This is a genomic window from Vibrio sp. 1727 (assembly GCF_033344415.1).
In the GTDB taxonomy this organism is placed as follows: domain Bacteria; phylum Pseudomonadota; class Gammaproteobacteria; order Enterobacterales; family Vibrionaceae; genus Vibrio; species Vibrio alginolyticus.
The window spans coordinates 57672-115342 of record NZ_JAWPOT010000020.1 but is presented as its reverse complement, the minus strand read 5'-3'; the positions used below and the strand labels follow the sequence as shown (position 1 = coordinate 115342).

At 41.7% G+C, this 57671-nt stretch carries 50 protein-coding genes, 2 pseudogenes and 1 riboswitch (2 of these 53 cut by a window edge); of the genes and pseudogenes, 27 read left to right on the top strand and 25 right to left on the bottom strand.

The genetic code is table 11. The annotated features are described in order from the left end of the window. Window positions 1-428: the 5' end (the start) of a DMT family transporter gene (locus R8O10_RS18525; RefSeq protein WP_064353868.1), read on the bottom strand. It extends 460 nt beyond the left edge of the window; only the first 428 of its 888 coding nucleotides appear in the window; the start codon lies at window positions 426-428; its stop codon lies off the left edge, out of view. A gap of 110 nt (window positions 429-538) precedes the next feature. On the opposite strand from R8O10_RS18525, the gene R8O10_RS18520 reads away from it, so the two are divergent. From R8O10_RS18520 to R8O10_RS18505, 4 genes are all read left to right on the top strand, one after another. Then, the gene (locus R8O10_RS18520) at window positions 539-1021 is read left to right on the top strand and encodes a MarR family winged helix-turn-helix transcriptional regulator (protein WP_005377802.1); all 483 of its coding nucleotides are present in this window, start codon (window positions 539-541) and stop codon (window positions 1019-1021) included. A 23-nt stretch (window positions 1022-1044) separates the two neighbouring features. Then, window positions 1045-1398: an MmcQ/YjbR family DNA-binding protein gene (locus R8O10_RS18515; protein ID WP_005377801.1), complete on the top strand. Its 354-nt coding sequence runs from the start codon at window positions 1045-1047 to the stop codon at window positions 1396-1398. 119 nt (window positions 1399-1517) lie between these two features. Next, complete coding sequence (locus tag R8O10_RS18510) at window positions 1518-1952, top strand: DUF962 domain-containing protein (protein WP_005377800.1); 435 nt, start codon at window positions 1518-1520, stop codon at window positions 1950-1952. 202 nt (window positions 1953-2154) lie between these two features. Next, window positions 2155-2466: a hypothetical protein gene (locus R8O10_RS18505; RefSeq protein WP_005377799.1), complete on the top strand. Its 312-nt coding sequence runs from the start codon at window positions 2155-2157 to the stop codon at window positions 2464-2466. 146 nt (window positions 2467-2612) lie between these two features. On the opposite strand, the gene R8O10_RS18500 is transcribed toward R8O10_RS18505, so the two are convergent. The 7 genes from R8O10_RS18500 to metA form a co-directional block, all read right to left on the bottom strand. Next, window positions 2613-3704 carry a hypothetical protein gene (locus R8O10_RS18500; RefSeq protein WP_025766727.1) on the bottom strand — a complete coding sequence of 364 codons (1092 nt, stop codon included), beginning with the start codon at window positions 3702-3704 and terminating at the stop codon, window positions 2613-2615. 1 nt (window position 3705) lies between these two features. Next, window positions 3706-4182, bottom strand: coding sequence for a hypothetical protein (locus R8O10_RS18495; RefSeq protein WP_025766726.1), 477 nt, complete (start codon window positions 4180-4182; stop codon window positions 3706-3708). 9 nt (window positions 4183-4191) lie between these two features. Beyond that, complete coding sequence (locus R8O10_RS18490) at window positions 4192-7368, bottom strand: response regulator (protein ID WP_213871613.1); 3177 nt, start codon at window positions 7366-7368, stop codon at window positions 4192-4194. Between the two features lie 155 nt (window positions 7369-7523). Then, window positions 7524-9680, bottom strand: a complete 2157-nt coding sequence (locus tag R8O10_RS18485; protein ID WP_085569509.1) for a GGDEF domain-containing phosphodiesterase — start codon at window positions 9678-9680, stop codon at window positions 7524-7526. Further along, window positions 9680-10609, bottom strand: a complete 930-nt coding sequence (locus tag R8O10_RS18480) for a phosphate/phosphite/phosphonate ABC transporter substrate-binding protein (protein WP_064368225.1) — start codon at window positions 10607-10609, stop codon at window positions 9680-9682. The genes R8O10_RS18485 and R8O10_RS18480 overlap by 1 nt, the downstream gene beginning before the upstream one ends. A 267-nt stretch (window positions 10610-10876) precedes the next feature. Beyond that, window positions 10877-11602: a type IV pilus biogenesis/stability protein PilW gene (gene pilW / locus R8O10_RS18475; RefSeq protein WP_213871614.1), complete on the bottom strand. Its 726-nt coding sequence runs from the start codon at window positions 11600-11602 to the stop codon at window positions 10877-10879. Between the two features lie 179 nt (window positions 11603-11781). Continuing rightward, window positions 11782-12723, bottom strand: a complete 942-nt coding sequence (gene metA, locus R8O10_RS18470) for a homoserine O-acetyltransferase MetA (protein WP_005377792.1) — start codon at window positions 12721-12723, stop codon at window positions 11782-11784. A gap of 340 nt (window positions 12724-13063) precedes the next feature. Between metA and R8O10_RS18465 the strand changes: the two genes are divergently transcribed. The 3 genes from R8O10_RS18465 to R8O10_RS18455 all read left to right on the top strand — a co-directional run bounded on the left by R8O10_RS18465 (window position 13064) and on the right by R8O10_RS18455 (window position 15280). Next, on the top strand, window positions 13064-13450 hold the full coding sequence (locus R8O10_RS18465; protein ID WP_053303128.1) for a hypothetical protein: 387 nt from the start codon (window positions 13064-13066) through the stop codon (window positions 13448-13450). Between the two features lie 123 nt (window positions 13451-13573). Next, window positions 13574-13909, top strand: coding sequence for a DMT family transporter (locus R8O10_RS18460; protein WP_169644527.1), 336 nt, complete (start codon window positions 13574-13576; stop codon window positions 13907-13909). Window positions 13910-14329: 420 nt separating this feature from the next. Next, window positions 14330-15280 (top strand): LpxL/LpxP family Kdo(2)-lipid IV(A) lauroyl/palmitoleoyl acyltransferase, encoded by a 951-nt coding sequence (locus R8O10_RS18455; RefSeq protein ID WP_085569628.1) that lies wholly within the window; start codon window positions 14330-14332, stop codon window positions 15278-15280. A 70-nt stretch (window positions 15281-15350) separates the two neighbouring features. Here the strand turns inward: R8O10_RS18455 and R8O10_RS18450 are convergent, their stop codons facing one another. Beyond that, window positions 15351-16823, bottom strand: coding sequence for a carboxypeptidase M32 (locus R8O10_RS18450; protein ID WP_005377788.1), 1473 nt, complete (start codon window positions 16821-16823; stop codon window positions 15351-15353). A gap of 223 nt (window positions 16824-17046) precedes the next feature. Between R8O10_RS18450 and R8O10_RS18445 the strand changes: the two genes are divergently transcribed. Next, window positions 17047-17682 (top strand): LysE family translocator, encoded by a 636-nt coding sequence (locus R8O10_RS18445; protein ID WP_017820932.1) that lies wholly within the window; start codon window positions 17047-17049, stop codon window positions 17680-17682. Further along, a pseudogene (locus tag R8O10_RS18440) lies at window positions 17682-18247 on the top strand (threonine transporter RhtB). Before R8O10_RS18445 ends, R8O10_RS18440 begins: the two are co-directional and overlap by 1 nt. Window positions 18248-18365: 118 nt before the next feature. Here the strand turns inward: R8O10_RS18440 and R8O10_RS18435 are convergent. Continuing rightward, the gene (locus R8O10_RS18435; RefSeq protein ID WP_005377785.1) at window positions 18366-19742 is read right to left on the bottom strand and encodes an alanine/glycine:cation symporter family protein; all 1377 of its coding nucleotides are present in this window, start codon (window positions 19740-19742) and stop codon (window positions 18366-18368) included. A 123-nt stretch (window positions 19743-19865) separates the two neighbouring features. Beyond that, a riboswitch (glycine riboswitch) is annotated at window positions 19866-19965 on the bottom strand. Between the two features lie 714 nt (window positions 19966-20679). Further along, complete coding sequence (locus tag R8O10_RS18430; protein ID WP_318191632.1) at window positions 20680-21549, bottom strand: ImmA/IrrE family metallo-endopeptidase; 870 nt, start codon at window positions 21547-21549, stop codon at window positions 20680-20682. Between the two features lie 304 nt (window positions 21550-21853). On the opposite strand from R8O10_RS18430, the gene R8O10_RS18425 reads away from it, so the two are divergent. Next, a complete protein-coding gene (locus R8O10_RS18425; protein WP_318191631.1) occupies window positions 21854-23614 on the top strand; it encodes a hypothetical protein in 1761 nt (586 codons plus the stop codon). Then, on the top strand, window positions 23615-23992 hold the full coding sequence (locus R8O10_RS18420) for a hypothetical protein (RefSeq protein WP_318101858.1): 378 nt from the start codon (window positions 23615-23617) through the stop codon (window positions 23990-23992). It abuts the gene before it with no gap. A gap of 170 nt (window positions 23993-24162) precedes the next feature. Here R8O10_RS18420 and R8O10_RS18415 read toward each other — a convergent pair whose 3' ends face one another. Together R8O10_RS18415 and R8O10_RS18410 are read right to left on the bottom strand one after the other, a co-directional pair. Beyond that, complete coding sequence (locus R8O10_RS18415; RefSeq protein ID WP_318191630.1) at window positions 24163-24468, bottom strand: hypothetical protein; 306 nt, start codon at window positions 24466-24468, stop codon at window positions 24163-24165. A gap of 350 nt (window positions 24469-24818) precedes the next feature. Next, a complete protein-coding gene (locus R8O10_RS18410) occupies window positions 24819-25292 on the bottom strand; it encodes a hypothetical protein (protein WP_318191629.1) in 474 nt (157 codons plus the stop codon). 391 nt (window positions 25293-25683) lie between these two features. On the opposite strand from R8O10_RS18410, the gene R8O10_RS18405 reads away from it, so the two are divergent. The 7 genes from R8O10_RS18405 (at window position 25684) to R8O10_RS18375 (ending at window position 33142) form a co-directional block, all read left to right on the top strand. Continuing rightward, on the top strand, window positions 25684-26679 hold the full coding sequence (locus tag R8O10_RS18405) for a hypothetical protein (RefSeq protein ID WP_318191628.1): 996 nt from the start codon (window positions 25684-25686) through the stop codon (window positions 26677-26679). Further along, complete coding sequence (locus R8O10_RS18400) at window positions 26676-27008, top strand: hypothetical protein (RefSeq protein WP_318191627.1); 333 nt, start codon at window positions 26676-26678, stop codon at window positions 27006-27008. The genes R8O10_RS18405 and R8O10_RS18400 overlap by 4 nt, the downstream gene beginning before the upstream one ends. A 671-nt stretch (window positions 27009-27679) precedes the next feature. Next, window positions 27680-27958, top strand: a complete 279-nt coding sequence (locus R8O10_RS18395; RefSeq protein ID WP_318191626.1) for a hypothetical protein — start codon at window positions 27680-27682, stop codon at window positions 27956-27958. Then, complete coding sequence (locus tag R8O10_RS18390) at window positions 27909-28256, top strand: hypothetical protein (protein WP_146074157.1); 348 nt, start codon at window positions 27909-27911, stop codon at window positions 28254-28256. Before R8O10_RS18395 ends, R8O10_RS18390 begins: the two co-directional genes overlap by 50 nt. A gap of 379 nt (window positions 28257-28635) precedes the next feature. After that, the gene (locus tag R8O10_RS18385; protein WP_318191625.1) at window positions 28636-30174 is read left to right on the top strand and encodes a hypothetical protein; all 1539 of its coding nucleotides are present in this window, start codon (window positions 28636-28638) and stop codon (window positions 30172-30174) included. Window positions 30175-30559: 385 nt separating this feature from the next. Next, window positions 30560-31312 carry an RES family NAD+ phosphorylase gene (locus tag R8O10_RS18380; RefSeq protein ID WP_318191624.1) on the top strand — a complete coding sequence of 251 codons (753 nt, stop codon included), beginning with the start codon at window positions 30560-30562 and terminating at the stop codon, window positions 31310-31312. A gap of 135 nt (window positions 31313-31447) precedes the next feature. Further along, on the top strand, window positions 31448-33142 hold the full coding sequence (locus tag R8O10_RS18375) for a DUF262 domain-containing protein (RefSeq protein ID WP_318191623.1): 1695 nt from the start codon (window positions 31448-31450) through the stop codon (window positions 33140-33142). 299 nt (window positions 33143-33441) lie between these two features. On the opposite strand, the gene R8O10_RS18370 is transcribed toward R8O10_RS18375, so the two are convergent. From R8O10_RS18370 to R8O10_RS27950, 5 genes and pseudogenes are all read right to left on the bottom strand, one after another. Next, window positions 33442-35847, bottom strand: coding sequence for a DUF3987 domain-containing protein (locus R8O10_RS18370; protein ID WP_318191622.1), 2406 nt, complete (start codon window positions 35845-35847; stop codon window positions 33442-33444). Window positions 35848-35851: 4 nt separating this feature from the next. Beyond that, window positions 35852-36214: a hypothetical protein gene (locus R8O10_RS18365; RefSeq protein ID WP_318191621.1), complete on the bottom strand. Its 363-nt coding sequence runs from the start codon at window positions 36212-36214 to the stop codon at window positions 35852-35854. A gap of 212 nt (window positions 36215-36426) precedes the next feature. Next, entirely contained in the window at window positions 36427-37284 is an 858-nt protein-coding gene (locus tag R8O10_RS18360) for a hypothetical protein (protein ID WP_318191620.1), read from the bottom strand. Between the two features lie 691 nt (window positions 37285-37975). Then, window positions 37976-38965, bottom strand: a complete 990-nt coding sequence (locus R8O10_RS18355; RefSeq protein WP_318191619.1) for a site-specific integrase — start codon at window positions 38963-38965, stop codon at window positions 37976-37978. Window positions 38966-39103: 138 nt separating this feature from the next. Then, window positions 39104-39274: pseudogene (locus R8O10_RS27950) on the bottom strand (DUF6538 domain-containing protein); the annotation flags it as partial. Window positions 39275-39891: 617 nt separating this feature from the next. On the opposite strand from R8O10_RS27950, the gene R8O10_RS18350 reads away from it, so the two are divergent. Then, the gene (locus R8O10_RS18350) at window positions 39892-40050 is read left to right on the top strand and encodes a hypothetical protein (RefSeq protein WP_005377784.1); all 159 of its coding nucleotides are present in this window, start codon (window positions 39892-39894) and stop codon (window positions 40048-40050) included. A gap of 31 nt (window positions 40051-40081) precedes the next feature. Next, a complete protein-coding gene (locus tag R8O10_RS18345; RefSeq protein WP_054865581.1) occupies window positions 40082-40816 on the top strand; it encodes a chromosome partitioning protein ParA in 735 nt (244 codons plus the stop codon). 90 nt (window positions 40817-40906) lie between these two features. On the opposite strand, the gene R8O10_RS18340 is transcribed toward R8O10_RS18345, so the two are convergent. The 6 genes from R8O10_RS18340 to proV all read right to left on the bottom strand — a co-directional run bounded on the left by R8O10_RS18340 (window position 40907) and on the right by proV (window position 47323). Then, the gene (locus R8O10_RS18340; RefSeq protein WP_005377782.1) at window positions 40907-41290 is read right to left on the bottom strand and encodes a hypothetical protein; all 384 of its coding nucleotides are present in this window, start codon (window positions 41288-41290) and stop codon (window positions 40907-40909) included. Window positions 41291-41389: 99 nt separating this feature from the next. Beyond that, entirely contained in the window at window positions 41390-41755 is a 366-nt protein-coding gene (locus R8O10_RS18335) for a VOC family protein (RefSeq protein ID WP_005377781.1), read from the bottom strand. A gap of 146 nt (window positions 41756-41901) precedes the next feature. Further along, window positions 41902-43851: an LTA synthase family protein gene (locus R8O10_RS18330; protein ID WP_085569506.1), complete on the bottom strand. Its 1950-nt coding sequence runs from the start codon at window positions 43849-43851 to the stop codon at window positions 41902-41904. Between the two features lie 194 nt (window positions 43852-44045). After that, window positions 44046-45053 carry a glycine betaine/L-proline ABC transporter substrate-binding protein ProX gene (proX, locus tag R8O10_RS18325; RefSeq protein ID WP_005385703.1) on the bottom strand — a complete coding sequence of 336 codons (1008 nt, stop codon included), beginning with the start codon at window positions 45051-45053 and terminating at the stop codon, window positions 44046-44048. Next, complete coding sequence (proW, locus tag R8O10_RS18320) at window positions 45046-46131, bottom strand: glycine betaine/L-proline ABC transporter permease ProW (RefSeq protein ID WP_005377778.1); 1086 nt, start codon at window positions 46129-46131, stop codon at window positions 45046-45048. Before proW ends, proX begins: the two co-directional genes overlap by 8 nt. A gap of 4 nt (window positions 46132-46135) precedes the next feature. Beyond that, the gene (proV, locus tag R8O10_RS18315; RefSeq protein WP_005377777.1) at window positions 46136-47323 is read right to left on the bottom strand and encodes a glycine betaine/L-proline ABC transporter ATP-binding protein ProV; all 1188 of its coding nucleotides are present in this window, start codon (window positions 47321-47323) and stop codon (window positions 46136-46138) included. Window positions 47324-47761: 438 nt separating this feature from the next. Between proV and R8O10_RS18310 the strand changes: the two genes are divergently transcribed. The 7 genes from R8O10_RS18310 (at window position 47762) to R8O10_RS18280 (ending at window position 56297) form a co-directional block, all read left to right on the top strand. Then, complete coding sequence (locus R8O10_RS18310; protein ID WP_005377775.1) at window positions 47762-49642, top strand: DUF294 nucleotidyltransferase-like domain-containing protein; 1881 nt, start codon at window positions 47762-47764, stop codon at window positions 49640-49642. Next, entirely contained in the window at window positions 49642-50388 is a 747-nt protein-coding gene (locus R8O10_RS18305; protein ID WP_285400532.1) for a 3'-5' exonuclease, read from the top strand. The genes R8O10_RS18310 and R8O10_RS18305 overlap by 1 nt, the downstream gene beginning before the upstream one ends. Before the next feature lie 192 nt (window positions 50389-50580). After that, window positions 50581-52239, top strand: coding sequence for a BCCT family transporter (locus tag R8O10_RS18300; protein ID WP_053306901.1), 1659 nt, complete (start codon window positions 50581-50583; stop codon window positions 52237-52239). Window positions 52240-52554: 315 nt separating this feature from the next. Then, a complete protein-coding gene (gene ectA / locus R8O10_RS18295; protein WP_005393379.1) occupies window positions 52555-53088 on the top strand; it encodes a diaminobutyrate acetyltransferase in 534 nt (177 codons plus the stop codon). 34 nt (window positions 53089-53122) lie between these two features. Then, complete coding sequence (ectB, locus tag R8O10_RS18290; protein ID WP_318191618.1) at window positions 53123-54388, top strand: diaminobutyrate--2-oxoglutarate transaminase; 1266 nt, start codon at window positions 53123-53125, stop codon at window positions 54386-54388. Window positions 54389-54402: 14 nt separating this feature from the next. Next, entirely contained in the window at window positions 54403-54789 is a 387-nt protein-coding gene (locus R8O10_RS18285; RefSeq protein WP_005377769.1) for an ectoine synthase, read from the top strand. 86 nt (window positions 54790-54875) lie between these two features. Then, on the top strand, window positions 54876-56297 hold the full coding sequence (locus R8O10_RS18280) for an aspartate kinase (protein WP_005377768.1): 1422 nt from the start codon (window positions 54876-54878) through the stop codon (window positions 56295-56297). 189 nt (window positions 56298-56486) lie between these two features. Here the strand turns inward: R8O10_RS18280 and R8O10_RS18275 are convergent, their stop codons facing one another. Then, a protein-coding gene (locus R8O10_RS18275; RefSeq protein WP_318191617.1) for an arylsulfatase crosses the window boundary here: on the bottom strand, window positions 56487-57671 show its 3' portion. The gene runs 381 nt beyond the window's last position; only the last 1185 of its 1566 coding nucleotides appear in the window; the start codon falls outside the window, past its right edge — the gene reads right to left on this strand; it ends in the stop codon at window positions 56487-56489.

Here is a 57671-nt window from a genome sequence, read left to right as displayed (position 1 = left end):
GCAAGTAAGCCCACGGGTTCGAGAGAAATAGAGCTAGGATCAAATAAGAACCAAGCTAAAGCAATCAAAGTTGCGCCGCTTATCGCTTGAATGCCACTAGGCTGACGTTTGTAGACCGCCCAACCAAACAGCATCGCAAAAACGGGGACCGAAACCATACCAACACCAGAGATGGCAGAAGGAAGCGTCAACGCCATGACAAAAATGAGACCAAAGAAGCAAGCGATGTTGATGGTTCCTAAAACAAGCAGCACTTTCCACTCACTTCTTTTTGGAAACGAGGGCTTTATTGCCAGCAACAAAAGACCCGCAGGCAGTGCCCTTAGAGCACCAAGTAAAACGGGAGGCCAGTCCGGTAGAGTAAACTGAGTAACAGCGTAAGTCGTCCCCCAAAAAAAGGCAGGAATCATCGCAAGTAAAATGTTCATGTTAAATATCTTTATGTAGAGATAATTAAATGTAACGATATCGGCAAGGTGGCTTTTTGTAAAGTATCTTTATGTTAAAATAAAAAATATATGATGTTTGGAGAGAAATAATGGATGCAATTGATAGAGTGGTAGAGCAGTGGGCTAGGGAGAAGCCAGACCTCGACACTGAACCGATGGCAATAATGGGTCGACTAATGCGAATTGCAAAACACATGGAATCTAGGGTCGCCGAGCTACATAAGAAGTACGATCTGAAAATGGGTGAATTTGATGTGTTAGCGACACTGCGTCGAGCTGGTTCACCATATTGTCTTACTCCCTCAGCGTTAATAGAGTCGATGATGCTCACTTCGGGTGCGATGACTAATCGCTTAGATAAACTAGAGAAGAAAGGGTTTATCACCAGAACCCATAGTAAAGAAGACCGACGTAGCGTCACCGTTGAACTAACAGGGCAAGGCTTAACCTTAATTGACAAGCTAATTTTGGAGCATGTAGACGTTCAGCAATCGTTATTGCATGGTTTAGAAGGCAATGAAAAAGAGCAGGTTAACCAGGCGTTAAAATTGCTATTGCCACAATTTGAATGAGAACGCAGAAGGAGGCAGGGGATATGAAAAGCAAAGAACTAGAACAATACTTAAGTACCTTCATGTGTGCAGAAAGCGATTTCCCATTTGGGCCTGAAGCGGTTGTATACAAAATCAAAGGCAAGATGTTTGCCATCATTGCAGAGAGAAACGGTCGGGAGTATGTCAGCGTAAAAGTAAAACCAGAAGATGGAGAAGTCTTAACGTCGCAGTTTACGGATATTATCCCGGGTTATCACTTAAATAAGCGTCATTGGATAACGGTTTATTTTAACGGTGATGTCGAGGATGGGTTGATTCAAGACTTGTGTGAACGCTCTTATGCTCTTGTCGTTGCCAAGCTGCCGAAAGCACAACGAGCGTTGCTTGGTGAGTAATCGGCAACGCACTGGCCTCTGTTGTTTTGTCGCTCGTTGCTCGTAGCCTTTACGGAAAAATTCGCACCTTTTTCATCCTCGGGCTATATAAGAATAAGAAGGTGGAAAAGGGGAATGATATGCGAGCATTATCTGAATGGCTAAAAGAATACGGGGAGAGTCACCAAAACCCTATCAACCAAAAGATTCACACAATCGCAGTTCCAGGTATTTACCTTTCTGTGGTTGGACTTATTTGGTCGATTCCCCAGATTTCATTATTAGGCTTCGAACTTAATTGGGTTTGGGTAGCGGTGATCCCCACTTGGGTTTTCTATTTTCGTTTGTCTCTGAGTGTATTCATGATGATGATCGGCTACACATTAGCGTGCATTGGCCTTATTTGGTCGCTAGAGGTATTGATGTTGCCCGTTCTGCATATTTCTATGCTCTTGTTTGGTGTATTGTGGATATTGCAATTTATCGGTCACAAGATTGAAGGTAAAAAACCGTCGTTTTTTGAGGATTTACAGTTTCTACTCATCGGCCCGATTTGGGTGTTCAGAAAACACTAGCGATAAGCAAAATCAGGCATCATCCGAATGATACAAGACATATAACGTTCAGAGATTATGTAGCTCTTACTACAGAATAGCTCTCCTTCTTATTGCCACGACAAGCATTCACTTTAGATACGCACTATGATTAAAGAGGTGCCAACGCACTTTACGCTATCGAGATACTTAAACTTACGGCAAGTTTACTTTAGGGGGATGAATGTACGACCGACAATATAAATATGCCTATTGGAGAGAAGAGCGTAAAAAAGGCAAATGGCACTATATATTAAAGTCCTTCTTTATGATTTGTTGTGCATTACTGCTTGGTAAAGTCATCGGTTTGTTCATTTTTGGAGAGCTGCATTCTTTAAGCGACATTTGGGAACAACTCCCTGCGGATGTTTTTATTATGATGCTCGTGGGCTTCCCAATTAGTGTCCTTGGTTGGTACCACGAAGAGTCAAAGTTTTTCCGGGCACTGCGACGCAAAGAAAAGCGGTTAAAAGGCAATCAAAACAAACCGAAATAGAGTAGCTTTTGTCTCTGTTTGGATTGCCACTTACCTATCTGATCGATTCTATCCCTTCCAGTCGTTTAGCGTTTAGTTACGTGTTGCAAAAAGCCTTCTTAATACAACAGCCCCCAGTGTTGTGGAAATTGGTACTGTAAGAAACATTAAAAAACGAAGTTGAGCATTAGCGTATAAAGGCTCGCACTGTCATCCTTTGGGGCTGATGAAAACGCGCCAGAGCTATTATTGTAGGCGTTGAACCTTTGCCATTCTGCATTCAGGGAAACGTTGTAATCTAGGTCGTATCTCAACCCGAGTAAGAAACTGTCTCCACTTTTTTTATCCCGACTATTAAACTGCTGACCGTAAACAATATAAGGAGTCAGCTTGTTTACATTATAACTTGTTGTCGCGTACCAAGATGAGGAAAGATTGCTGGTCTGTCCTTCTGCCATAATCACAATGTTATCGAGCTCGTATCTTAACCCTAGAGAAAACAGATCGATCGTGTTGTTTTTTTCTGTTTCAACTAGACGGTCAATGATTGTGGTTCCGCCACCGGGAGTGGACTGCTCAATGTTAGAGAGCGTCGTTGTTTGATCATAATCGCCGTGGAGGTAGGAAAAATTCCAACGATAGCTCTCTCCGCTTAGCGTTAAGTTCATCCCTGCAGTATTGTTTGACTCAATTTCCAATTCAGTACGTTCATTGATGGTTACGTCACTATTGTCTTTAAACCCGACAAACGGCATGGCGGTAAGTACGACTTGCTCATTGAGGTCATGAATCCAGCGTGCAGATAGGCCGTTATAAGCCGTGATACCTAGAATGCTGTCATATACCTCATTCGGTGGGCGGGCTTGGGTAAAAGCGTGGCCGACATAGTTGTACTCAGACATCAAAAACAGTGGCAGTCTTAAGCGTCCTCCTCGTATTTCTATGTTTTGATAGGTATAAGCCAAATACGCCCACTCGAGCTGAGGCGAGCTCCAATGGTCTTGCGGGCGCTTTACGACTTGTGCGGATGCCCGAAATGCCTTGTGAAAATAATCGAGCTGCATACCGAATGTGGTATCGCAATCGAAACAAGATTCATCGCCAATAAAGCGGTTAACTAGTAACGTAGTTGGGTTATCGGATTTTGCCCACGACGTAGAGCCAAAACCACTTAAAGAAAGTTGTTCTGTTAGTTCAATCGTGGCTGAGCTCGGAAAGGTCGCGATACTCAGCGATAACATGGTTAAATATTTTTTCATATCAATTCTCCGAGCTAACCACACATAAAACATGAGCATTACTAGGGACGCTCGATGTTGGGGCATAACCAATTCTATTCGGCTTCTCTTGCATCCATGCTATGAGGTCATCAATGCTGGAGCGTGCAATCACTTTTGGCGGTCTAGCTTTACCAGAAAAAGACAAGCTTGCCCAATGCGCGTTCATTTGCGCTAAATTTTTGTTGAGAAGATAACGATAGAACTCAGCTCTTTCTGTTGATGTCGCAGGCCAGTCAGAGAGTTCAATTCGCTGGCCTTGTAAAAGTTGCGTCTTCCCTCTGTACAACTTTCGCGCTTTATTTACAGTGAGCGGAGAGAATTCGTCATTAAATGAGAAAACGGCGTAGCTTTCTGCAGCGAGAGCTTGGCAATTTAATGAAAGAAGGACAATCAGAATAAACAGATAGCGTTTTATGTAACGCAAAGGAAAAGCAACGCGAGAATGATTTCTACTCATAGAATCCACCTACATTGCTTGTTCAATTTGATACAACAGTTTTTCTTTGCGCACAGGCTTTGGTACGTAGGCATCCATTCCTGAATCAAAGCAGCGTTGAATATCATCATCAACGACGCTTGCTGTTAATGCGATAATGGGCGTCTTAGCTAATCCTTTACTCGCTTCATAAGCTCTAATTTGCCTAGAAGCTTCAAACCCATCCATTATGGGCATCATGCAATCCATCAAAATAACATCAAACTTTCCATCTTTTTGGAACATTTCGACTGCAATTTGTCCGTTTTCTGCGACTTCGAATTGATAGCCTGCTTTAGATAGCAATAGAGAAGCCACTTTCTGGTTCACTCTATTATCTTCGACAAGCAAGATGCGTTCGGAGCGAATAGGCGTTACCGTTGCTTCTGGTTGCTCAGAACTTGCAGGTAGTTCATGAGTTTTATCGGGGGTGGTGTTCTCTTGGTGTGGTTCAGCAGGCGTCGTGTTGGAAACACGTAACCCAATTGCCTTATCTAACTTCTCTTTAAGCAACCCTGCTTTAAACGGTTTGGGCACATAGTCATCCATTCCAACGTCAAAGCATTTTTGTATATCGTCATCGACCACACTTGCCGTTAGAGCAATAATCGGAATTCTGAAAGCGCGTTTTTCTTTTACTTCTATTTGACGAATTATTTGGGTGGCTTCAAATCCATCCATTACGGGCATCATGCAGTCCATTAAAATTAGGCTGTATTGATTCTGTTGAAATTTCTCAACCGCTTCTTGTCCGTTTACAGCGACATCAAAGTCGAAGCCAGCTTTTGTGACGTGTAGCCCCGCGATTTTTTGATTGACCGTATTGTCATCAACGACCAAAATTTTCGGCAGAGATTTAACATGTTGCGCTGAAGTGCTCTCTTGTTGTGCGTGCGAGAAATTTGCCGCACAACTTTCAAGTGCTTTAATTAAGCGCTGCCCTAGTAGTGGCTGAGTGACCAAGGCGCTGATACTGTTTCTAAAGTCGAATTGTGGGCTATGAAGGTGCTTGATGAGGCAGACACGAATGTTTCGTTTACAAAGGCTTTCTATCTCATCGATATGCATCGCCGCTGCATTTGGTGATGCTTCTACATGAATAACGATAACGCGCTCGTTATCAATCCACGTTGGCAACGCACTTAAGGTATCTACTGACTGCGTTATATTGATGTTGAAAAAACTTAACTCGTTACGCAGTTTTTGTTCTAGTTGAGTACTGCTGCATACAATCCATATATCGTTGTGATTCAGAGCGTGATAAGCGTTAAACTCTTGCGTCACAACAGGAGCAGTTAGTTCAAAGAAGAAGCGACTGCCTTTACCTTTCTCGGATTCAAGTTGAATTTCTCCACCCATTAGCTCAACTAATTGCGTGCTAATGGCAAGCCCAAGTCCAGTTCCCCCAAATTGTCGGGTAGTAGAGTTATCCTCTTGGGCAAATGGAGCAAATATTTTCTTTTGCTGCTGGGCATCAATACCAATCCCTGAATCTTTAACAGAGAACTCGATGACCGCTTCACCATTTTTTATTTCGCGGGTGATGACCGATAGCTCTACACTGCCTTGTTCGGTAAATTTTACCGCGTTAGACATGAAGTTCATGACAACTTGGCGTATACGATGGTCATCCAACATTACGTGGTAAGGCGTGTTACGGCTAATGTTGACTTGCACATCGATGCCTTTTTCCTTTGCTTTCGGTGAAATGATAGAAGCAATGTCATAGATAGACTCTCGAACACAAGTTGAATGTGGGCTAATGAGCAGCATCCCAGATTCAATTTTTGAGAAGTCTAGAACGTCATTAATTAAACTTAAAAGCAGTTGGGAGGAGGTTTCAATCGTGTCGACGTAATCGCGTTGTGTGGCAGTCAGGGAAGTATCGGATAAGACTTCAGAGATACCAATAACGCCATTTAGCGGCGTGCGGATCTCGTGGGACATGTTGGCCAAAAAGCTACTTTTGGCTTTACTCGCCTTAATTGCATCATCTTTTGCTTGTTCTGCATCTTCTTTAGCTTGTGTGAGCTTTAGTCTGGACAACATCCGCTCATCACTAAGCTTTTTTACCTCTCGAGCAAACTTACTCAGCTCGTCTTTACCCTTTATTAGTTGAGCAAGAGGTGAATTTTCAGTGTTACTTTGTTCATTGCTTTCGTTACTGAGAAATTTGAGGACTAGATTCAAGTTTCCAGTAACTTTTCGCACCAATCTTAGCGTTAAACTTACGACCAACAGCGTTAAAAGGCTCATCATTGCGATAAAGGTAAAGCGGTGCTGTGTCGTCGTGTTGATTGTCTTTGATATATCATCACTCAGCTGTTGTTCCATTTTGTCGTCAACACTTTGTAATAACGATAAGCGTTTGTTGAGTGCAGATAACCCCGCATCAATCTCATCCGGGGTTAATGATTTGAGTTGAGCTGGTTGCAATAAATAGGCACGAAACTCTTGGCTTTTGATAAAGACTTCACCCGTAAACGTCTCAATGAGCAGATCTACTTGTTGTTGATTGGCATTTAGCGTCACAAAACGCTCTAGAAATAGTTGTTGGTTCTGGATTAAAGATTGGATAGAAGCCTGTGTTGTGAGGTCATACTCGTCATTTTCCTCTGAAGATCGAATCAAATATTCGCTTAATCTATGCTCTTCAGTGGACCAAAACATCAACCATTCAAGTTGCATCAAAGAAGAAAGGTGAGTGTTTGTTTCATAACTCACATTTCTAAAATAGACTTTGTCTAAGCTCATGAGGATTTCTTTGAACGTATCAGCGCGCCACTCTGCTGCATCTAACTTTTCTTCTTGATTTTGCGAAGAGAGCATCGAGAGGGTTGCTTCCTCAAAGCTTGTCAACTGGTTTAGTATCTCAGCGTTTTCACCGAATACTGGTGCAGCGGTGTCGCGTAACAATTGAGATATCTGCTGAGTTTTTAGTTGCTTATCTATTACATCAGGGTTATTCGGTAGGTGATAAAGCGAAGATACGCGGTCGATGTAGACAGAGAATAACTGTGCTTTTTGTAGTTCCTGAGCCTGGATAGAAAGGCTTTGTACATGTTTACCCGCGAGGACAAGCAACAATAAAATTGGCAGCAAAACCAACCCAAATAGCTTTTGTTTTACCGACAGGTTGTTCCAAGAAAAGATTCCTACCACGCGCATTTCCATATCCAAGAAGTTGATATGAAAAGTGTAGTTTATTTATCTCAGATGTTAGATTTTAAGAGAAAATTCATATTAATGGGTGGGGGAAGTGTGACCGATATTGCATTACGAGTACTAACGCGCTAAGCGGCAATAGTTAACAAAACGGCGTTCTAAGCAAAGTGATTGACGCTTTGAGCGCCACTCCCTCGTTGGTATTCAAATGCAATCAATTCCTCGGCAGGTACAGGTCTACCTAAGAAAAAACCTTGTACGACGTCACAGTGGAGAGACTCCATTCGTGTGAGTTGAGTTTGAGTTTCTACGCCTTCGGCTACTACTTTCATTCTTAGGTTGTGAGCCATGGATACAATCGCGCGAACTAATGAATCGTCTTGATCGCTTTTTCGGATTTGAGCGATAAATGAACGATCAATCTTGAGCCCGTCAAAAGCCATATGTTGCAGGTAGGCAAGGGCAGAATATCCTGTGCCAAAGTCATCTAGCCAAACTTCCACTCCGATACTTTGTAGTTTTTTAAGCACATATTGAGCTTTCTCTGTATCATCAATAAAAAGTGACTCTGTCACTTCAACATGAATGGTTTGAGGGGCGACATCATGTCGTTGTAAATACTTAGAAAATAATTGACTTAAATCTTGGCGATAGATTTGTCTTGGGGACAAGTTTAATGCGATGTGAAAATCAGTACCGAAATGTTCTGCCCACATTGCCCGCTGAGCAACTGCCGTCTCAATGATATGTTCTCCAAGCTCCAATATTAAATCACTTTGCTCTGCGATCGGGATAAACGATTCTGGACTGATATAGCCTTTCTCGGGATGATTCCACCTAACCAATGCTTCGACCCCAATTAGTCGATAGGTTTTTAGATCAAATTGTGGTTGATACCACAGCTCGAATTGAGACAAGTCACGTACTGAACGACGCAGTTCTCGTTCTATGTATAAACGTTGTTTAATCGTTTCATCAAACGTGGAATCGTATATCGTCATAATGTCTTTACCGCGTCTTTTAGATTCCTGCGCCGCAAGAGAGGAAAGCTGTAAAAGAGACTCAGCGTTTGAACCAAATTCTGGATACACAGCAATTCCGAGGCTTGCCGTAATTTGAATATCGTTCTCTTCCAAACTAAAGGGAGAGAGTAGTTGGCGATGAATATCGTTCGCTTTTTCTCTAGCTTCATGATTGTCCGAGCACGGAAAGGCCAGTACAAATTCATCCGCACCTACTCGACTTACGATGGTAGAAAGGCGGTAAAGCGGCTTAAAATAACTCGGCAAACGGCCTTGAAGCTCTGAGGCAAGATGGCCTAGCAATTTATCCCCAATGTTATGTCCATAGTTATCGTTAATGTGCTTAAAGTCATCCAAGTCAATAAACACAACCGCGAGTGAGGGGGATTTGTGGTCAGTTATTTGCGTTTGAATATCAATGAGTAACTTTTCTCGGTTTGGCAGGGAAGTCAGAATATCGTGGTACGCCATGAACTCAACTCGGCTGGTGTATCGATTCACTTTGTTTGACATTTTGTTGTACGCCGAAATAAGTTCTCCCACTTCATCTTTGCTTTGTATGTCGGTGACTGGCAGCGCTTGGGTATTTGACTCTGAAAATTGATCTTTTAGTTGCTTGAGTGGCTTAGTTAACGACCGCCCCAAAGCATAAGCGATGATGCTACCGAATAGAACGGATATCCCACTGATCGTTAGCAGCAAGTTAAACATCTTCTGTTTATCGTTTGAGGTAATCGCTTGGACTTGTTCAATGTTCTGTTCTTTCTCTTCCAGTAGATGTATCAAGTTAAGCTCAAGATATACCGCCCCAAGAGTAATGTTTGATTGCTGAATCGGCGCTGCGATCTCCAACTGACGCTTGGAAAAGGAAACGAGAGTTCTGGATTCTTCTATTGCTTTCAAAATAAAAGGAGAGCGGTCATGAGGTTGGGCAAACATCCTTAGCTGAGTAGTGCCGTCGTGAAAGATTAGCCCTTCATTGTCAACAACATGTATTTTCGAGACATCTGGCTGGCTCAATGTTGCCTTAATTTGCTCATACGCTTGACTGATATTGTCTGTATAGAGTGGATCAAAAAGCTGTTTTGATAATAGCTCTGCATAAACCAACCCTTTTTGCTTAACGTAAGATTCTGTTTTTTCTTGAGAGTTGTTCGTGATTTGTTGAGTTAAGCTATTTGAATACGCATCGTAACCGTGCATGTATAACGCAAGGTTTATCACCACAACAAACAAGACAACGAAAATTGTCGAGCAAATGTATTTGGTTTCGAGTGAGAGCTTTTGAAACATCAATCCACCTTCGGTAACAAGTGAACTGACTTGCGCACTGTACTTAAGGAGGCTCGCATTTCTGGAGTAAGCGCGCTGAATTTCTTGGTGTTCTGAAACTTTTTAAGTGCGAGAGAGCCTTCGTGAGTTGTATCCATATCAAGCAGTATTGACGTGATTTTACGCTGTTGCTCTAGGCTCATGCTTGGAGAAGCGAGAATTAAATCCCTGGGTATTTCAACAGAACGAGAAAAAATCGCTAGTTTGTCTTTCATGTTCTCTGGCAAATCTTTGGGATTGTTCCAGTTGAAGTTACTGAATGCTCCTGCTGCAACTCTCTGTTTATATACCCATACAGATAGGTTGATTTCATTTGACTGAGCGAGTTGCTCATCAAGGAATAAATAACCAATGCTGTCTTTGGCCGGTTTGTCATCAGGAGAGGGAAGGTATTGCAGTTTTTCTCCGTGATTCAGCAATGTAATCGCAGGTAGGTAATAGCTGCTGGTAGACGTGCGCTTTTCGAAAACAAGCGTTTTTCCGCGCAGGTCAGAAAATGACTCAATGCCACTCTCTTTATTAGTAAAGAACACCGTATGATATTTTTGTAGGCCTTTTTTCCATCGTATAGCAAGGATTTGGCTATTAGACTCCTTTTCTAAGGTCATCGCATTAAAGGGGGTCGCCGTTGCAATTTGAACGGTGCCATTTTCAAGCGCAACCGCGAGCTGACGATAATTTTTAAATACCTTTACCGCCCCTTTTGCGTAACCATATTCAGCCATATTTTCAGTTACATACTGAGTAAGGGGCGTCGCTTTTTTGATTTTGCTTTGGGCTTTATTCGACACAATGCCAAACGTGAATGTTTTCTCAATATTATCTTGTGCACTGACGACAAAAGGTGAACTCAGCAAAGTGAGTAATAACAGAGTGCAGGCAGGTTTCATCCGGCTTCAACTTCCTTCTGGTGCATGTCAGTAATATTTAGCATTTATCAATATGCCGAAATCAATCTTAAAAACAGTATGATGTACAAATTTCGTTGTGTGCGCACTTTTTATAATGTGACTTGGTCACTTATTCCGTTCAAATAGTACCGAATTTGACGTTTATGTACAGGATGAATGTATCACCGTGAGTCTGAATTCACTGGATTCTTGGTCAAGCGCTGTATTGGCTGTGAGCTAATGCGCCTTATGTATCGCTATTTTGTACTAAGAAAATTTTTCCAATTGTTTTTGATACTTTTTCTCGAGAGCTTCATTGCCTGCTGCACGTTCAAGTTGAATCATGAGTTGCAAAGAGGGCTTCTTCACGCCATACATTTGATTGAATCTCATTAATCGAATTCTAGCTTCAGTATAATCACCGCTATCAATTTCTATTTTAGCGAGTTGCAAAATCGATTTTGGTCTATGAGGGTCATGCTCGATAGCTCTAGTAAAGTAGTATCTCGCTTTGTCTTTATCTTGTGATTTTAGAGCACAAAAAGCTGCATTCTCATAGCTCGCTGGAATAAGGTAGTAATAAGGCTGCTCAATGGCTCGATTAAACATCTGATCGGCTTTTTCGAAGTCACCTCGCTTGCAAAGAAAAGTACCGTAGTTATTGAGCACATTTCCGTTTTTAGTATGTTGCCGTAGAGAGCGTTTATACATCTGTTCGGCTTTAATATCTTCACCAACCGTTTCGTAGTAGTGAGCCATAGATAATTGCGCGCGATAGTATTGAGGTGCGTGGTTTAAGGCTTGTTGTAAGTTATCATGCGCGCGAATCATGTTACCGCCATCTAAATAACCTAAGCCAAGTGCGATACGTGATTCTGCCATTGCCACAGGATCGGCTTTAACGACAGGGCTTCCATCTTCTTTCACCGTCACGCAACCCACGAGTGCAAACTGAGACAATAATAATAGTGCACCGAGCTTTGCTGTTTTCATTCTTTATCCCTACATCCCTGAATCTTTCTGCATGATATGAATTACTTAGCAAAAGCCTATTGAGGAAAAAACACTATGCGATCAGGTTTGCAAACTGTTATGAAAAAGCCGCCATATGGCGGCTTGGTTCACATATTACATTTCGGTAATGATGAGTGCTTTGTTTGCTTATTTTGAAGCTAATCGTCTTTAGTGAAAGCATCTTCACTGAAATGATCGAGGTCGTACGGTGTTTGCTGATAAACACAGTAGTTCAGCCAGTTTAAAAAGAGGAGGTGTCCATGGCTTCTCCAGCTTGCAATTGGTGGGTTATCTGGGTTGTTGTTTGGGTAATAGTTGACAGGAATAGCGGGCTCCATACCTTCGCTTAAATCTCGGATATATTCATTATGTAAGGTGTGAGAATCATACTCAGGGTGTCCTGTGACAAAGACATTGCGTTTGTCTTTTGTGGTGGCCAAGTACACACCTGCGACATCCGATGTCGCTAAAATGTCTAAGTCAGTATGCTCTTCTAGAAAGTGAGGCGAAAAATCTGCGTAACGCGAGTGAGGAGCCAAAAACGTGTCATCAAATCCGCGTAAGATAGGGTGAAACTGATGATGGATTTGATGATGATAAACACCTGAAAGTTTTTCTTTACGCGTTTTTTTAGGTAGATCGTAGAGTAGCTTTAACCCTGCTTGCGCAGCCCAGCAAACATAAAGAGTAGATGTCACATGATCTTTTGCCCACTCCATGATGGTTTTGAGATGATCCCAATAAATGACATCTTCAAATTGCACCAAACCTAATGGAGCTCCAGTAATGATCATGCCATCGAAGTTTTTATCTCTCACCATTTCAAATTGGCGATAAAACGTGTCTAAATGTTCAGTTGGCGTATTTTTACTCGGGCGGTTATCAATGCGCAGTAATTCGACGTTAACCTGTAGTGGGCTGTTTGAGAGTAGACGCAGAAACTGAGTTTCAGTCTCTATTTTTTTTGGCATCAGATTAAGGATCAGCACTCTTAAAGGACGTATTTCCTGACTCGCTGCACGCGTTTCACTCATCACGAAGATGTTTTCTGTCCTTAATACATCGGTAGCTGGTAATTGATCTGGAATTCTAATTGGCACGACTTTCTCTCCCTAAGTATAGTCAATCTAGACGTCTATACTTCTAAAGCTAACTTAATTAAGTTTAGATGTCGATACGAAATCCGACTTTTCAATCTACTCTTTACATTATGGTAAACCGTACTCGGGGTTGTCACACAATTGTGACTAAAGCAGAGTTTCTGATGAGATAGGTTTGAAACGCAGTGTGTACTATTTGCTGGTAATTATGCGATCACGTTAATATGTGAAGGTGACTTCGTAGTAAGGAAGTCTCAAATTAATGAGCCATACTAAAAACAATCAGCTCACCATTTTGCATTAATGTGCATATTTGGAAACATCGTCAGTGGAGGACATTATGTTCGGTATTTTCAAGAGAAAGACAAAGATTCAGGGCATCGCTCAAGAAGTTCCTTGCGTGCTACTGCATTCGTTTGGTGATAAAGACATTTATACGCCGGAAGAGATTGATCAAGCTCTTCAAAAGCTGGGTTATGATAAGAGCAAGGATATCAGTCATTATCAGTATGCGTATGGAATGTTTGCCGATGAAGCCTCTTACGAGCTCCTAGAACTAACGGATGAGCTAGGTAATTATGGTCATTTCCAACGTGAAGTAGGTAAGATGCTACTCAATACACCTGAGCCGATTGATATGCATATCTACTTTGAAATTTCTCGTCAGCACCAAAACGTCAGCCTTTCACCTGGTCATCAAAAAGTAAGCGAAAGTGATGGTGTGTAAACATCGTTAGTGGTATTCCATCGTGAGATGAGTTGGGTATAATGCGCGGCCTAATTATCCGGACATGTTGTCGGTTACATTTCTGTTGAGCGTTAATGCCTTATGTTCAAAATGCTTGTCTCTATGCCACCAATGTTGGCGCTGTCGATAGCGATTGTATGTGAAGTGATTGCCACTTCTTATATTCCCAAAACAGAGCAATTTACGAAAGTAATGCCGAGCACAGTCGTTTTGATTGGTTACGGCATCGCTTTCTTCTTGCTTTCCGTCACAGTGCAAACAATGCCTGTCGGGGTTGTTTATGCCATATGGAGTGGTGCTGGGATCGTTTTGGTTGCGACGGTTGGTTACTTTGTTTACGGACAGCGTCTAGACTTACCAGCCCTAGTTGGTATTGGGTTTATCATCGCTGGTGTGTTGATCGTAAATTTATTATCCAAAACAGTAGGGTACGAATAACGCCACTCTACTTGTTAAGTGAATAAGAAGCCGCAGCGAGAAATTGCTGCGGCTTTTTAGTGCAAATTCAATCGCTAATGGCGAGTATTGATATGATGTCTTATTGTTGCATTCATCACGGTCGCATTATGTGATTGAAAAACAGGCATTATTTAGCGCATTGAAAATACAAAGTTATGTTTCTTCAAACTTTAGGAAAGGGCAGTAGATAAATCACTCCGATAGATGTTAACGTGGCGACTCATCTTCACTGCTTTTTCATTCCCTACATATTTCTGCAAAGTTCTTATTGTGTAGTGTGTCGAAGAACCATAGAATCCGCGCGCTTTAATTTATGTTATTAGCGTTATCAATGATAAAAGTGCAGTCCATTATCATTGTTTTTATCACTTATAGATGGGCACATCTGACAATACTTACATGAACAAATACAAAAAGCCTGCATTCAAGGCCGAATTTCTTTTGCCTCGTTACTGGGGAACGTTAATTATCATTAGCGTGATGTACTTACTTAGCCTCCTTCCTTTTAAAGTTCAACTAGCTTTGGGACGCAACATTGGTCGTTTAGCTATGCGACTCATGAGAAAACGTCAAGTTACGATCAGACGCAATCTTGAGCTTTGCTTCCCTCATATGGAAAAATGCCAACGCGAAGCAATTCTAAAAGACAACATCGACAATACTGGCATCGCACTTTTTGAGACCGCAATGGCATGGTTTTGGTCAGATAAACGGGTAAACAAACACGTCACGATAAAAGGCATGGAGCATCTAGAGGCTTTAGAGAAGTCAGGCAAAGGTGCATTAATGTTGGCCGTACACTCAATGAATCTAGAGTTAGGTGCTCGAGCTTTTGGCATTAAAAAGTCTGGAACCGGTGTTTATCGCCCAAACAATAATCCGTGCTTTGATTATTTTCAGTATAAGGGACGCTCTCGCTCTAATCGTACACTGATTGATCGTAAAAACGTCAAAGCCATGCTTGAAGCACTTAAAACGGGTGAGCGGGTTTGGTATGCACCGGACCACGATTATGGTAACCGACGCTCGACATTTGCACCGTTATTTGCCGTTAAAAATGCTTGTACTACGACAGGTACAAGTTTGTTGGTTGATTCTACAGATTGCGCCATTGTGCCTTTTACGATGGTAAGAGGAAAAGACGGACACTATACCCTAACCATTAGTGCGCCCGTCGAAGGTTTCCCGAAAGAGGATCATCAACGCGCCGCCGCATTCGTGAATCAAATAGTTGAAACATCAATCATGGCAAGTCCGAGTCAGTATATGTGGCTTCATCGTCGGTTTAAAACTAGACCAGAGGGTGAGGACTGTTTGTACAAGCCTAGGCTCATCCCTAGCTTGGCATAACACATAGAGAGCCTACAAAAAGCCCAAGGAACGTACGAACCTTGGGCTTTTACTTTCTATTCTTTTCGCTTTATAAGTAGCGATCTTTTAGGTGAGCTTGAAAGTGTTTAGCATTCAGTGTTTCACCCGTGGCTTGTTTTACCAACTCATCAGTGGTGAATAAGCTACCTTTACTCCAGATGTTTTCCGAGAGCCAATTGAATATCGGAGCTAAGTCGCCAGAACGAATAACCGCATCTACATCGACGGTTTGTTTCATTGCTGCCATAAATTGTGCAGCGTACATCGCACCGAGCGTGTAGGACGGGAAATAGCCAAAACTTCCATCTGTCCAATGGATATCTTGCATACAGCCATTTTTGAAGTTTCCTTCGGTTGATAGCCCCAAGTACGCTTTCATCTTTTCGTTCCAGAGTTCTGGTACATCTGTATGTTTGATTACGCCGTTCATGAGATCTCGCTCAATTTCATATCGAAGAATAACGTGAGCAGGATATGTGAGTTCGTCAGCATCTACGCGAATAAAGCCTTTTTCTACGCGAGTGTAAATTTTGGCTAAATTGTCTTTTTCGAATTCACTACCAGAAAAATGGTTAGAAGCCAGTCGAGCGAGGTGATCGATAAACGCGCTGCTTCGTCCTATTTGCATTTCAAAGAAGAGTGATTGTGATTCATGAATACCCATAGAGCGAGCTTCTCCCGCGGGTGTTCCTGATAAATCTTTTGGTAGCCCTTGCTCGTATCGAGCATGGCCAGTTTCGTGGACAATCCCCATCAATGATTGGACAAACTCGTTTTCATTATAACGTGTCGTAATACGCACATCTGTCGGTACACCGCCACAAAATGGGTGGGTACTCTCATCAAGTCGACCGTGTTCAAAATCGAATTGAAGCAGTTTCATGACTTCCAAACCGAGCGCTTTTTGCTTTTCCGCAGGGTAGTGTGCAGTTGGCAATAAGATGTTGTCTGATTGTTGTTTTTCAAGCGCTTCATCGATCAAAGTAGGAAGCCAGGTTTTCACGTCAGCAAAAAGAATGTCTAACGACGCAGACGTTGTGCCAGGTTCATAAACATCGAGCATGGCATCATAAGGAGTCGTGCCATTTGCTTCGGCTCTAATTTGCGCTTCTTCCTGCGATAGCTTTACGACTTCAGCCCAGTTCTTTTCAAAACCAGCCCAGTCATTTTCTCCACGTTGCGTACGCCATGCATGTTCACATTTGGAGCCAGCAAGAGATTGAGCTTGAACTAATGATTCTGGTAGTAAGTTAGCTTGCTGCCACCCACGCTTCATTTCTCTTAGGATAGATTTTTCTTTTGTAGACAGCGTCTCTTCTTCTGCCTGAGCGAAAAGCTCTCCCAAGTGCGGTTGAGTCATTAAAGAATGGATATGTACATCGAGCTCTGCCGTGGCATTCGATCGTGCTTCAGCGCCACCAGGTGGCATGACCGCTGCTTGATCCCAATCTATGATGGCAGATAGATGCTCAAAATTTGCCACTTTTTTGGAATGTTCAACGAGTTTTGTAAATGCGTTCATGTGACTACTCTTATTCTTTTGTTCTTTCCCTAAACACCCGATAACGGGTCCTTCATATGGTGTTGCACTAAGCAACCTGCGTTAATTTACTAATAATTAACAATTAACTCCAACCCATTGTCCATAAACTCACCCAGTTGTATAGCTCTCTTAAAAAAGAAGCTTGCGAATCTTGTGGATTGGCGGTATTGATGAAGGATTGACAATTAATTATCACGATAATATGGATATTTTGAATTTCGAGGCATTTATTATTGCCATTACGATTTTAACGTTAACGCCAGGTTTAGATACTGCACTTGTTATCCGTAACACTAGCCGATCGGGCCTAAAAGATGGATGTACAACCAGTCTAGGGATTTGCTTTGGCTTATTCGTACATGCTTTTTTTTCTGCGGTTGGTATCTCGGCGATTCTTGCGCAATCTGCAGAGTTGTTCCAAATCGTAAAAATGATTGGCGCAGCTTATCTTATCTGGCTTGGTTTGAGCAGTTTAAAAGCGCTAATGTCGTCGAAAGATGGATTGACCGTGACCGAGCAGATTCACGAAGTGTTTAATGGTAAGCGCTCTTTTAGAGAGGGCTTTCTTTCTAACGTCTTGAACCCGAAAACGGCGGTCTTCTATTTGGCTTTCTTGCCACAGTTTGTGAATCCAGAAGGTTCACCCTTGCTTCAATCAATGATGATGGCATCTGTACACTTTGCTATTGCGATGGTTTGGCAGTGTGGTTTAGCTGGCGCGCTTAACTCGGCTAAAAATCTACTAAAGAATGCAAGCTTTATGAAGTGGATGGAAGGCGCGACGGGCGCAGTATTAGTCGCACTTGGTGTGAAGTTATTAATTGAAAAACCCGTTTAATGCTTAATATTTATCGATTGTTGATACTACTCGCTGTATTTATTGTGGGGATAGGTGCCGCTGTTGCTTGGCATACGTGGCCACAAGTACAGTTTGCGCAACGCGGCATGATCTGGTCTTGGCACTGGGGCTACTTCGAGCCTTTTGCTAATGGAATACAACAAACGCGAACTCAAGACACTAAACAGTTATTGCTCAGGCGTGTGTATTTGCATGACGCTATTGTCGTTTTTGTTTCGACAACTATGGACAATAAATTTGAGGTCGACGTTGTAAAAGAGCAAACCTGTAAACCTAAAACGACGACTTGGGCTTCGGTCTCTGTCAATCATCAACGTGTCAGGCATGTACCTATGGTGTGCGATGCGTTTGGGCAAGGCTACTTTTATCGCTACATCGGGAAACATCTGGAATCGATTGAGGTTGGTGTCGGCGACTCGTTTGTAACAGAAGCATTTTTAGACTGGCCGCTATCAGAGTTGAAAGCGGATCAATTCAAGCAAAAAATGCGAAGTTTTTTGAAGAACGTGGAGAAAACGTTGAGCATCAATGGTTGAGAGATTAACCATTTAACCGAAGATAAATAAAGCCCGCTAAATAATAGCGGGCTTTATGTTTTTACCATTTCTAATGTGCTTTGCTCTCCGTTACTGGTAGTTTGTGACCGAACAGCTGTCGTTTCACTAAGCTTTCACTGCTTCAACTTCACCTGATTGCGATGTTGAGCTAAAGAACAGTTTGGTTTCTGCCAGTACGACGTGACGCAGTGCGATCAAACCAATCAGGTTAGGAATTGCCATCAGACCGTTTACGATATCAGCCAGTAGCCAAATCATATCGAGGTGAAGGAATGCACCAGATGCCACCAAGCCAACGAAAATCAGTTTGTATGGAAGCACAGCTTTAGTTCCGAACAGGAACACAACGCAACGCTCACCGTAGTAGTTCCAACCAAGAATGGTGGTAAAAGCGAAGAACATCAAACCGATTGAGACGAGCATAGGGCCAAATGTATCTGCATTTAAACCCACCGCAAAAGCATGAGTCGTCATCGCGGCGCCTGCTAGGTCACTTTGCCATGCACCGGTCAGGATTAGAGCAAGGCCTGTCATGGTACAAATAATGATGGTATCGAAAAAGGTACCCGTCATTGAAATTAGGCCTTGTTTAACACAAGAGTCTGTCTTCGCTGCTGCTGCTGCCATAGGCGCGCTACCCAAGCCTGATTCATTTGAGAACACACCGCGAGCGATACCTGATTGGATTGCCAGCATGATGCTTGCACCTAAAAAACCACCAGTCGCTGCTGTTGATGTAAAGGCTGAAACCAGCACTAATTCAACGGCATTGAACAATTGGTCTGCATTCATGATGATCACGCTTAAACACGCCAACACATAAAATACAGCCATGGTAGGAACCACTTTTCCTGCAACGTTAGCAATGGATTTGATGCCACCCAAAGTTACGAAAGCAACCAAAAGAGTTAGTACAAAGGCAGATAGCTCACGGTTAACACCAAGAGATATCTCACTTGCATCCAGAATCGCGTTTACTTGTGGAAACGTACCGATACCAAAACAAGCAACACCCAAAGCAAACACTGCAAACATGATCGCGAGAGCTTTTGAGCCAACACCGTATTGCAAGTAATACATTGGGCCACCAATCATTTGGCCTTTATCATCGACTCTTCGGTACTTAACCGCCAACAAACATTCGGCGTATTTAGTCGCCATTCCGAAAAGGGCAGCGAGCCACATCCAGAATAGAGCGCCTGGTCCACCGAGTTTGATTGCTGTGGCAACACCAACAATGTTACCAGTACCAATTGTTGCTGAGAGCGCAGTACAAAGAGCTGCAAAGCTAGAAACGTCACCTTGAGTATTAGATGACTTATCTTTACTGAATACCATCGCTAGCGCTGTTGGGAGGTGTTTAAACTGGATCAAGCCAAGGCTAAAAGTGAAGTAAACACCTGTACCTACTAGCAAAATAAGCAGCGGTGGACCCCAGACAAAATTATCGATGGTTTGTAGTAAAGATTGTAGGTTGTTCATGATTTCCCCTTAATAAAACAACTAATAAGGAGAAGAGGGAAAGGACGAGATCAACGATCTCTAAAAGAACTAAGCTATTGGTTGTAGGCGGGAAGGCCAAGCCAAAATAGTTAGGTTGTAACTTTCCACTCCTCTGTCCTTTTGCCTGAGAGTTTCACCTTGCGTGAGTGCAAGACTTGCTCCTTCGGCGACCGATTTAACGGTTCTCTCCAGAGGTTCCTCCAACTACAGTCCCCGCTACCTAGGTAGCACCTGAAATAGTTAATTCTTCGGCAGGTTATGCTAATCAAAAATTAAATTTTGATTAATAACCACTCTCCTGCAGTCTTCATCGGAACAATTACCTTTGATTTATATAAAGTTTCTTGGATGTTACCAAAATGTTATATAATTCTCGGATGATCAGATAGTTAGCCTTTAGCTAACAGCGCGTAATTTACCAATTATGATATATAGGTCAAGTGTTTTTTCACGGTATTTATCCCTATGTACCCCAAAATGTACCCCAATCTGTACCCCAGTTGGTTGCGTTAAAAGCATAAAAAGCCCCATTGAATAGGTGGGGCAATATCATAATTTTTAGTTCACACTAGGACTAAGATTTTGGTAGAAACTAACCATACGGGCACTCTTCGAAGAACAAAGAAAATTTGCACTATAGGCTATCCAAGCTGATAGAAGCAGAGCATGACAGTGTATTGGTATCCAAGGTTTCAGGTCATCGTGATCACCGCGTCTTGAGTAGGTACGTGAAGTTGGATGCTGAAGCTTTGGCGGCAAGGCTTTTTGATTAGGGTGGCAAACAACATTAGGGAAAGTTTCTGAGTTCAAAAATCAGATAAATTTTTGATGCCGATATATTGATGTGGGGGAGGGGGTGCAACGTTTTGGTCCATCCCCCCCTAACTGAATTGATGCTGTATCCGGCAAGTGCCCCTTAGAATAAATGAAGCTGTTCATAGCTGCTGTTTACATATGTGGTTTTTTCTTTATTTTTAAGTGTTACTTTACCCTGAATTGCATTCTCTATTATCCCCGTGACATTGAGAACGGTATCGATTGATATTTTAGGAATTACACCATTATCTTTAGTGTACCCAGATAAATATTCTTCAGAATTACTTCTGACACCGAACCTTTTACAAATAATGTATGAGATAGACTCAGCTTCAAACTCTTGTTCTGTTAGTGTGAGGTGTTGTCTCTCTCTCCAACTCTCTGTTTCTCTGTGAACTCCAAGATGCCCACAAAGGAGATGAGCTATCTCGTGAACTAGAGTTGCGAATTTGACTTGCGGGGTGTGGTTTGAGTTGATTTCGAGAATATAGGATCTGAATTTGTTATAGCCATAATCTGTTCGAATAGAGCCTGCACTACTATTAATTTGGGGTTTTTCTACAACTTTTACCCTAAGTCTATCACACAGTTTCGCTAACATGTTTAGAGCTCGAATTGGGAGTTCACCTTTAGCCCAAAAAGGATCGAAAACTCTTTTTGGCAGTTGCTCACCTTCAGTATCATTAACATCAAATACAAACATGACAGGGTGAAATGGTGCAAGGATGATAAGTGGTCTTGCTTCTGGCTTAACGGTTCTATTGTGCTTTTTTAACCAGTCAGTTTTAGAAGCTACGTATGTTACGTTAGGATCTTGTGCGTAAATAAGCGCTATGTTGTAAGCCGAGTAATTTTTAATCTTAGCGACGAACTTGATGAATCGAAAATAGTCACTGCTGCCTCGGTAGTTTCGTGTTAAATCAATTAATTCATCAAATGTGCTTTTATGCTCTAGTTTTGTCTCTTTCATTTTGATGGTTTATCCAGCTAATATTGGTAGCCCATCTCGTTACCTAGATGTATCGGAGTGATAAGACATGGGTTTATCTTCATAATTAGGGCGGGCAAAGATAACTTTTTATGCAATGCTATCTTCGATATTCCGTTACAACAATGGTTTAATTGAATCTTTGGTCTGTATGTTCTTCTGTATTCCGATCATAGTATAGGAATGTACTTGTGAAGAACTTTTTCTTCGCTAGTAGCGTTTTGATTTGGATATGAAAATTTATATGATGTTGACTAGTGCTTAATGACAGTACACAGAGGGTGAAATGGGGTTATTCAGTGTACTTAAAAGTACATCTAAGACGCTTAAGCTAGGTGTACAAGGCTTGAACAGCGGACTCGAAGAAGTGAATAAGGGGTTAGAGTACGTTAACCAAGAGCTTAGTGCGTGGAACGAAGAACAGCAAGAAAAGCAGCCGCTAAAAGATGCTTTGCACACCGTGACCATGCTTGAAATCCGTTTAAATAGTTTTGTGAGAAGAACACTAAGCACTTTTCCTTACACCTCGAGTTGTCTTAAAGAAAGTCTGAACGCTATTTCTCTTGCGAAGCAATTTTTGCGATTTGGTATCGAAAACCCTGAGCACAGAAAAAGTGTTTTAGATGCGGTAAGACAATTATCTCAAGTATTTGAATTACGTTATGGCGAAGTAGAAGCCTTGCTTGATGAATTCAGCAGTGACCTGAAATCTAATCCGAATAAACTTGAAGCGGAAGCCAAAGAAGTTATTGAGTCTGGTATTTGGGGGGAAGCCTTAGAAAGCTTCAATGATACCATCGACAAACTCAACTCAGCATTACCGGTTGAATTCGTGAAACTTAATTACCTGAATGAGAATAACAATAGAATAATGAATAGTTGGGATACATGGAAACATAAATACAAAAAGCAGATTGAACATGTCGCAGGGTATGAAGAAGCATTTGTCGATAAAGTTCTTTCTCAAATTTCAGAAATTGAACCAGTAGATGTTGTCCCTCAATATCACTTTATCGATGATAATGGTGGTAACCGTTATATTGACTTTATGATAATTAATGAACGTAAAGGCTACTATTTGCCCATCGAGCTTGATGGAACGTATAAGGACACAAATCATCAGCGTTGGAAAGATTTTTTGATTCGTCAAAACTCACTGATTACTAAATTCGGTATAGTCCTTCGATTTAGTAATAATCAGTTGATGAGGGAGCATTCGAAGATAATCAAAAAAATTCGCCATACACTACATACTCAATCGACCAATAAGATAACTGAAGAGAGTAAGGATAAGGAACGAGAGCGTTTGAGGGGGTGGTACGACAAAAAACTTAATGAGTTGGAACAATCAAACCATAATCATGAGGCTATTTCTGCTGAAATTTGCGAACTAAGAGCTTTAGTTGAAGAGATCAAATCGACTCCAAAAACAGAGTACGGCAAAGAATTGGTGGATAATAACGGAGGTAGTAAGCCTAAATCGGGATTTTGGTTGGGTGTTAGTACAGCATTAGCCATAGGCTTGTTTAGTATGCTTGTTCTTTTGTCGAGGTCTGATGTCTCATTTATGAGACCTGTAAAGCCTGCCGACTTAAATTCAATTGAAACAAAAGAAGAGCTTACCAATACACAAAGTATCGAAGGTGTAGGGGAGAAGCCAAATCCCAATGGCTCAAGAAGTATTGATGACTGGGTGGAAGTGTCTGCTGATGAACTAGCGTTGTCTCATAGTATCGAAGTTCATGACAGTAACTCTATTGCACCTGACCAAACTATGAGTTTACTTGGTACTTACCAGGTTGTGTGTGGAATCGTTCGTGAAGTTAAGGCTTTTTCCAAAGGTACTTATCTTAATTTCGATTACCGATACTCTAACACTGAATTTAGAATAGTGGTTTGGGACTCGGATGTAGAAAAAGTATTGGGGTACGGGGAAAACTTTCAGCACTTTATAAATCGAGAACTCTGCGTTTCTGGAGAAATCACTTCTTTTGGAGGGCAGCCTCAAATTATCGTTAAATACTCTGATCAACTAGAGAGGAAGTAAATGAAGAAGTTAACACTATTATTTGGCTCTTTATTCGTTGTCTTGGCAACACTATCAAATCAAGTTACAGCGAAAGAACAAAGAATTGAAGCTTATCGTGCCGCTTTCCATGTCGGTGAAACTGTTATGGCTTGTGGCGTGGTTGCGCAGGTACACAAAGGTAAGAAAGCAACTTACCTAAACTTGGATAAGCCATACCCAAACCAATCGTTAGCTGTCTTGATTTGGGATGACAAGCTAGATGGTTTTGAAAATAGGTTTGGTTACCTTAGAAACTTTTCTAATCAAAAAGTTTGTGCTCGAGGGAAGATTACTGAGTACAAAGATAGTTTACAAATCCAAGTTTCTAACCCACAGTTTCTTCGCTTGATGAAGTAAAGTTTCCTTCAGACAAAGCCAATCCCTACAGTTGGAGTTTCACTTTTTAGTGTTGGATTTCTAGCTTTGTAAATACGCGTGAATATTAAATTACGTTCTGATTTCGTAGGCTTTTTTCAGAATATATAGATTTGGGGGAAGGATCCTTTGGTCCACCCCCTCCTGATTATTTATAGCCCTTCTCTTCTCAAGATTTCTTTTATGTTTTTCGACATCTCTAGCTGGCGAGCATGATATCGTTCAAACCGTTCTGTCTTGACTTGCATGTTCGCTTCTCTCCGTTGCTCTAATGTTTTATAGAAGTGTTCGACCGCTGAGGATAACTGTTGCTTTGATGCTGCTATTTCGATTTTAAATTGCTCGCTGTCCATATGGACTTCATGATGTGATGTCGTCTCTGCACCTATTGCGAACGGTGTGAATGGTATTGTCATAATCAAAATCGAAGATAGTGTTTTTCGCTTGGAATATTCCATAAGAAGCCTCCTAAAACGAGAAAACCCCGCCGGAGCGAGGTTTGTGGGTACGTGGAAAGTGTATGGAATCTTGCGAGGAATCGTTACTTTCCACAATAGAAATTATCGCGCAATCCAATAGGAAGTCCATCGGTGTATAAAGTGATTTAGGGTGTGGTCACAACAAAAGTGTTGAAAATGACGCTTTCGTTCTGATTTTAAAATGCACTCATTTATGCAGGGTTTATGCACTTATTATTCAGTCATATTTGGCGAGTAAACGTTGGAAAATCGACGTTTCGTAGGACATTTTAAAATGGGCGGACTCGTTTGGTGCAGATTAGGGTTATTATGTTAAATTTGGTGCTTTTTTAAACAATTTTCGGGAGCGGGGAAGCATCCTCCGATTCTTTCGCAATATCTGCAGAGATAAAGGCAAGCGGGTTTGAACGATCGCCTGAAAGTTCGACCTGGTGGCTTGGGTTCCAGTTGCCACGGCTCCGACATTTAAGCCAAAACTCCATCGCTCGAACATCGGGTGGTAACTCTTCCTGGTACTCGACTACCTGACCAGAGCTTAGTACTTTCTGCTTTGTTACAGTCGCCCCCATAGCACGGTTAAATAGGCTGTACGCCACTTCGGCGTCCGCAGCGAGTTTCCCACGTTTTCTTGCTTCAGCGAACTCTGGATACAGACTTACCCAATGAAAGATTGTGTCTCTGTGTACATCAAAGAATTCTGCTAAATCCTGATCGCGAGCCCCCATCAAACAGAGCTTGTATACCTGCACGGCATATTCTGGTTGGTATTTGTTATTGTTCTGGTTTCCCGTGGGTGCAGCCATAATAATGTCGCCTCCTACATTAGACACTTCTAATTTTACCATCTTTTATTAGTAATTTCTAATGCATGTCGGAGTTAACCTAAAAATTGGTAATATTGGATTAATTTAAGAGGGAGCGGCTTTTTGAATCGTTGTATAAACGGAGTTGTCTAGAAACGTGCCCGCACGATCACATGCCCGCACGATCACCGCTAGCACGTTTATGCCCCAAAGTGCGTCACGCCTCGAAATACTAATTCAGATAATCAGTAACTTTAGACATACAAAAAGCAAGGAGTTGAACTGTGTCCTTGTTGCTGGAAACAGAGAGTTAAGAGTGTGTTCTAGAACTCTCGTACAAAATCTACCTATATGATACGTTATACATAACTTGTGAACTTGGAAGTATAAAATGGCGATTTTAGATGCTGATAGCAGAACTGTGTTGCATGGGAAATTGAAGTTTGAAAAGGTTTTTAGAACAAGATCTATGCAAGGAGAAGAAGCAAATCTTCCGATAATTTCAGTGTCTACTATGATGGCCAGGCTGAAAACTCTTGAGGACTTTGGTGTTGAAAGGGACAAAGGCAAAGTCATTATTAGATTACAGGATGTTCAAACATCCGAATGTGGTAATTACGTTGCCGTTCTGCTCAATGTCATTAACAAAAATGGTGCTGCCACTATCGTTAGAGATACTCAAACTAACGACAAAAACGAGCTAGTATTAGCAAACCCAAATCAAGGATACGAAGCATCTTGTCATGTTGTTATTAACTTGAACCAAGATAGAGTTGGAACCTATTCCACTGTTTTTGAAGTTGTACCAAAATTGGGTCACGCTCGATTAGTTGGCGTTTTAAACAAAGCACTCGCAAAAGTGTCAGATCTGGCAGAAGATCTATATCGAGTTGATAAAGAATGTCAGCCAGTGACAGAGGATACCAAGAAAAAAGACACCTGCTCATTCAAACATCACTGTACGCTTACATTAGACCCTGACGAAAGTTTCATGCAGGTACTAAGAGATGGACATGTTTCGAACATTAAGCTGATCAAGTACGCAACCGATAGGATCCAATTGCCTGATAGACAAGAGGCTATCTATACTAAAAAACATATATTAGAGGTTGAACCAAGCGTTGAACGTAGAAATCATTTAGAAATCTTTCGGGGAATAGCGCAGACTGATTTGGGTGAAGAGTATGATCAAATTTCATTCTCTTTTAAACTGGACTCGGGGCAAAGAACTGCTACGTTTGACCTTCAAGATATTCGAGTTGAGGGGTTAGAGAAAGCTCTGGTGAGAAAAAGTTTGTTAGAGAATTTCAATGTATCTTTGAAGGATTCCTATGATGAGGTACATGATGAAATTTTCGATAAAATCATTGAGGCTGAAACAGCATGATGTTATTTGAACAAGTCAGTAGACCTTTTGGATTTCTCTTTATAAGAGGTATTAAAGGAAAGTATTTGTATGACTGGATTTTACCAGTTCTGCTGACTGTTCTAACGATTATCTTAATTTGTAGTTCAGATATTGCTACCTATTCGAACATTAATGATTCTGTTATCAACGGGATTGTTGGGTTTATCTCAACTCTACCTGGTTTTTACATCGCTGCTTTAGCTGCAGTAGTAGCCTTTCAAAACAATCTATTGGATGAGGGGCTTGATGGTACTTTTGGTAAACGTCCATACGTTAATGTCAATATCATCAACGAGAATAGAGAATAAGGAACTAAAAAACAGTATCTTACGAGAAGGCATTTTTTAAGTTCAATGTTTGCTTTCTTAACTGCTGAAAGCATTGTAATCACGATGTTGAATAAGTTATCCCCACTGTTTGAGCAGCACAATAGTGTTATGGCTATTTATGTAGTAGTCATGCTTTTTAGTCTGTGGCAACTTATTGTCGTGACATTGTGTGGGCTATATTACTTAGGCGAGCGTTTGCACGTGAAGTAATATTGATGCATTCCAGTGTCTTTTCATTTCACTGTAGCAATTCAACCATACATAAGGTCAAGTCTTGCCTTTTGCTAGCTGCAGTTTGTCATACTTTCCCTAATCAAAACCACCCAAGCTAAAGCCAATATTCTAGCTCGCTTCTGTCTATCTTCGTTTCAGCCTGACCTGGCTGAAACGTTTTTGCCCCATTATGAGTTGCGATTGTGTAAGAGCACATTTGTAAACTTTACTGATCACCTATCCAAACTAATCTATTCACATCGATTTCGATACCATAGTTCATTACCAATGGACTGTGATCCATCACATAACTCAAATTTAACTTTGGGTGATATAATGCCGAAACGGATTACGGCAAACGCACCTTTGCGCCAAAGTTTGGCTCGGAGCACTCGTTCTATCGACATTCTGGCTAATGTAAAGAGAGCCACTGTATTATGATACCGAAAGACGAAATTGAATACGTACTGTCTGAAGCATCTAAGTTGGATATGACTAGTGCTATTAACTACCTACAGAGTAAACTTTATTTAAATAGTGGAATGTCGTGGGAGCACTTTGATGCCTTGTTGGTTGAGTACCAGAGAGATCGGAACACTATTACTGCCAATTACATTCTTACATACGCTTTAGTTTGCCCTAAAAATGATAGAGGAAACACCGCCAATGAAAATAGCATTGTTGACGTTAATGGCTATGGTAAGTTTTGGGACTAACGCAGCTATTCATTGCAAGACAAGTGATGACTTCAAATGGAACATACAGGTCTCTATTGGAGAAAGTGAGGTTGATTATCGTGTGTCAGGTAAATCTTTTCATTCTCCAATAATTAAAAACTCTGATGGTTCTTACAATTTATTTGATAATGTGAAAGGCAGTGAGGTTTTCCTAAGGCACTTAATTGTTAACGGTAGTGAAGGGAAAATGTTTGGAACTTACGTTGATCTAAAAAAGTCTGAAGTAATACACAAAAGTGTTGTGCCATTAACATGTGTTGAAATAAAACAATATTAAAGTGTTTGATTCATAGAGGTCGTTTCACTTCACTTTTTGAAGAGCAAGTTTATAGTGGTGCTCTTGGCTCTTCTATTCTTCGAACTGATAGCGCTTTTGAATGTCCTCAGAAGAAGGTGAAGTCGTTCGGACCATTCTTTAAGATATTTTTCTAATATCAATCAACAGATTTAGACCAAATTTCTAACTCATAAATGTCCAACGGCTTGCTGACGGGGTAGATCACACTGACGGGGTAGATCATCGTAACGCAGAACTGCCCCTTTCTGTGTTTCAATGGATTTGTAGCTCACCATACCAATCACGAATTGACTAACTTTTCCTAATAGCTGTAAGGTAGCTACGTGATCGATAATCAGTTGAAAGGGCAGCCAAATCTATGCAGTGCAGTAACAGCGTTTGTTTGTTTTTTGAAAATAATAAAGAGCAGTGCTTCGAAATATTGCAAAATCGTTTGTTAAATGAAGCTGCACTAATAAGGTTTTCAAAATCGCGTGGATTTTATGTATCAGGGGGAGTAAAAAGTGACCCAAGCAAGTATATAAAAAGAGGATGGTTTAATTCGGACAATTTTGATACTGGTTCGACAGAGCTATTCCATCCTTTTAGATTTTATCCACTTCATATCGGGGGAGAGCTTTGTAAGCTAAACATTACCCCTACATCTTCTTTAGAGCGTGATTCCTTCAATGAGTTTTTACTAAAGATTAGTGAGCTATTACCATCTCTGGAGTCAATAAGTAAAAGGGTCGAAACCGCAAATGTAGTCGCAACTTTGGCAATTCTATTAGAACCAATATATTGGCCAATAATTACCTCAAAGACTTCTTATCCAGTAGTAATTTCTTTTGAAGAGTATGAGGAAAAATTAATCAATTATAGAGAGAAAGTACTGTCTCTAGTTAGAAACCTAGATCCTACTGAGTGGTACAAGCATCATGAGAACTTGCGTTTTCAAGCCGCTCAAATGGATGATAATAGTGACCTGTATATTCTTCTACGCCTCTCTCCTTGGGTAAAAATAGAACGCACGACAGGTCAAATCGGTGGTGCACTTTGGATTAGATTGATTGCAGAAGTATTACGAAGAGCTTTCAGAGATGTTCATGATGTGAATTGGCCAGAAGAAGATCAAGCTTTTGGTCAATGGTACCCGGGAGCAAGGGAAAGAATTTTTGGTACAGAGTTCCCTACTGACAACACCGTAATAGCTAAACCACACTTGGCATTCGAATTTGGATTGCACACTGGAAGTACTATTCGATGGTATCTAGAAGGAGAGACTGAATATTACGCTGCTTTACATAGTTTGCCACGAGCAGCCTCTGGAGGGGTGGAGCTTATCAATCTAAAAGGTGCAATCGGTAATGAAAAAGCAAGTACACCGTTGAGGCTCGCTGACAACTTAGTTAAAGACAAAGAATTACGCAGATTTAGTTTTATATCTTTTGATGGTGATGTCCCAGCGAATGTGAGAGCTATTAAAAGACAAATAGATAACGGAAATGTTGTTGGGTATATAAACCACAATAACCCTGACTTTGAGTTTGCAAATTTTACATTATGTGAATTGATTGAAGTGGCCGCCAACCTTGATGAGGAACAAGGAGTTGACGCTCAAGCTATCAGAAATAGTAGCTGGGCTAATGTAGACAGCGGTAAAGCATTTGAAGAGCGTTACCGTAGCCTATCAAAAATCGGTCAAGGTGGCTTAAAGGGTGAAAGATGGGGAACAGCACTAGCCCAGTACGCTTTGAACAATCCACTAATACACGGTAGCGAGCAAAAGCGTCCTTTTTTTGAAACATTAAACTATGCGTTACTATCACGAAGAGTGAAGTATGAATATCAACGAGATAATTTCCGAATAAACTCAACGACATTTCAAATTGAAACACTCGTACCTCAGCCTCGCTAAAGAGTTCAAGATCGTGTTGCCATACCTCTATTAATACATAATTGGCTAATTTAGCAAAGTTACTGACTCACATTTTGTCCAGAACTTTCACAGTTGGCACTTCGTAACTCAGAAGTACCCCGTTTTGCATTTCAGAAAGAAAATCACATCAGTCTTATCTCAAGAGTTTTCGATAGATTTCCTAATGCAAATCGGGATGTGTGTGAAGTCCCCCATCTTGTCGTGTTTTTTCGTTAATAATTTTGCGGTGTATGATGTTACTCTATTAAAAACATGAGATTACGCTGAATCCTAGTGTTTGGCAGATGTATAAAAAATCCCTAAGTGGGGGTGTTCAATTACCCTACTTTGGCATCTAATAGAATGTTATGTGTAAGGAGTAGTCATGAGTTTTAAATCATGGCATAGCTATATGCAATTTAGCCATGCGGTAAAAAATAAGTCACGCTATGTTCTTGATCGAGAGTCACAAGATTTTTTAAAGGAAATTGAAAACACGTGCGCTAGTCGTGTTGAAATTATTGCTCCTAATTCATTGATGTGGAGGGCGCAGCTAGGACATGATGAAAGACCATATTATCAAGACGAAATACACATCGATGACTTTCCTGTACCTTATTCTGCTAACAGAATGAGACCTCTATCTAATGGTGCATCTGAAGGACGAGCAAATCCAAAAGGTATTCCTTGTTTGTATGTCGCCTCCACGAAAGAAACTGCTATGTCTGAGATCAGACCTTGGTTAGGATCAATCATTTCTGTCGCGAAGTTTTCAAACCCTAAGGAACTGCGAGTAATCGACTTTTCCAAATACCATGGTGAACGTTTTCCTTTTTACATTGAAGAGCCAGATGATGGCAAAAAGCAACAGGCGGTTTGGTGGCATATTGACAATGCATTTTCTGAACCCGTGACAAATAGCGATTCCAAGTCCGACTATGCGCCAACGCAGATAATTGCAGAGTTGATTAAGTCACTTGGTTACGATGGCATCGCTTTCAAAAGCTCACTTGGCAATGGGCTTAACTTAGCCCTGTTTGACTTGGATAGTGCTCATTTTCAGTCGTGTTCGTTAAGCAAGGCTGACAAGGTCGAATTTGCTTTTTGTGGAGTTTCAACTCCTTTTTCTAACGAGTAAATTACACATAACAAGCGAATGAACGAGGGACGTTTACTCGTGGCGCATTTTTCATAGAAGCGCGGTGATTCAGGCGTTTCAATCAGTTTGGGTTAGTAAACGCCCGTTATTCGAACGTTATGCATAGGAGAAAAAATGGAAGCTTCAACAACTATTAGAAAGATGATGGCTGGCAACAAAATTGTCGTGCCTGCATATCAGCGTGCATATTCGTGGGATACTCCGATAGAGAAATCAGACAGAAACAGGCAAACAGACGTATTCGTGTCGGATTTAGAAGAATACAGCAGAAGTAATGCAATTAGTCCTTATTACTTTGGTCACTTCCTTTTTGAGGAAAAAACACAATATTTCAATGTAATAGACGGCCAGCAACGCTTAACAACCATTGTCATTTTCTTATCCGCTCTGTTTGCGAAGCTGAAATCCATAAGGGCTTTATCTGAGGAAGAAGAAGATTGCTATGAAGACATGGTGAAGAGGCGAAGCGCAATACGCTTTTCGACTGTTGACTACGATAATCAAGTATTCATTGACTATGTAATAGATCAAAACAAGTCTGACCATAATGGCCTTGAAACGGAATCGTCACGCCGAATTGTCAGAGCATTCGACTTTTTCAAGAAACATCTTTCTGACAAGTCAGAAGGGTATTTGACAAAAATGTTGTCGATTGTCGGTGGTGCAACCTGTACCACGCACCCGGTTCAAAATGAATCGGAGGCGATACAGATGTTTATCTTTCAAAACAGTCGTGGAAAACGACCGTCAAATCTTGAAATAGTCAAAGCTCAGTTCATGCATCAAGTTCATCTGCATGGGAACGGTAAAGACGAAGTGGAGTCGTTAATTGAGGAAATCAAAGGGCGCTTTGAAAAAATCTACAAATCAATCTCCTCGATCGAATACAGGATTAATGAAGATGATGTCTTGCTCTATACCTTGCGGGTTTACTTTAACTCGCTCTGGGAAACAAACTCTTTAGACAAAATCAACAAGATGTTGGCTATTGAAAATCCACTTGATTTCATCAAGTCGTTCTCAAGGTCGCTCTCGACGAGCTTTGAGCATCTATCAAAGTTTTTTGGAAAACATGAGAGAGAAAGTTTTGGGATTCATTCTCTCATATCACTAGGCGGAATAGCTGTTGCGCTTCCATTTGTAATCAAGGCATACAGATATGGCTTGCCTCTTGATGAAATTGGAAAACTTTGCTCGTCTTTAGAGTCTTTGGTACTTAGGCATCGTCTGATAGGGACGCGGGCTGATATTACTTCAAGAATTAATGATGTGTTTGAGGAATTCACCGAAAACAAAAAAGATATTTCGCCAATAATTGAACGTATTAAATGGATGAAAGCCACAACGGACTGGTGGTGGGCTTATTGGAACGATGAAAGATTGAACGAGTCCCTACAGGGAGGTATCAACCATTCGGTTGGAAAATACCTGCTCTGGAAATATGAAATTCATTTGGAGCAACAAGGTAAAGCAGGTTATTCACAGACTCGGTTCGATAGAATCATCAGTCCAGAACTAGAACATATTGCACCTACAACTGAGCCCGAAAGCAAGCCTCATGGCTATGACAATTATGACGAAGAGTTCAGGAATCAATTTTTGAACTGTCTGGGAAATTATTTGTTGTTGTCAAAGTCGCATAATTGCGCTGTTGGCAATATTCCCCTCACCGAAAAACTGGAAACATATACTCACAATGAACAGCAGCGTGAAGTAAAGGGACTTGTTCCTAATAACGGAATTTGGAGCAGAGAAATAATTCAAAAGCGAAAAGATAAGATCATTAATGTAATTATGAGCAACTGCTAAAAGGGCATAACAATCACCAGCAGCAAAAAGCGCCGCTCGTTCCCACTCTGCTTTTTGCTGCTGGTGATTTTCGGCGTTACGCCATAGAAATTTTTATCCGAAACTCATCTGATACAGTCGACAACCTAACACGTTTATGTCCAGAAGAATCTCCGTGTGTACTCTAACTGGCAAGCTTTTCCAGAGTAGTGCTGGGTGAAATTATAATCAGTGCGCTCTTCTAAAATTGTCACCCCCTAAAATTATTCCAATATTACCCATATTAAAAAGCCCTCCGTAGAGGGCTAGGTTATAGGGGATTATGCACCGCAGTAATCAGGGTGTTTGTAATACAAGATTGTCGGGCGCCCTTGCTTACTTTTATTTTGGATACGTAAGAGATACCCCTTCTCACACAAATTTTCGAGTACAATATCACGGTTGTCTTTGCCAAAAGCAGACCATTTTTTATCACTCACATCACTGAGAGTAAAAGGATTTGGCAAACCATCTAGCTTTTTCAAAAACAGCTTTGACAGGTCATGAAGTACCGTTTTTTCACAAGAGCTGAAAATGCGGTATTGGTGTGTTTCCAGAAACGCCACAAAATGAATTGCCATACTAAGTGTCGATTCAAGTATCGGGTCGGAACTTGAATTCCCCTCAAAGATATGGAAAACCAACGCTAATCGTGCACACAAGCCGATATGTTTACCAAGAACCGGCTGCATATCTTTATCGACAGAGTTGATTTTATTGTGCTGCTCTTGAACCCAGTTAGCCCAAGCTTGCTGTGCAATAGGGTGAAAACTAACAACACGTGACTTCCCTTTTTCATTGAAGCCGATAGTACCTGCGCGTACGAATGCATTATTCACACGTTCCACAAGCTGTTTTTCGGCTGAAAACATCGGCTGGTCAATGTATTTACCTTCAGGGATATCTGGCATCACCAACAATTGCATACGCTCCAAGAGACCGTCATTGTCCGCGTTATACTTTCGAGCGTGCAGAAATGGCATTAGTTTGTCCGGCTGAATCCCCCCGCACATCCAAATAGCAAGACGTGGAATAAGTGTCTGCTCGCGGCTAATGCGTTCAGTAATAAACTCGTTATTACCGTTGTACGCCTCAAGATAGAATGAACGGACAGGTGAACGCTCGTCTTTGAAATCAACGAGAAGACCTGATAGTTCATCTCGTAAGATCAAGACTCCATCTTTGGTTCCACTGAGACGAACCCCGATGGCTTCAATGGTAGCATCGTTAATCATAACTTTACGTTCTACTGGCTTGACTATTTTTGATCGCAGTTCTTCGCTTTCCGTTAGTTTCTGATTCGCCAACTCTTCGTCACCAATTTCAAATGCGTCGTTTGCTTCTTCCTCAAGAGCTTTGACTTTTTTCTCGATAAGCTTAGCTTTCACTTTAGCTTTCTTGACCGCATCCAAAAACTCTTTCGTCAAGTGTGCTTGGACCTTTTTGACTGGTTTAGTTCCGACAGACAAACATGGTGACTTTTTAGCAGATGGTGGGGCAATTAGTCCCCCCCAAAGCACTGGTGTTTCTTTCCAGTCAGGGTCAGCGGCTTTAGGTTTGATTACATGTGAAGTACCTAATACTGCAGCATATGAAATCAACGCCGGAATCGCGATAAACTCAGCAGAAGCATTATCTAACGCATGTGCTTTCATCACAGCATAGCCGTACAAGTCCTGCGGCAACATATCTGAAGTAAGAGACATAACTGGAGATAATGGCTCTTCTAGTTGTTGCGGCTCTGCCCAAACGGAGCTTATTTGATGTTCGGTAACCCAATCAGATCCCAATGAATTGTCATTTGCTTGTTTAATTGGTTTCTGCAAACCAGCCTGCAAACCACTGGATACTGTGGCATTGATTTCTGTGATTGGTAAACCAATCTGAGTCGCGGCATTCGTCAGCATTGTGTGGGCTTCTTGGTAAGAAATAATTCCTCCACCGACAAACTGACCAATCTTAAAGGCTTGACGATTCAGTTCATTGTTACGCGAACCTTGGCTCGTCATAACCAGATTGCTGACACACCGTGAAATTGCTTCATTGAAAAACGATGCAGTATAGTTGTTCATTTGGACAGTCTGTTCCAAAGGCTTTACCGTTGCTGGCAATTCGTTAGATACAATTTCACTTTTAGCCATTAGCTTTTGGCAGACAGCGCTGTCTAGCATTGCAGCATGTTCCAATGCGATATTGTTTGTATGCACGTAAGGCTGTAACGTTCCAGATTGCTTGCTGGTTGCTTGAGAAGGTGCAAGTATTAAAAGACCGCCGTCAGCACGGATATCCACACAATACTCTTTATCATTCAGTAAATCGGTCGCGTTTTTTACCACAACCCCTTTTGCTGCGCGGAATACGTAGTGAATACCTCCGCTAGGAGTGGTTTGGATGTATGCTTCAGACCATGGAATATTTCCAAATCGCGAATCGATCAATGTCTTGGCAGTTTCAATAGAATCGTGACCGCCATAGATATCGAAGTCAAAGCAGACAAAATTGTGATGAAGCGTATTGCCAGTTAAAAGCGCAATATTTGAGCCCGCAAAATCAACACGGTAAGACATTGGCTCTTGATTGCGCAGTTCCTTCCACTTGATTAAGGGACGCTTTTCACCCATAGGCACAGGAATAAGTGGTAAACCGCCGTTACCCATTTTGATTACTTTTAAATTAATATTTTGCATATGGTTACTTCTCCAATTGAACTGTGTTTAGGATAAGATTTGCACCGTAGTTACTTTCGATGCGGCGGATGCTTTTAATTGCGTTTTCTTTACGTTTGATAACTACACATTCGATGTTTTGAGTGCGAAACAAGAATGGGTTCTTCTTATGCTTAACAAGGTCAGCAGGCTTAACCCCCCATTTTGTTTTTTGGGCAGGCTTGCCTTTGATGCACTGAACCGGAATGCCGCGTTCGCGCAAACCTTGGATGAGATGAGTTACATCTACGCAGTGATCTGTTAACACCATGATTTCTTGACGGGTTAACCAAAAACCCTGAAGAAATTTGGCTTCAATGATTGATAACGCGGTATAACGATTCATCATGAATTTCCTTTCATTAATCAGGCAAAATCGCCTAGGAACGATTCTTCATAAACGGGGGTGGGAAGGCACCGCAAAAAGAATGGAAATTTTCGCAACGCTAAAGTGCGGGCTTCGCAGAATTTAACAGATAATTAACAGTTGATATTGCCGGTAGGCTGATAACAAAAAAAGCACCTTTTAGGTGCTTTGAAGTTGATGTTAGGATGAGATGTCTAGCGATTTTGTTTTTGAATTATTTTAGCTGTGGCGAATATGTCCTGGTAAGTTCTCTTTGAAGGGCGGTTTAACCAATCTTTGTGGTGTATATCTAATTCATCAATAAGACTTTCATCAGTTTGATACATTCTTGGCTTATTATATGTACCATTTAACAGTATGTCGTGTAGCTCTGCGATGGCTTGGCATAACGTAAAAACCTTGGGGAATTTTCGTTCAAGCAAAGCATTTGTTTTCTGTAGTACATTGTTTAAACGACTAATTTCCTGACGAGCTAGTTTTAACTCGCGTTGAAGTACCGCGATAGACGATGGCTCTTCTGATTCAATCTCTCCGAAAAAAAGAGCCAGCTCTGGAGTGGGGTTATGTTCACACTCTTTATAAATACCTTTTGCCTCAGAATCCTTATCATAAAATTGAAAAAGTTCACTGAATGAACACGCAGACGCAAGGCATGAGGGCACGAGGTTTTCTCCATCACGTTTTTGAACAAGCATCCAGTTAACGAGATCGTCAATGTCGATATAAATGTAATAATCTGGAATCGGGACCATGCCCAAGCGAGCACTATTTGCAATACGTAGGCTACCGTCAACGCAAGCCGTAAAGACTTCATCGTAGATTTCATCATACTTATAAGGTCCGAAGTGCCAACCAAAATGTTCGTAGTCCTCTTTGAAATGTGCCTCAACCTCCCAGGAATCTTGATCCCAGCCATTAGTGAAAATAGCTAGCGCAGCTTCTTTTAAGGTAAGCTCATTCTTTAGCTTTTTTGTAGTCATTACGTTGGGAGCTTCTAGATATGATGAGCACTCTAACTTACTTCCTAAAAGTTCATTAACTTTATTTTTCAAAAGTATCCTCCAATAAAATATTTATATACTCAATAGACTTTTGTCTCGATTTTAATTTGATTTTTGGAGTGGAGGGATTTTAAAATTGGGGAGGGGAGGATTACGGGGAATATAATAACCACGTAATTATCAAGAATACAATACCCTGAATGGAAAAATTTATTATTTATTTGTTGTTTTTTCCTTCACGTCTTATATATCAAGGGTTCTAGGTCAGTTAATGAATTTTTAAATTAACCTCTATGGGCTCATTCTATTTTTTCTTGTCCTGATATTATTGTTTTAATTACTGTGCTTTAATACATATCAAAGTGGTTTATATTAGTGTTGGTTAATACTGTATATTATTTCAGGCTTTGTCCTGATAACAATACTATTTAATCTAATATAAGATGAGTTAAGGAGCTTTAGTAAAAACTTTGAGAAGTACTATCTATTTATATAGGCATCTGAAAATTTTTTAAGATTTAATTTGGGGGACGCCTTCTTTGTTTGTATGCGGCGTGTATCTGGAGGTCTTTGAAGTTACAAATCAAATTGCATATATCTTTGTGATACTCATAAGAGTTGAAAGCTCAGGCACAGTCCTGTACGATTCATCCCGCGTGACTGTGCTCACGGTAGAAAGCGCCCTTAGCTCAGCTGGATAGAGCACGTCCCTTCTAAGCATGTGTTCGCTCTGGACTCATCTTTAATACCACAATCGACATAAGCTTGTTTCCGATTCGAAATCCAGCTTCTCTATGATTTCCTGTAACAGCTTAGGCTTATAGTCCTTACCGTATCGACCATATGTCATTGTTTCATCTGTATGTCCTAGTACGTAAGAGGCAGGACTGTACTCAACACCCATCTGTTTGAATTCATTGGCTACAGTGTGTCGGAAGGAGTGGAATGTCTTTTTATAACGTTCATCCTTGTTTAGAACTTTATCACGCTGAATACTGAACCACTTAGAAGGGTACTTACCGTAACCATCCTCTGATAAGTATTTGAGAGTAGGGAACACTAGCCCTAAAGGTAGGCTTTTAACGTAGTCAATAAAACCTAGCTTAATCAGTTTACGGTGTATCGGTATATTCCTAAACGCTGCTTTGGTTTTGAGCTTCTGATCTGGTCTGTCTGCGTTGATAGAGATACACCACACACCATCTATTTGCTTGATGTTGTCGGTATATAACTGACACAATTCATTAATTCTAGCTCCCGTATACAAACCCAGTAACGGTATCCAGTAGTGCCAAGCTTCTTTGGGCGTGGTTTTGTATGGTTCTATATTGAATAGCTTTTTAATGTCTGAACGTGTGAAAACTTTCCTTTCTTCACTGGCTTTGATTTCTTTGCGTACTTGCAACTTAGTGAACGGGTTTTTATCGGACTTCTCATTTAATACCAGCCAGTCAAAGAATCCGCTAACCACTTTCAACGTGTCGTTAATCGTGTGAATACCGATAGGATTATCACCAAAAGCAATAATTTGTTTAATCGTTTTCCCTTTGTAACGTGGGTTGTTGTTGATATTGGGCGGTAGTTGCACAAGCTGGTGTTTAAACGATAAGGCATCATCACGGGTGAATGAGTTAATCCCTTTGTTTTTAACAATGCGCAGTAGCAGCTCAAGTCTAGATCTGTATCGAGCTAAGGCTTTTGCGGAGACTCTATCTACTGTTTTAGCTGCCATGAATAATTCAATACAGTCAGATAGTTTCGAGTCTTTCCTCTTGGGTTGCTGCTTAGGATTTAATTGTGGTTGTTCAGCTACAACTAGATTAGTTACAACAGGAGTCTGTGACAATGTAATGTATTGGAGTTGAAAGAATTCTCTATCGTAATTGGCTGTGTGTTTAGTCGCTAAGATAGTAGCTTCACGAAGGTTGGTTGTATGAAGTGAGAAACGAATTCTTTTCTCATTTTTGTAGTGTTGTTGAAGGTGAGAAGGGATTCTTCTCTGATAGTAAAACGTAGTATTTCGTTTGGTGAGATTTCTCATTAAATGTACCCCAAATTGTGGGTCACATCTAAGAAAGTCAATAATATCAGGTAGGTAACTCTAGATTCTCATGGCTCCAGAGGTTCCTCCAACTACAGTCTCCGCTACCTAGGTAGCACCTGAAATAGTTAATTCTTCGGCGAGTTATGCTAATCAAATGTTAAAATTTGATTAATAACCACTCTCCTGCAGTCTTCATCGGAACAATTACTCAATTAAATGAGTAAAGGTTAGTTAATGATGCTGGTCATCATTAACGTGTGAACTCTATCATGTTTTTGGTCCATTTCAACACCCTATGTCAATTTATTTTCAATGAAATAACCTCATCTATTTTCATGAAGGTATGTTTGCCAATCTTTTTGAGCGAGTCACGGCATAAATAAAATTTATTGGGTTAGGGAATGGAACCCAAAAACACTTCAGAACGATAAATGTGTTTCGATCGTTACGACATAAGTTATTCAATTAAGAACACAAAATTGATTAAAATCGGAGCACTTATTTTAAAATCTACGCTAAGTTGACCTTATGGTACGTATAAATGGGTTACAATGAATCTTTGTGAAACAGTCTACGGACCTAGGCAGTTTTTCATGAGTGGACAAGGAGGCGGTATGACCAGATTATTAGCCATTGCGGTGTTGATTGCAGTAGCATTTGTGCTGTTTCGTTATCGAACCAATGAAAAAGTCCAAAAAGCGACCGTTATAACATTAATTGGCGCATTTCTGATTTATACAGCATCAATTATGTTTGCGGAATTGATCCGCTAGCAAAGTAAAAGAGTCCTTGGAGTAGTATACGGTGAGTTCTCAGAACAAAATGGAAGAGCAAGACGACGTAGTTGTCATTGAAGAGCGTGACAAACGTACGCATATCTATATCGCAATCGCTGCGGTGTTAGGCTTGGCATTTGGTGGCCTTGTTGGATCGGTTGTCACTGCGAACAAGTGGGAATCGACTTACCACGTATTAGAAGAAAAGTATCAAGCACTAACGCAAGATAGAACCCAGTTGGCATCTCAAGTAAAAGTGCGTGAAGAGGCGCTCGACCAAGAAATACAAAACCAAGTTAGTGAGTTACTCGCCGCGAAAGATGAAGCTCATCAGAAAGCACTTAAGAAGTTGCAAAAGCAATTGACTGAGGTCGAGAAGGTCAACTTGTCACTAGAGTCTCAATTGAAGCAGCAGGCAGATAAGATCAACACGACGAAGTCAGAAAATGAGAAGTTGAGTCGTCAAGCGGATATGCAAGCGACTATGTTTGAGCGGTCCCGCGAAGTATTCCAGAAAGAGCTAAAAATTTCGCAAGAATTAGAGTCTCTCGAGAAAGAACGGTCAAAATTATTACCTAAGATTGAGAAACTCAAGAAAGAGTGTGACGTATTTTTAGAAGGCAAATCTTGGGACGTGAAGTCGGACGCGTGTGATAAACATGATGAAGCTAATTCACGACTAAGTCAGGTCGATCAAATGATTGAAGTCTATAAAATGGACCTCAAACAAATCAAAGCAATAACGGAAGATATCGGCCTTTAAGTCTTTTGTATCCGATTTTTGAAAAGCAAAAGGAGCTCTTTAAGAGCTCCTTTTTCGTTGTTAGCTATGACTTTTAGCCTATCGCGTATATTAGATTCGTGAGGCGTCATAGCCTGAGGCGAGCAGGAGTTCTCGTTCGTGTTTAATCAGCTGAGCTCGATCTTCAATTAGTTCATTGAGTGCTTGAGATGGCTTACCTGCTAATGCTTTGAACGAAGCAAAAGATTCCGCGGTGTCGATTTTATCAATCATCTGACTGATGACATTACGAGCCTCACACGGGTTACTCGTCGTTGTAAAGTATTCTACTTGCTTTGCTGCCGATTTCATCTCAGTTAATAGCTCAAGCGGGCTACTTTCTTTGGCTACTGCCATGTAGTTATCCAGCACGCGCTTTGCATAAAGCAGTTCTTTGAGGGGGATATCTCTTCCGCTCTCGATTAGGGATTCGCTAAGGATCATACTTGAGCTCATGGGCATTCCTTCTTATTACTACGCCGCTTTTGATGTTTCCTTGAGTCTAATTTATTGAAGTCACATTGGGAATGGGTAAAAAGCATTTTTAACGCATTTTTATTCATTTATGAAAACACGAATGCGATGCTTATCTGGATCGATAGCCATAAAATTTAACCCATACACTGATGTCGCTGGTGGTTGAACAAACTCAACACCTAGGTCTTTCCAGCGCTTGTAAATGCGCTCTAGCATATGACTATTGGGCACTGATAAAGACAACTCGGTACCACCACCTCGAATGCCGCTGTAGGGTGAAAGATTATCTCTTTGCTTGAGTGTCAACGTTAAGCCTTCGGTCAGTGGAATAGCGGCGAAGGTTGGAGACAACTGCGTGACTTTGCGTTCGAACAGTTTCGAATAAAAAACTTGGCTTATGTGGATGTCCTCAACGTAGAGAACGAATGAATTGATAGTCAGCATGGTTTGTTCCTTAATCAATTAGAAATAGTAGGGGCAATCTAACGGAAAGGAACGACAGGAGTTGTCAGTAGCACATTCTCGAAGGTAAGTGAAAGAATAAGAAAAAGGAGCCGTTTAGCTCCTTTTTATCAGCGGAATCATTGGTATTAATGAGTGTGTTTGGAAGAATACCAGTTGTTTTGATAAGCTTTAGATGCAAATAATGCGTTTGCTTTTGCACGCTCGACAATAGACTCGTCCACCTCTAGCGGCTCCATGGTTTGGCCGTTAAAGTCGTACGCCAGGGTCGATACCTTTTCACCAGGTGAAAGCACAACGAGATTGTCGCGCGTTAAATAACCAAAGTTTTTGTCGTATTGCATCATTGCGCGCTCATCTTCGCGAGCTAGTGGCTTCGTTAAATCACGACCAATCATCGGTGTTTTAGCATCTACCCCAATTAGAGATAACAGTGTAGGCGGCATGTCGATGTTGTTTGCTATGCGGTCATCTTTACGTGGTTGAATGCCTTTACCAAGGATCAATGCTGGAATGTGAAAGTGCTTAACTGGAACAAGGTTAGCGCCAGAAACACGTGCATCATGATCTGCAATTACAATGAAAATGGTATCATCCCAATAAGATGACTTTTTCGCCTTTTCAAAGAAAGTGCCCAAAGCGTAATCGGAATATTTAACGGCGTTGTTACGCGTCATATATTCTGAATCGTATGGCTCAATTTTGCCTTTTGGATACTCATAAGGGCTATGATTACTTGACGTAAAAACTAAGCTAAAAAAAGGTTTGTCGCTTTTTGAAAGGCGTTCAAACTCTTCGTTTGCTTTGTTATATAGATCTTCATCACTAACACCCCAAGAGCCAACAAAGCTTGGGTTGTTATAATCGTCTTCTTCTACTATTTGATCAAAACCGTTACCAAAGAAGAAAGTTTTCATGTTGTCAAAGTTGGCTTCACCGCCGTAAATAAATTGCGTGTGATAGCCTTGAGCTTTCAGTAAGTCCGCGATAGTAAAGAAACCCGTTTGGCTTTTACTCAGCTTCACTACAGCGCGAGAGGGAGATGGAGGAAAGCCCGTGGTTACGGCTTCAATTCCACGAACAGAACGAGTACCAGTGGCGTACATTTGTGTGAACTGCCAACCTTCCTTCATGAGTTCATCAAGGTTTGGTGTTAGAGGCAAACCGCCCAAAGCACCGACAAATTGGGCGCCTAAGCTTTCTTGTAGCAAAATCACTAAGTTTTTATGTTTACCCTGGTAAGTCGCGGGGTTACTGTTCATGGTTGGGAGTAATGAAGGGGTGAAGTCGGACTTTGTTGATGAAGTGCGAACTAATTCCAACATCTTTTGAGTGTCCATTTTTCCGTAGAACTGCTCAGCACTCTTTTCTGACTTCATGCTATTAACCGCAAACAACAATGAGTAAGATGAGTTCAGTGCTAAGTCGTTAAGCAGTGGATCGTTAGAAAAGGCGACCATAGCAGGATTTAGCGGGCGGTGACCTAAAGATGAGCGAGCACCTGCAACCCCAAAAAGAACAACGAAAAGTGCCAATAGTGGTCGCCATTTCCAGTTGACCTGCTGCGCCTTATCGGTCAGTTTCTTACTCCACTTCCAACCTAAAGTGATGGTTAAAACTGTACCTAACGCACCAATAAACAGTTCTAATTTGTAGCCAGTCCAGAGCATACTCAAGACTTCTTTTGGGTAGATTAAGTATTCCACAAACAGGCGGTTTGGACGTAGGTCGTATTCCTGAATGAATGGCGCTGTTGCGAGCTCCATGTATACAAGCACCCAAAGCCCTAAAACCATCCATATGCGTAATATTCGCTTCCAACACTCTCCCATCTTACCGGTTAATGGCATGAAGGTTGAAAACAGTGCTGGAAGAATAAATAACCAGCAAAGCGTTGCAATATCTACGCGCAAACCTTGACCTAGGATGTAAATTAAGTCGTTTAGAGAGTCAATACGGTCAATCTGCCAAAAAGCTAGCAAAACTCTTGAGATAGACAGAAATAGAAGCGAAAACAAAGAAAAGGCAGCAATTGGCTGCAAAGGCCCCCACACAGAGCTCCTTGATAAGTTTTTCATATTTATTCGAATAGTTTAATTGTTATGTTGTGTTGTTTTTAGCAAAGCAAGCGTGAAATAAACGTGAATTATAATGTGGGTTTATGGTCGAGTAGTGTAAGTGTTGGTATGTCTATGTAAGGGGGAGGGGCGTTTGTGTAAAAAAAGAGCCAGTTGATAACACCAACTGGCTCTAGAGGTTGATAAAGGCATGATTACATTGCGGCTTTCTTCGCTTCTTCGACCCATGCGTCGAACTTTTTCTGGTTCGCTTTGATCCAGCCATTTACATGAGACTCGATGTCCGCTGAGCTGTTCTTACCTTGGCTCATCATCATATTCTGAGCACTAACATCATTGATATTTAGTTTGATGATTTCAAACAGCTTTGCAGCAGCAGGGTTGTTTTCTGTAAACTCTTTATTGGCAACGATGCGCATAGAGTTCATCTCGAAGCCGTAGTTCTTACCGTTCTCTAGTGTTGTATCAATGTCCTTACGCTCACCAGGAAGTGAAGAGAATGGCACTTCTAACCACACAACATCTTTCCCCGGAACTAAAACGCCACTTACCCAGTACGGTGTCCAAGTGTAGTAAAGAATCGGATCGCCTTTTTTGTAACGTGAGATTGTATCAGCGATAATCGCCGCGTAGTTACCTTGGTTGTGTGTTACTGTGTCACGAAGTTTGAAAGCATCCAACTGATGTTCAACAACCATTTCACAACCCCAACCTGGGTTGCAGCCAGTTAAGTCCGCTTTGCCATCGCCGTTTGCATCGAATAGCTTCGCCAATTTTGGATCTTTTAACTGACCAATGTTCGTGATGTTATATTTTTCCGCGGTTTTCTTATCGATCAAATAACCTTGCGCAGCACCACTTACGTATTGGCCTTTACGGAAGAACTTATCATCACCGCCAGACATCGTGTACTTATCGGCGTGAAGAGGGAACCAACCAACCGCTAAGAAAGTAGCATCACCTTTAGCAATAGAGGTGTAGCCTACGTTGTAGTCCACTTCTTTGGTCGGTTTAACATCGTAACCAAGCTCTTCAAGTGCGCGGTTTACGATCAACGTTTGAAATGTTTCTTCTGCAACGGTTGATTGAACAGGCTGAACAGTGACACCTTCACCCGGTAGTTCACTTGCCACACCATAAGTTGAAAATGCGATAGTACTTAGAGCTCCAACAGAGAGCGCTTTCTTCCATGAATTATTCATTGATGTTTCTCCTAAGTTTTAGATCGTCTTGGTTCGTCTTTGTTTTCAGTTTTAATAGGTATGAAACAGGACCTGTGTGATACCAGCGAAGTTTAGTGTTGCCCGCATTAACCCCTAACACCTGGGTGATACGGTCTAACAAAATCGCAAGAATAACGATGCCTAAGCCACCAACGGCAGCAAGACCCATATCAAGTCGGCCAATACCACGAAGTACCATTTGGCCTAAGCCGCCAACAGCAATCATTGAAGCAATCACTACCATAGAAAGTGACAGCATTAAGGTTTGGTTTACACCTGCCATGATGGTTGGTAACGCCAACGGTAACTGGATGCGATAAAGCATCTGTTTTTTGTTTGCCCCGAAAGAGTGGCCAGCTTCGATAAGCTCTTCAGGTACTTGCTGAATACCCAAAATAGTCAGGCGCACAACGGGAGGCAGGGCGAAAATGATCGTTACTACTACGCCAGGAACGTTACCAATACCAAACAACATAACAATTGGTACAAGGTAAACGAACGCGGGAGTCGTTTGCATTGCATCTAATATTGGCCTAACAAATTTGGCAGCGGTTTGGCTCCTTGCCAACCATATCCCCATTGGTAGCCCTATAAGCAAACAGAAGAAAACGGCGGTTAACACCAGTGCTAGCGTTGTCATCGCTTGTGACCACGCACCAATTAGGCCAATGAAAACAAGGGATACAAGAGTAGAAAAACCAAGTTTTACATTGGAAAACTGCCACGCTAGCAAAAATAAAATGAGTACCATTATAGGCGCAGGTGTAGACACCAAAGCAGTTTCAAACGACGTTAGAATAAAGTCGATTGGAACTCGTATTGCTTGGAAAACAGGTCGACCATGTTCCACCAGCCAGTTCAAACCGGACTCTACCCAGCTATCGAGGGGTAAAACCGCATCTTGGAATGGGTTCATAATATCGAATGGTGCTTGCTCTACAGTTTCTGAGTTGAGCCAATCATTACTTGGCGCGGCCTCTGTACCTTGCGACCAAGGATCATCTTGCGCAGGAGCAGTATTTGACCAGGGATCATTGTTAGTTTGCTCTGAAGACATCGTGTTAATCCTTATCTAGTGTTTGTAGAAGACGTGATTTAGTCACGACACCAAAGTAAGTTCCTTTCTCATCTACGACAGGCACGGCATAAGGAACACCAGCAACCAGACCCAAAATGTCATTAATTGACTGATCAGGCTGAAGAGTAACTTCATCCGGTAATTGAGCACTGGCTAACGAACGGTTTTCTTTATGAGCCAAACGTAGTGAATCAAGAGATACGATGCCGGAATATCGGCTAGATTTATCGACGACAATACCGTAATCACGGTCGTGATCCATCAGAATCTGCATCGCAGAGCCTGGACCGTCATTTTCCGATTTCTTAAAAACAGCCGCTGGCTTCTTGCGCGCGATATCTTTTGCTGTCAAGACACTTGCGATGTTTACGCCGCGGAAAAACGCTTCGACATAATCATTTGCTGGACTGTGTAATATTTCATCAGGTGTACCAACCTGAACAACCTCACCGTTTTGCATGATGGCGATACGGTCGCCAATGCGCATTGCTTCATCCAAATCATGAGAAATGAAGACAATTGTGCGTTTGTCATCGTTCTGTAGACGAATAAGCTCATCTTGCATCTCAGAACGGATCAATGGGTCTAAAGCGGAAAACGCCTCGTCCATTAATAGGATGTCAGGATCACAGGCTAACGCTCTCGCTAAACCAACGCGCTGTTTCATACCACCGGATAATTCGTCAGGGAAAGATTCTGCATAAGGGTCTAAACCCACTCTTTCTAAGGCGGAAAGGGCACTTTTCTGACGCTCATTAACATCGATGCCGGCAAGTTCTAAACCAAAGGCGGCATTTTCAATCACCGTCATGTGTGGCATGAGTGCGAAACTTTGAAACACCATTGAGATATTATTACGACGAACTTCTCGAAGTTCATTCTCGGAGATGTGGGCGATATCTCTTCCTTTGAGATAAACACTACCTTTAGTCGGCTCAATGAGCCGGTTAAGAAGTCGAACAAGGGTGGATTTCCCGGAGCCAGAAAGGCCCATGATTACGAAAATTTCCCCTTCATTTATGGTGAGAGATACATCGTTTACGCCGACTGTTAAACCTGTCTGTTCAAAAATACCGTCTTTATCGACGCCTTTGTCGATAAGCGAGAAGGCTCTCTCTGGGTCTTCTCCAAACACTTTATACAGTCCCTTAACTTCCAGTATGGGATCCATGTTATCTGTCCTTTTTCGTGTGTTTATAACTGTTTAACGATTTGTACTCTAATTAATTTTAGTTCAACTTTCAACGAAAGGGGGTTGGTTAACTAGTTCTGCCGTGCATAGAGAATTCGTTGAGCAAGGTATGTTCAATTCTTATTTTTTATATTTAAAACAATTGCTTGTGATGTGTTTTTATCCGCCATAACGTTGCCCTGACGTAGGGTTGAATTTATTTTGAATTTTTTTGTACATTTCAACTCAACTCGCTTGCATAGATATAAGCTGTGATAGCTTAGAACTCTACATATAAAAAGGTTAGAGCTCTAATTTTTGGTTAAGGCTTGGTCCTGTGAAATCGGTTAGGTACTGTTATCCTTAGATTTATTTATTGCTTGATTTCACTCAGGGTGATATTTATCGCTGTAGTTTAGGCAACGTATGGAATAAAAAATGGAAGCCGAACAGTTAGAAGTGCTCAATTTCATTAGCCAGTACCCACCTTTTGATGACCTACCTGAAGAGCAGCTTAGAAAAATTGCTCTCAATGCCGAGGTTGCATACTTTCGGCAAGGAACAAAAATTCTTAACTTCGGAGATACGATCCGCGACTTGTATATGGTGAGAAGTGGGGCGGTAGAGATTTATCGACGTAAAGGTGAACTTTACAACAGGATTGATGCTGGTGGACTGTTTGGTCAGATGGGGTTGTTGATGAACAACCGCGTACGTATGCCAGCCAAAGCGATAGAAGACACTCTCGTTTACTGTATTCCGGAAAACATCTTCAATGAACTTTGTGATGAGTTTGAAAACTTTGCGGACTACATGGAACTGGAAGATAGCGCGCGTTTGCGAAGCGCAATATCTAGCCGCTCCGAAAGCAATGACTTTACCACCGCTAAGGCACGTAAAATCTTAGCAAGAGATCCAGTAACTCTGGAGGCAACGGCTTCAATTCAGGAAGCTGCGATACTAATGGCAGAGGAAAATGTCACCTCTCTGCTCATTATTCGCCCGACAGAGGAGCTCACAGAAGAAGATGATGAACAGCTGCTTGGAATATTGACTGATCGCGATCTTTGCATTCGCGTACTAGCTCAAGGTATTGATACCAATATTCCAGTGAGTGAGGTCATGAGTTATGACGTGGTTTCATTGGATTATAACGCCTATGTGTTTGAGGCCATGTTAACCATGTTGCGTTACAACGTGCATCATTTACCAATTTTAAAAGATAAAAAGCCGATAGGAATTATTGGCATGACGGACATCGTTCGTTATGAATCTCAGAACAGCCTATTGCTAGTGAGCTCTATTTTTCAGCAAACCAGTGTCGAGGATCTCAAGCAGGTTTCTGAACAAGTAAAAGACTGTTTCGTAAGAATGGTCAATGAAGATGCTAACGCGCACATGATTGGTCGAGCCATGTCGGTTATAGGCAGTAGTTTCAAACAACGCCTCGCTGAATTAGCTGAGCAAGAGTTCGGCCCAGCGCCCATTCCTTATTGTTTAGTCGCAATGGGTTCAATGGCGAGGGATGAGCAGCTAATTGTAACGGATCAAGATAACGCGCTTATTCTCGATAACAGTTATGACGTTGAGATTCACGGAGAGTACTTTGAAAAGTTTGCTAAATTTGTTTGTGATGGTTTAGCGGCATGCGGCTATGCTTATTGTACTGGAGACATTATGGCTACCAACCCAGAATGGCGAAAAACTCGTGCAGAATGGGAAGAATGCTTTGGAAACTGGATAGACAATCCAACCCCTGAGAGGTTGTTAAATAGTAATATCTTTTTTGATCTCCTCGGTGTGCATGGGCGAGTGAAATGGGCGGAGCAATTAAGCAGCTTTATTGTGAGACGAGCGAAAAGAAATAACCGCTTTCTTGCTTGTATGGCGTACAATGCAATACGTAGGACGCCTCCACTGGGCTTTTTCAAAGACTTTGTGATGGAGAAAGATGGTCGTCATCGCAACTCGATTAACTTGAAGCGAAGGGGGACGGCTCCGTTGGCCGATTTAATACGGGTGCATTCTCTGGCAATCGGTTCCCGATCGCAAAACTCTTTCGACCGTTTAGATGACATTAATGATGCTGGCATTTTACCGAAAGGTCGAGGTTTGGATTTAAGGGATGCGATGGAGCTAATCTACATGGTTCGAATTCGTCACCAAGCCCTTGATATAGAAAATGGAGAAGAGCCAGACAACAATATTGAGCCGGAGAACATGTCTGAATTTGAACGTCGAAACTTAAAAGCAGCATTTCAAATTCTAAGTAACGCTCAGAACTTCATTAAGTTTCGATACCAGAGAAGTAGCAAATAATGTGGTTCTCAAAAAAAGTAGAAAAAGAACAGCCGTTGTTGGATACATCCCAGACGCCAGAGTGGTCAATGTTGTTCAAACAACTCGCTAAAGAAGCGAAAGACGAGAGGCTCAAACGCTACTATTCGGCACCGATGGTTAATGGGGAAACACCAATTGAACAAGTGCCATTTGTCTCGGTAGACTTTGAGACAACAGGATTGAACTCGGAAGAGGATGTCATTCTCACGATCGGACTTGTCCCGTTTACTATTGATCGTGTTCAATGTAATGGCTCTGCTCATTGGGTCGTTAACCCAAACAGAGAGTTAAACCACGAGTCTGTCATTATTCACGGTATCACTGACTCTGAGGTTAAAAACGCGCCGCAGCTGTCTCAGATCTTGGGTGAAATATTGGATGCGTTGTCAGGCAAAGTGGTACTTGTTCATTATAAGAACATTGAAAGGCAGTTCTTTAATAACGCCTTGCTAAATAGCATCGGAGAGGGGATACAGTTTCCTGTTGTTGATACGTTAGATATTGAGTATGCGATACAACGCCGTGAATGCAGAGGTTTTATCAATAAGTTGAAAGGCAAGAAACCCGGTTCTGTACGATTAGGGCACGCTCGTGAAAGATATGGCCTCCCTGCTTATCAACCTCACCATGCCCTGACGGATGCGTTAGCAACTGCGGAGCTGTTTCAAGCACAACTGCAGTATCACTTTAATCGAAACATGCCAATATCTTCGGTTTGGCAATAGGCGTTATTTATGGTGAAAACAATAAAATGCAATGAGAGATAGGGGGCTTTAAGATTATGATGGCGGATTGAGTAACCGCTTATAAGAACAATGTTTTATGAACATGTGCTTGGTAGTGATGAAGACGTTTCATTACTCGAACTCCGACGAAAGTAATTTAAACTTGGTCACGTATTTTTAAGGAGATTATCCGTGAGCACCGATAATAACGGTGGCATTCAACGCCCCGATGGAAAAGTAAACGCAATAGATACTGACTATCAAATTGGTCAGGATAACGTTGCGCTAAAGGTAGGCCCATTTGGCCTTGATATTCACAACCGTGTTTTTGCAATTTCTGGCTTAGCAATCGTCATGTTTGTTGTGATAACACTATTATTCCGAGAACAGGTAGAGCCGTTTTTTGCAGACCTACGAGCGGGTTTGTTACACAATTTAGACTGGTTTTTTCTCGCTTCAGGTAATATTTTTGTCATTGTCTGTGTCGGATTGATCTTCACACCATTGGGCCGTGTGCGAATCGGTGGTACTGAAGCAACACCGGATTACTCCTATGCCGGATGGTTGGCAATGCTATTTGCTGCAGGTATGGGCATTGGTCTCGTATTCTTCGGTGTATCAGAACCGATGTCCCATTTTAGTTCTGCGATTGGTGGCGTGAGCGTTGAGAATGGTGTACGTACTGACTGGGCACCGCTAGGTGGTGCAGAGGGCGATGCAACTGCAGCTTCGGCATTAGGGATGGCTGCGACGATTTACCACTGGGCACTTCATCCGTGGTCAATATACGCGCTCTTGGCTCTTGGGCTGGCTATCTTTTCATTTAACAAAGGTTTGCCACTCACCATGCGCTCAATTTTTTACCCTCTGTTTGGTGAGCGTGTATGGGGTTGGACTGGTCATATTATCGATATTCTTGCAGTGGTAGCGACGGTTTTTGGTTTAGCAACATCGCTAGGCTACGGTGCATCTCAAGCCGCAACGGGTTTGAACTTCCTGTTTGATGTCCCAATGACCAATACGACGCAGGTTATATTGATTATTGGTATTACTGCGCTCGCTTTAATCTCTGTTGTGGCTGGACTCGATAAGGGCGTGAAAATCTTATCTGAAATCAATATGGGGCTTGCAGCACTGCTATTGCTATTTGTTATTGTTGTTGGCCCGACGATTGCGATTTTAACTGGTTTCTTCGAGAACATCGTTTCCTATGTGGCTAATATCCCTGCCTTATCTATGCCATTTGGACGAGAGGATGTGAATTACTCTCAAGGCTGGACGGCGTTTTACTGGGCGTGGTGGATTTCTTGGTCACCATTTGTGGGTATGTTCATCGCACGTGTGTCTCGCGGTCGTTCAGTTCGTGAGTTTATTATTTGCGTTATTCTTATCCCATCTTCAGTTTGTGTGTTATGGATGACGGCTTTTGGCGGTAACGCAATTAGCCAATACGTTAATGATGGCTATGAGGCGGTGTTTAACGCAGAACTACCTTTAAAACTTTTTGCCATGTTAGATGTTATGCCATTGGCTGAGATAACATCTTTTGTCGGCATTATCTTAGTCGTGGTGTTCTTCATTACCTCTTCTGACTCAGGATCACTGGTTATTGATACTATTGCTGCGGGCGGTAAGGTCGATGCACCAACGCCACAACGCGTGTTCTGGTGTACGTTTGAAGGTTTGGTTGCGATTGCATTGATGTTGGGTGGTGGTCTAGCTGCTGCTCAAGCAATGGCGGTGACGACTGGTTTACCATTTACTATTGTCTTGCTTGTTGCAACGGTATCTTTGATAAAAGGTTTGATGGATGAACCTCGTCCAAAGGTGGTTTCTAAGAAATCAAAATAACTAGTATCAGCAGTTAAATTATTGATAAAAGCGGTATGCGAAAGCATGCCGCTTTTTTTTTGGGTTTCTATTTTTCTCTGAGAAATGAACAGCATGGAAAATGGTCTTATTCTGGTTGTTTTTTGTACTGCGCATTTGGGTGACTATTTAATAAATTAGACCTCGAACTATTTTAACTTTTGGTTAATAGGTTTATTTTTGTGATATGTGTCACAAAAATACCGATAAAAAGGCGGATTATTTGATTTTTAGTCGCGAGGGATGCCCATAATAAAAAGGAAATTTAATTAGACCTCAAAGGATATGTATTTTCACATGATCACATCAGCACCTTGGGTCCTTTATCCAGAGATTGGAGAAGACTCAAGTAAAAAATGGATTTTTCGTGAGCCTAAAATCTCTGATGGTGACGACATTTACAGCTTGATTGCAGACTGTCCTCCATTGGACATGAACTCATCTTATTGCAATTTCCTACAGTCTACGCATTTCAGCAAAACCAGTATTTTGGTTGAGCAAAAAGGCGAAATCGCAGGTTTCATTTCCGGTTATCAGAAACCAGACGAGCAAGACGTTTTATTTGTCTGGCAAGTTGCAGTCTCACCTCGCTTTAGAGGTCATGGTTTAGCATTCCGCATGTTGAAAGAACTTCTCACCCGAGAGGAATTAGGCGGTGTTAAATCGGTAGAAACTACCATCACGGAAGATAATAAAGCCTCTTGGGCACTGTTCAAAAAGTTAGATGCGATGAACGGCAATTCTGGCCAAGTAAGCACATTTTTGGATGAAGAAGCCCACTTTAAAGGCAAACACGATACAGAATATTTGTATCGCATTCCTCTCAAATAATCCTCAAACAATAGGAATTAAAAACGGTCTCATCATGGATATTTTCAAAAAGCAGGAATCCAACGTACGCTCATATTCAAACAATTTCCCGGTCGTTTTTCGTAAAGCGAAAGGCTGCTGGCTAGAAACAGAACAAGGTGAACGATACTTAGACTTCCTTGCTGGAGCGGGATCTCTAAATTACGGCCATAACAATCCAGTACTAAAACAAGCGTTGCTTGAGTACATTGAAATGGACGGTATTACTCACGGTTTGGATATGCACTCAGAAGCGAAAGCATCGTTTCTGGAAGCGTTGGATACTTACATCCTTAAACCAAGAAACTTGGATTACAAGGTTCAGTTTACGGGCCCAACAGGTACTAACGCTGTTGAGGCGGCATTGAAGCTGGCTAAAAAAGTAAAAGGCCGCGACAGCGTCGTTGCGTTTACTAACGGTTTCCATGGTTGTACTGCTGGCGCACTGGCTGCAACGGGTAACCAGCATCACAGACAAGGTAACGGTTCTAGTCTAAGTAACGTCACTCGTATTCCATTTGAAGGTTACGCTGGCGTAGATGGTCTTGCGCTGTTCGAAACCATGCTAAATGATAACTCTGCAGGTATGGATAAACCAGCCGCTGTACTTCTTGAAACTGTGCAGGGTGAAGGTGGTTTAAATGCTGCTTCAAACGAGTGGTTACAACGTTTGAGCAAAATCTGTAAAGCCAATGACATTCTTGTGATTGTCGATGACATTCAAGCAGGTTGTGGACGTACCGGTACTTTCTTTAGTTTCGAGCCGTCTGGTATCCAACCGGATATCGTGACGCTATCGAAGTCGATCGGTGGTTACGGTTTGCCGATGGCTGTCGTATTACTTAAGCCTGAGCTTGACCAGTGGAAGCCAGGCGAGCATAACGGTACGTTCCGTGGCAATAATCACGCCTTTATTACTGCTGCAAAAGCACTAGAAATTTACTGGGAAAACGATGATTTTGAAACACACATCAAGCAGTGTTCAGACAAGGTAAGTGCTGTTATTGACCGTTGTGTTCGTCGCTTTCCACAAATGTTTGTGCAGAAAAAAGGCCGCGGCATGATGGTTGGTATTGAATGTATCAATGGTGACATGGCATCTGAAATTGCGAAAAACTGTTTCGAGAATGGAATGGTGATAGAGACAGCGGGTCCAGACGATGAAGTTGTGAAGTTCTTCTGTCCACTAACTATCAGCGAATCAGAGCTAGATCAAGGACTAAGCATCTTTGAAAATGCAGTAGAGACTATCGCTGCGAAACATTTCAAACAAGCATCTTAATAAGGATTTTAATTATGATCGTCAGAACTCTAGATGAATGCCGCAACAGCGAACGACGTGTTGTTTCAGATAACTGGGAAAGTGTCCGCATGTTGTTGAAAGACGACAACATGGGTTTCTCTTTCCACATCACAACGATTTATGAAGATACAGAAACTCATATTCACTATCAAAACCACCTTGAATCGGTGTTTTGTATGAGTGGTGAAGGTGAGATTGAAGTTGTAGGTGGAGAAACGTACCCAATTAAACCAGGTACATTATACATCCTTGATAAACACGATGAGCACTACTTGAGAGCTTATAAGAATAAAGAAATGGTAATGGCGTGTGTGTTTAACCCACCGATTACTGGCGCTGAAGTGCACGATGAAAACGGTGTTTATCCTCTCGTTGACTAAAAGATGATGGTGGGGTGCTTTGCCACCCCACACTTTACTATCTCTTCTTTTTTCTTTTTAAAGTTACCAATCAAAAAAGGCTTATCATGACATTTACCGTAGAAAAAATCGGCGGTACATCAATGACAGCATTTGATGCTGTTCTCGACAATATTATTCTTCGTCCCAAAACACCATACAATCGTATTTTTGTCGTATCTGCATACGGTGGTATGACCGATGCGCTGCTCGAGTGTAAAAAAACCAGTAAACCAGGCGTTTATCAGCTTATCGCGAAACGCGACGACAAATGGGAAGAAGCGTTAGCGTACGTTGAAAGCCGTATGTTGCTGACCAATGAAAATATTTTTGCGGACCCAATGAATCGTATCCGTGCGGATAAATTCATTCGCTCCCGCATTGCTGAAGCGAAAAACTGTATCGCGAATATTTTAGAAACCTGTCAGTACGGTCAATTTTCGTTGCGCCAGTACTTGCCTCAAATTCGAGAGTTTCTCTCGTCTATCGGTGAGGCACATAGTGCTTACAACACAGCACTAAAACTAAAAAATATGGGTATTAACGCTAAGTTCGTTGACCTGTCTGGTTGGGATAATCAAGCGCCAAGAAGCCTTGATGAGTCGATCAGTGACGCGTTTGCTGATATCGATGTATCAAAAGAACTGCCAATCGTGACAGGTTATGCTTACTGTAAAGAGGGCCTAATGCACACTTATGACCGAGGTTATAGTGAGATGACATTTAGCCGAATTGCAGCAATAACAAAAGCGGATTTAGCAGTAATTCACAAAGAGTACCACTTGAGCTCAGCAGACCCACGCGTTGTTGGCCCTGAAAAAGTATTACCAATTGGTAGTACAAACTATGACGTAGCAGACCAACTTGCTAACCTTGGCATGGAAGCGATTCACCCAAATGCCGCTGCGGGTTTACGTGAAAGTGGTATTGAGCTACAGATTAAAAATACATTCGAACCTGAACACGAAGGTACTTTGATCTCTTCAAGCTACCGCCCAGAAGAAGACAAAGTCGAGATCATCGCAGGTAAAGAGAAAGTATTTGCACTGCATTTGTTTGACCAAGCAATGGTAGGAAAAGCCGATAACGTTAGTTACGAATTGATGGAAATCATCTCCGATGCTCGTGTAAGTTTGGTTGGTAAAGAGATGAACGCTAACTCAATTACTTACTATCTAGGTGGCAGTACTGATAGCTTAAACAAAGTATTGTATAAAGCCGAGAAACGTTATCCGAATGCCTCGATTAAAGGTCGTATGGTCGCGCTTATCTCAGCCATCGGTTCTCAAATTGATACCAACAAGACGTTGGCGAAAGGTGTGCTTGCATTGATGAATAATGGCGTTACGCCAGTTGCACTGCACTCATCATTGAGAAATGTAAATGTTCAATTTGTTGTCGGTGATAAGGAATACCAGCACGCGATTTGCGCATTGCATGATGAGTTTTTCCAAAGTAGCAGTTTAGCTAAATCGGTTAATGTGGCTTAGTTTATCCACGGTTAAAATACAAAGGAGAGCAGGTTAGCTCTCCTTTTTTTGTTTTTCAGTTTGTACTCACAATGCCCACTTTGTATAGGCTAAACAGGCGATTTAAGTAAGTTCCTATGTGGCGATACACATAAGCCAGCAGAATGGTCTGCTGGCTTAATGTTACTGATTAACTAACGTTAACTTAGTTTACTTAAACTTGCTGATTTCTTGTTCAACTTTGTCTAGTTGCTGCAGCTTCTCTTGCATTTTTAGAGAGTCGTAGTTTAGTGAAGCAGGGTTCATCGCTGTGCCACGTTGCATTGGGTATTCTGGAAGTGTTTTAAAGAACTCTCCCACAACGTCTTGAACAGGTACAAATAGCCACATGTTGTCAGCCATCCAACGCAAGTACATTTGTGATTCGCTTGGGCCTTTTTCGAATGGGTCAGCGCGTAGGTGGATGATTTTAGGCCAGTTCGGAGCAAAACGAACTGCGTTACTTAGGTTCCCTTCAAGCGTTGCAAAGTGAAGTTTCCAGTCATTCCAGCGGACAGCGTTTAATTCACCATTAGACGTAAAGTAAAGCAGCGACTCACGAGGGCCTTTTTCTTCCTTACCTTCAAAGTATGGCATGAAGTTGTAACCATCTAAATGCACACGCCATTCTTTGCCATTTGCTTTGTAGCCTTCTGCTAGTTTTTCTTTTACATCAGGTACGCCAGCAGCTGCCAATAATGTAGGCAACCAGTCTTGGTGTGCCATCATTTCATTGATCTTGGTTCCTGGCTTAATGACGCCTGGCCAACGAACCAGTTGAGGAACACGCATACCGCCTTCCCAAGTTGTACCCTTTTCACCATGGAATGGTGTTGCGCCACCATCTGGCCAAGTCATGGTTTCTGCGCCGTTGTCCGCTGAGTAGATAACGATAGTGTTGTCGGCAACACCTAGCTCATCCAGCTTGTCGAGTAAAACACCTACATGATCATCGTGTTCCAGCATACCATCGGCATAAATGCTTACGCCTGATTTACCTTGGTATTTTTCCTGCAAGCGAGTCCAAACGTGCATACGAGTGGCGTTATGCCAAATAAAGAAGGGTTTATCCGCCTTAACTGCTTTTTCCATAAATGCCAAAGAGCTCTCTAGGAACTCTTCATCTGCGTGCTCCATACGTTTTCGTGTCATCGGGCCAGTGTCTTCAATCTTACCGTCGGCATAAGACTTAATGACACCACGAGGGCCATAGTTTTTACGAAACTCTGGGTCTTTAGGGTAGTAATAAGTTTCAGGTTCTTCTTCTGCGTTTAGGTGATATAAGTTACCGAAGAATTCGTCAAAGCCGTGTTTTGTCGGTAAGTGCTTATCTTGGTCACCTAAGTGGTTTTTACC

What these genes read in the sequence shown, in the direction of transcription:
- R8O10_RS18385 (WP_318191625.1), top strand. Translation starts at nt 28,636, where the DNA reads ATGCAGTGCAGTAACAGCGTTTGTTTGTTTTTTGAAAATAATAAAGAG.
- R8O10_RS18495 (WP_025766726.1), bottom strand. Translation starts at nt 4,182, where the DNA reads ATGAGTAGAAATCATTCTCGCGTTGCTTTTCCTTTGCGTTACATAAAA.
- R8O10_RS18370 (WP_318191622.1), bottom strand. Translation starts at nt 35,847, where the DNA reads ATGCAAAATATTAATTTAAAAGTAATCAAAATGGGTAACGGCGGTTTA.
- R8O10_RS18415 (WP_318191630.1), bottom strand. Translation starts at nt 24,468, where the DNA reads ATGGAATATTCCAAGCGAAAAACACTATCTTCGATTTTGATTATGACA.
- R8O10_RS18435 (WP_005377785.1), bottom strand. Translation starts at nt 19,742, where the DNA reads ATGAACAACCTACAATCTTTACTACAAACCATCGATAATTTTGTCTGG.
- R8O10_RS18335 (WP_005377781.1), bottom strand. Translation starts at nt 41,755, where the DNA reads ATGCTGACTATCAATTCATTCGTTCTCTACGTTGAGGACATCCACATA.
- R8O10_RS18330 (WP_085569506.1), bottom strand. Translation starts at nt 43,851, where the DNA reads ATGAAAAACTTATCAAGGAGCTCTGTGTGGGGGCCTTTGCAGCCAATT.
- R8O10_RS18490 (WP_213871613.1), bottom strand. Translation starts at nt 7,368, where the DNA reads ATGCGCGTGGTAGGAATCTTTTCTTGGAACAACCTGTCGGTAAAACAA.
- R8O10_RS18350 (WP_005377784.1), top strand. Translation starts at nt 39,892, where the DNA reads ATGACCAGATTATTAGCCATTGCGGTGTTGATTGCAGTAGCATTTGTG.
- R8O10_RS18305 (WP_285400532.1), top strand. Translation starts at nt 49,642, where the DNA reads ATGTGGTTCTCAAAAAAAGTAGAAAAAGAACAGCCGTTGTTGGATACA.
- R8O10_RS18515 (WP_005377801.1), top strand. Translation starts at nt 1,045, where the DNA reads ATGAAAAGCAAAGAACTAGAACAATACTTAAGTACCTTCATGTGTGCA.
- R8O10_RS18375 (WP_318191623.1), top strand. Translation starts at nt 31,448, where the DNA reads ATGGAAGCTTCAACAACTATTAGAAAGATGATGGCTGGCAACAAAATT.
- R8O10_RS18280 (WP_005377768.1), top strand. Translation starts at nt 54,876, where the DNA reads ATGACATTTACCGTAGAAAAAATCGGCGGTACATCAATGACAGCATTT.
- R8O10_RS18420 (WP_318101858.1), top strand. Translation starts at nt 23,615, where the DNA reads ATGAAGAAGTTAACACTATTATTTGGCTCTTTATTCGTTGTCTTGGCA.
- pilW (WP_213871614.1), bottom strand. Translation starts at nt 11,602, where the DNA reads ATGAAAACAGCAAAGCTCGGTGCACTATTATTATTGTCTCAGTTTGCA.
- proX (WP_005385703.1), bottom strand. Translation starts at nt 45,053, where the DNA reads ATGAATAATTCATGGAAGAAAGCGCTCTCTGTTGGAGCTCTAAGTACT.
- R8O10_RS18430 (WP_318191632.1), bottom strand. Translation starts at nt 21,549, where the DNA reads ATGAAAGAGACAAAACTAGAGCATAAAAGCACATTTGATGAATTAATT.
- R8O10_RS18500 (WP_025766727.1), bottom strand. Translation starts at nt 3,704, where the DNA reads ATGAAAAAATATTTAACCATGTTATCGCTGAGTATCGCGACCTTTCCG.
- proW (WP_005377778.1), bottom strand. Translation starts at nt 46,131, where the DNA reads ATGTCTTCAGAGCAAACTAACAATGATCCCTGGTCAAATACTGCTCCT.
- proV (WP_005377777.1), bottom strand. Translation starts at nt 47,323, where the DNA reads ATGGATCCCATACTGGAAGTTAAGGGACTGTATAAAGTGTTTGGAGAA.
- R8O10_RS18400 (WP_318191627.1), top strand. Translation starts at nt 26,676, where the DNA reads ATGATGTTATTTGAACAAGTCAGTAGACCTTTTGGATTTCTCTTTATA.
- R8O10_RS18405 (WP_318191628.1), top strand. Translation starts at nt 25,684, where the DNA reads ATGGCGATTTTAGATGCTGATAGCAGAACTGTGTTGCATGGGAAATTG.
- R8O10_RS18310 (WP_005377775.1), top strand. Translation starts at nt 47,762, where the DNA reads ATGGAAGCCGAACAGTTAGAAGTGCTCAATTTCATTAGCCAGTACCCA.
- R8O10_RS18365 (WP_318191621.1), bottom strand. Translation starts at nt 36,214, where the DNA reads ATGATGAATCGTTATACCGCGTTATCAATCATTGAAGCCAAATTTCTT.
- R8O10_RS18450 (WP_005377788.1), bottom strand. Translation starts at nt 16,823, where the DNA reads ATGAACGCATTTACAAAACTCGTTGAACATTCCAAAAAAGTGGCAAAT.
- R8O10_RS18480 (WP_064368225.1), bottom strand. Translation starts at nt 10,609, where the DNA reads ATGAAACCTGCCTGCACTCTGTTATTACTCACTTTGCTGAGTTCACCT.
- R8O10_RS18455 (WP_085569628.1), top strand. Translation starts at nt 14,330, where the DNA reads ATGAACAAATACAAAAAGCCTGCATTCAAGGCCGAATTTCTTTTGCCT.
- R8O10_RS18520 (WP_005377802.1), top strand. Translation starts at nt 539, where the DNA reads ATGGATGCAATTGATAGAGTGGTAGAGCAGTGGGCTAGGGAGAAGCCA.
- R8O10_RS18390 (WP_146074157.1), top strand. Translation starts at nt 27,909, where the DNA reads ATGAAAATAGCATTGTTGACGTTAATGGCTATGGTAAGTTTTGGGACT.
- R8O10_RS18380 (WP_318191624.1), top strand. Translation starts at nt 30,560, where the DNA reads ATGAGTTTTAAATCATGGCATAGCTATATGCAATTTAGCCATGCGGTA.
- ectB (WP_318191618.1), top strand. Translation starts at nt 53,123, where the DNA reads ATGGATATTTTCAAAAAGCAGGAATCCAACGTACGCTCATATTCAAAC.
- ectA (WP_005393379.1), top strand. Translation starts at nt 52,555, where the DNA reads ATGATCACATCAGCACCTTGGGTCCTTTATCCAGAGATTGGAGAAGAC.
- R8O10_RS18485 (WP_085569509.1), bottom strand. Translation starts at nt 9,680, where the DNA reads ATGTTTCAAAAGCTCTCACTCGAAACCAAATACATTTGCTCGACAATT.
- R8O10_RS18460 (WP_169644527.1), top strand. Translation starts at nt 13,574, where the DNA reads ATGCCACCAATGTTGGCGCTGTCGATAGCGATTGTATGTGAAGTGATT.
- R8O10_RS18510 (WP_005377800.1), top strand. Translation starts at nt 1,518, where the DNA reads ATGCGAGCATTATCTGAATGGCTAAAAGAATACGGGGAGAGTCACCAA.
- R8O10_RS18340 (WP_005377782.1), bottom strand. Translation starts at nt 41,290, where the DNA reads ATGAGCTCAAGTATGATCCTTAGCGAATCCCTAATCGAGAGCGGAAGA.
- R8O10_RS18410 (WP_318191629.1), bottom strand. Translation starts at nt 25,292, where the DNA reads ATGGCTGCACCCACGGGAAACCAGAACAATAACAAATACCAACCAGAA.
- R8O10_RS18425 (WP_318191631.1), top strand. Translation starts at nt 21,854, where the DNA reads ATGGGGTTATTCAGTGTACTTAAAAGTACATCTAAGACGCTTAAGCTA.
- R8O10_RS18505 (WP_005377799.1), top strand. Translation starts at nt 2,155, where the DNA reads ATGTACGACCGACAATATAAATATGCCTATTGGAGAGAAGAGCGTAAA.
- R8O10_RS18355 (WP_318191619.1), bottom strand. Translation starts at nt 38,965, where the DNA reads ATGGCAGCTAAAACAGTAGATAGAGTCTCCGCAAAAGCCTTAGCTCGA.
- R8O10_RS18445 (WP_017820932.1), top strand. Translation starts at nt 17,047, where the DNA reads ATGGATATTTTGAATTTCGAGGCATTTATTATTGCCATTACGATTTTA.
- R8O10_RS18395 (WP_318191626.1), top strand. Translation starts at nt 27,680, where the DNA reads ATGATACCGAAAGACGAAATTGAATACGTACTGTCTGAAGCATCTAAG.
- R8O10_RS18465 (WP_053303128.1), top strand. Translation starts at nt 13,064, where the DNA reads ATGTTCGGTATTTTCAAGAGAAAGACAAAGATTCAGGGCATCGCTCAA.
- R8O10_RS18285 (WP_005377769.1), top strand. Translation starts at nt 54,403, where the DNA reads ATGATCGTCAGAACTCTAGATGAATGCCGCAACAGCGAACGACGTGTT.